Annotated in this window: 39 protein-coding genes; 14 read left to right on the top strand and 25 right to left on the bottom strand. The window is 67.6% G+C overall.

Features of this window, described 5'->3' with window-relative positions:
• Window positions 1-65: 65 nt before the first annotated feature.
• Entirely contained in the window at window positions 66-416 is a 351-nt protein-coding gene (locus O0J15_RS11745; protein WP_111102078.1) for a DUF1304 domain-containing protein, read from the bottom strand.
• A gap of 30 nt (window positions 417-446) precedes the next feature.
• Window positions 447-1775 carry an MFS transporter gene (locus O0J15_RS11740; RefSeq protein ID WP_308305694.1) on the bottom strand — a complete coding sequence of 443 codons (1329 nt, stop codon included), beginning with the start codon at window positions 1773-1775 and terminating at the stop codon, window positions 447-449.
• Window positions 1776-2059: 284 nt separating this feature from the next.
• Between O0J15_RS11740 and O0J15_RS11735 the strand changes: the two genes are divergently transcribed.
• Entirely contained in the window at window positions 2060-3463 is a 1404-nt protein-coding gene (locus O0J15_RS11735) for a serine hydrolase (protein WP_019660081.1), read from the top strand.
• Window positions 3464-3702: 239 nt separating this feature from the next.
• On the opposite strand, the gene O0J15_RS11730 is transcribed toward O0J15_RS11735, so the two are convergent.
• From O0J15_RS11730 to nudE, 10 genes are all read right to left on the bottom strand, one after another.
• Complete coding sequence (locus tag O0J15_RS11730) at window positions 3703-4197, bottom strand: hypothetical protein (protein ID WP_308305693.1); 495 nt, start codon at window positions 4195-4197, stop codon at window positions 3703-3705.
• 773 nt (window positions 4198-4970) lie between these two features.
• Window positions 4971-5366, bottom strand: a complete 396-nt coding sequence (gcvH, locus tag O0J15_RS11725) for a glycine cleavage system protein GcvH (protein ID WP_019660083.1) — start codon at window positions 5364-5366, stop codon at window positions 4971-4973.
• 94 nt (window positions 5367-5460) lie between these two features.
• Window positions 5461-6573 carry a glycine cleavage system aminomethyltransferase GcvT gene (gene gcvT / locus O0J15_RS11720; protein WP_164145266.1) on the bottom strand — a complete coding sequence of 371 codons (1113 nt, stop codon included), beginning with the start codon at window positions 6571-6573 and terminating at the stop codon, window positions 5461-5463.
• Between the two features lie 122 nt (window positions 6574-6695).
• Window positions 6696-7139 carry an NfeD family protein gene (locus O0J15_RS11715; RefSeq protein ID WP_019660085.1) on the bottom strand — a complete coding sequence of 148 codons (444 nt, stop codon included), beginning with the start codon at window positions 7137-7139 and terminating at the stop codon, window positions 6696-6698.
• Window position 7140: 1 nt separating this feature from the next.
• A complete protein-coding gene (locus O0J15_RS11710; RefSeq protein ID WP_019660086.1) occupies window positions 7141-8100 on the bottom strand; it encodes an SPFH domain-containing protein in 960 nt (319 codons plus the stop codon).
• 66 nt (window positions 8101-8166) lie between these two features.
• The gene (locus O0J15_RS11705; protein ID WP_019660087.1) at window positions 8167-8469 is read right to left on the bottom strand and encodes a DUF962 domain-containing protein; all 303 of its coding nucleotides are present in this window, start codon (window positions 8467-8469) and stop codon (window positions 8167-8169) included.
• A 125-nt stretch (window positions 8470-8594) separates the two neighbouring features.
• Window positions 8595-8924 (bottom strand): YnfA family protein, encoded by a 330-nt coding sequence (locus O0J15_RS11700; protein ID WP_010482716.1) that lies wholly within the window; start codon window positions 8922-8924, stop codon window positions 8595-8597.
• Window positions 8921-9760, bottom strand: coding sequence for a nucleoside triphosphate pyrophosphohydrolase (mazG, locus tag O0J15_RS11695; RefSeq protein WP_308305692.1), 840 nt, complete (start codon window positions 9758-9760; stop codon window positions 8921-8923). Before mazG ends, O0J15_RS11700 begins: the two co-directional genes overlap by 4 nt.
• A gap of 13 nt (window positions 9761-9773) precedes the next feature.
• Complete coding sequence (cysQ, locus tag O0J15_RS11690; RefSeq protein WP_019660089.1) at window positions 9774-10577, bottom strand: 3'(2'),5'-bisphosphate nucleotidase CysQ; 804 nt, start codon at window positions 10575-10577, stop codon at window positions 9774-9776.
• A complete protein-coding gene (gene nudE / locus O0J15_RS11685; protein ID WP_019660090.1) occupies window positions 10574-11137 on the bottom strand; it encodes an ADP compounds hydrolase NudE in 564 nt (187 codons plus the stop codon). Before nudE ends, cysQ begins: the two co-directional genes overlap by 4 nt.
• 77 nt (window positions 11138-11214) lie before the next feature.
• Here nudE and bioA point away from each other — a divergent pair, with 77 nt between their 5' ends.
• Window positions 11215-12606, top strand: coding sequence for an adenosylmethionine--8-amino-7-oxononanoate transaminase (bioA, locus tag O0J15_RS11680; protein ID WP_308305691.1), 1392 nt, complete (start codon window positions 11215-11217; stop codon window positions 12604-12606).
• Entirely contained in the window at window positions 12597-13334 is a 738-nt protein-coding gene (locus tag O0J15_RS11675) for a 16S rRNA (uracil(1498)-N(3))-methyltransferase (protein ID WP_308305690.1), read from the top strand. Before bioA ends, O0J15_RS11675 begins: the two co-directional genes overlap by 10 nt.
• A 154-nt stretch (window positions 13335-13488) precedes the next feature.
• On the opposite strand, the gene O0J15_RS11670 is transcribed toward O0J15_RS11675, so the two are convergent.
• The 7 genes from O0J15_RS11670 to pilG all read right to left on the bottom strand — a co-directional run bounded on the left by O0J15_RS11670 (window position 13489) and on the right by pilG (window position 25472).
• The gene (locus tag O0J15_RS11670; RefSeq protein WP_005410712.1) at window positions 13489-13953 is read right to left on the bottom strand and encodes a chemotaxis protein CheW; all 465 of its coding nucleotides are present in this window, start codon (window positions 13951-13953) and stop codon (window positions 13489-13491) included.
• Window positions 13950-15290 carry a chemotaxis protein CheB gene (locus tag O0J15_RS11665; protein WP_164145263.1) on the bottom strand — a complete coding sequence of 447 codons (1341 nt, stop codon included), beginning with the start codon at window positions 15288-15290 and terminating at the stop codon, window positions 13950-13952. Before O0J15_RS11665 ends, O0J15_RS11670 begins: the two co-directional genes overlap by 4 nt.
• Complete coding sequence (locus O0J15_RS11660) at window positions 15277-21981, bottom strand: Hpt domain-containing protein (protein ID WP_308305689.1); 6705 nt, start codon at window positions 21979-21981, stop codon at window positions 15277-15279. Before O0J15_RS11660 ends, O0J15_RS11665 begins: the two co-directional genes overlap by 14 nt.
• Before the next feature lie 100 nt (window positions 21982-22081).
• Complete coding sequence (locus O0J15_RS11655) at window positions 22082-24118, bottom strand: methyl-accepting chemotaxis protein (RefSeq protein WP_019660096.1); 2037 nt, start codon at window positions 24116-24118, stop codon at window positions 22082-22084.
• A 41-nt stretch (window positions 24119-24159) separates the two neighbouring features.
• Complete coding sequence (locus tag O0J15_RS11650) at window positions 24160-24690, bottom strand: chemotaxis protein CheW (RefSeq protein WP_019660097.1); 531 nt, start codon at window positions 24688-24690, stop codon at window positions 24160-24162.
• A complete protein-coding gene (locus O0J15_RS11645; protein WP_005410717.1) occupies window positions 24690-25052 on the bottom strand; it encodes a PleD family two-component system response regulator in 363 nt (120 codons plus the stop codon). Before O0J15_RS11645 ends, O0J15_RS11650 begins: the two co-directional genes overlap by 1 nt.
• A gap of 18 nt (window positions 25053-25070) precedes the next feature.
• Complete coding sequence (gene pilG, locus O0J15_RS11640) at window positions 25071-25472, bottom strand: twitching motility response regulator PilG (RefSeq protein ID WP_005418455.1); 402 nt, start codon at window positions 25470-25472, stop codon at window positions 25071-25073.
• Window positions 25473-25712: 240 nt separating this feature from the next.
• Between pilG and gshB the strand changes: the two genes are divergently transcribed.
• Together gshB and O0J15_RS11630 are read left to right on the top strand one after the other, a co-directional pair.
• On the top strand, window positions 25713-26660 hold the full coding sequence (gene gshB, locus O0J15_RS11635; protein ID WP_308305688.1) for a glutathione synthase: 948 nt from the start codon (window positions 25713-25715) through the stop codon (window positions 26658-26660).
• Complete coding sequence (locus tag O0J15_RS11630) at window positions 26660-27544, top strand: energy transducer TonB (RefSeq protein WP_021203311.1); 885 nt, start codon at window positions 26660-26662, stop codon at window positions 27542-27544. Before gshB ends, O0J15_RS11630 begins: the two co-directional genes overlap by 1 nt.
• Before the next feature lie 376 nt (window positions 27545-27920).
• Here the strand turns inward: O0J15_RS11630 and O0J15_RS11625 are convergent, their stop codons facing one another.
• Together O0J15_RS11625 and rsgA are read right to left on the bottom strand one after the other, a co-directional pair.
• Window positions 27921-29174, bottom strand: coding sequence for a flavohemoglobin expression-modulating QEGLA motif protein (locus tag O0J15_RS11625; RefSeq protein ID WP_134731690.1), 1254 nt, complete (start codon window positions 29172-29174; stop codon window positions 27921-27923).
• Between the two features lie 126 nt (window positions 29175-29300).
• Entirely contained in the window at window positions 29301-30410 is a 1110-nt protein-coding gene (gene rsgA, locus O0J15_RS11620; RefSeq protein ID WP_134731694.1) for a ribosome small subunit-dependent GTPase A, read from the bottom strand.
• Window positions 30411-30524: 114 nt separating this feature from the next.
• Here rsgA and O0J15_RS11615 point away from each other — a divergent pair, with 114 nt between their 5' ends.
• The 3 genes from O0J15_RS11615 to O0J15_RS11605 are packed head-to-tail and all read left to right on the top strand — an operon-like array spanning window position 30525 to window position 33141.
• On the top strand, window positions 30525-31799 hold the full coding sequence (locus tag O0J15_RS11615) for a pyridoxal phosphate-dependent aminotransferase (RefSeq protein WP_058983579.1): 1275 nt from the start codon (window positions 30525-30527) through the stop codon (window positions 31797-31799).
• Between the two features lie 3 nt (window positions 31800-31802).
• On the top strand, window positions 31803-32420 hold the full coding sequence (locus tag O0J15_RS11610) for an SGNH/GDSL hydrolase family protein (RefSeq protein WP_019662073.1): 618 nt from the start codon (window positions 31803-31805) through the stop codon (window positions 32418-32420).
• A gap of 4 nt (window positions 32421-32424) precedes the next feature.
• A complete protein-coding gene (locus tag O0J15_RS11605) occupies window positions 32425-33141 on the top strand; it encodes a class I SAM-dependent methyltransferase (RefSeq protein WP_111098055.1) in 717 nt (238 codons plus the stop codon).
• A gap of 75 nt (window positions 33142-33216) precedes the next feature.
• On the opposite strand, the gene O0J15_RS11600 is transcribed toward O0J15_RS11605, so the two are convergent.
• The gene (locus O0J15_RS11600) at window positions 33217-33996 is read right to left on the bottom strand and encodes a polysaccharide deacetylase family protein (protein ID WP_111098054.1); all 780 of its coding nucleotides are present in this window, start codon (window positions 33994-33996) and stop codon (window positions 33217-33219) included.
• A 59-nt stretch (window positions 33997-34055) separates the two neighbouring features.
• On the opposite strand from O0J15_RS11600, the gene grxD reads away from it, so the two are divergent.
• Window positions 34056-34982, top strand: a complete 927-nt coding sequence (grxD, locus tag O0J15_RS11595; protein ID WP_026347276.1) for a Grx4 family monothiol glutaredoxin — start codon at window positions 34056-34058, stop codon at window positions 34980-34982.
• A gap of 108 nt (window positions 34983-35090) precedes the next feature.
• On the opposite strand, the gene O0J15_RS11590 is transcribed toward grxD, so the two are convergent.
• A complete protein-coding gene (locus O0J15_RS11590) occupies window positions 35091-35630 on the bottom strand; it encodes a DUF924 family protein (protein ID WP_006384394.1) in 540 nt (179 codons plus the stop codon).
• Window positions 35631-35673: 43 nt separating this feature from the next.
• Entirely contained in the window at window positions 35674-36450 is a 777-nt protein-coding gene (locus O0J15_RS11585) for an AMP nucleosidase (protein ID WP_058983588.1), read from the bottom strand.
• A gap of 158 nt (window positions 36451-36608) precedes the next feature.
• On the opposite strand from O0J15_RS11585, the gene O0J15_RS11580 reads away from it, so the two are divergent.
• The 5 genes from O0J15_RS11580 (at window position 36609) to O0J15_RS11560 (ending at window position 41391) form a co-directional block, all read left to right on the top strand.
• A complete protein-coding gene (locus O0J15_RS11580) occupies window positions 36609-38018 on the top strand; it encodes an amidohydrolase (RefSeq protein WP_308305687.1) in 1410 nt (469 codons plus the stop codon).
• On the top strand, window positions 38018-39280 hold the full coding sequence (locus O0J15_RS11575) for an amidohydrolase family protein (protein WP_308305686.1): 1263 nt from the start codon (window positions 38018-38020) through the stop codon (window positions 39278-39280). The genes O0J15_RS11580 and O0J15_RS11575 overlap by 1 nt, the downstream gene beginning before the upstream one ends.
• Before the next feature lie 25 nt (window positions 39281-39305).
• Window positions 39306-39938: a 2-hydroxychromene-2-carboxylate isomerase gene (locus O0J15_RS11570; RefSeq protein WP_019662080.1), complete on the top strand. Its 633-nt coding sequence runs from the start codon at window positions 39306-39308 to the stop codon at window positions 39936-39938.
• A 95-nt stretch (window positions 39939-40033) separates the two neighbouring features.
• Window positions 40034-40975, top strand: coding sequence for a DegV family protein (locus O0J15_RS11565; protein WP_019662081.1), 942 nt, complete (start codon window positions 40034-40036; stop codon window positions 40973-40975).
• Between the two features lie 77 nt (window positions 40976-41052).
• On the top strand, window positions 41053-41391 hold the full coding sequence (locus O0J15_RS11560) for a hypothetical protein (RefSeq protein WP_308305685.1): 339 nt from the start codon (window positions 41053-41055) through the stop codon (window positions 41389-41391).
• A 114-nt stretch (window positions 41392-41505) separates the two neighbouring features.
• Here the strand turns inward: O0J15_RS11560 and O0J15_RS11555 are convergent, their stop codons facing one another.
• On the bottom strand, window positions 41506-42951 hold the full coding sequence (locus O0J15_RS11555; RefSeq protein WP_308305684.1) for a GGDEF domain-containing protein: 1446 nt from the start codon (window positions 42949-42951) through the stop codon (window positions 41506-41508).
• Window positions 42952-43136: the final 185 nt, after the last annotated feature.

Below are 43136 nucleotides of genomic sequence, written 5' to 3'. Positions count from 1 at the left end.
CTCCGGCCCAACCGATAAACCGCATCCCGCGTCCCCCCACGAGGGGCTGCGCCGTTGGCTGGAAACTACGCCACCGCGCGAAGAACCAACGCCAGGATCGCAGGCACCGCCTGGATCATGAAAATGCGGCGGCTCACGCTGTAGGCGCCATAGCACCCGGCCACCACCACGCAGGCCAGCGAGAACGTCACCAGCACTGGCTGATCGATCACCAGCCCCACTACGATGCCCGCCGCCAGGAAGCCGTTGTACAGGCCCTGGTTGGCCGCCAGCACGCGCGTGATCTCTGCCTTCTCCGGCGTGTTGCGGAAGGTCTTCAGGCCCAGCGGGCGGGTCCACAGGAACATCTCCAGCACCAGGAAGTACAGGTGCAGCACCGCGACCAGCACGGTCAGCAGCAGCGCGATCAGCGACATCGTTTCTCTCCTCGGGAAGACTGGGCCGCGTCAGCGGTCGCGCGGCAGTTTCTTTTCTTCGCGCAGCACGCCGAACGCGGCCAGGGTCATGAAGCCGGCCACCACCACGCCACCCATGAACACCACGTGCGAGCCGAACAGGGACAGCCCCTTGTGCAGCCACGCAAAGCTCAGGTCCGCGCCCCGGTAGACCACCGTGTCGATCGCTGCGCCGGCCTTATAGCGCCACTGGCGGTCCACGCGGGTGTAGATGGTTTCGCGCGCCGGCTTGGCCAGCGCGAATTCACTGGCGCGGGTCATCACCTGCACCACCGCGACCATCAGCGGCATCGGCGAGGCCGCCAGCACCGAGAAGCCGATCAGGATCGCGAAACCAGGAATCAGCAGCGCCGGCGCAATGCCATGCCGGGACAGCAGCCAGCGGGTCAGGGCGAGCTGCATCAGCAGCGCCAGTGCGTTCACCGCCAGGTCGATACGCGAGAAGAAGGCCGTAGCAGCGCCTGCATCGTTGAATGCCTCACGCACGATGCTGGCCTGCTGGTTGTACAGCAGGGTGCCCACGCCCACACCGAACACCACCATGATCGCCAGCCAGCGCAGCAGAGGTTCACGCACAATCAGTTTCAAGCCATCCAGCACGCTGCCGCCCATTGGCTTCTCGCCGGACACCAGTTGCTGCTCGCGTTCGCGCAGCACCGCCCAGTGCCGCAGCCGCCAGATGCACAACAGGCAGACGGCCAGGAATCCCGCAGAGACCAGCATCAGGTTGGCGATACCCACGCGCTGCACCAGCGCACTGGTGATGATCGGACCGAGGAAGGCACCGACGGTGCCAGCCGCGCCGATGTAACCGTAGAAAGCACGTGCCTGCGCGTTGGAAAACACATCGGCCATGAAGCTCCAGAACACCGCCACCGCGAACAGGTTGAAGACAGTGATCCAGAAAAAGAACGCCATGCCGCGGCCCGGCACACCGCTATCGAACAGTACGTAGAAGCCCAGCAGGGTGACGATGAAGAACCCATACACCGCCGGCAGGAACACCCGCCGCGGGAACCGGCTGACCAGCCAGCCGTACACCGGCTGCAGCACCAGCATGATCACGAACACGCAGGAAAACAGGAACTGCAGGACAAAGCCCTTCAACGCGATGCCATGGCTGGCGAACCAGGCGATCAGCACTGGCGGGAACACCGTTTCCAGGTCCGCCGAGGCAGCCATCGCCTCACGCACCGGGCGCAGCACGTAGTAGCCGCTGAGCAGGCAGAAGAAGTACAGGAACGACCACCACAGCGCCGGCGACTCACGTAGTGCCGCCGTCAGCCCACGCAGCGGCCCCTTGCCCTTCACCGCGCTCACGCGGCGTCCCTCGCCAGAAGACGGCGGTTGGACAGCGGCATGGCAGGCTCCGGGGCGGTGAAGCGCGTACGTTAGCCAATGCACTGCAACATCGCCAGCGTGACGCGCGCACCGATGGCCGCAACGTAGTGGCATGAGAGGCAGGAACGACACGTTCGGACACACTTCCAGAGCGTCAAAATGCCAACTTTTTCAACGAGATGCGCATTCATCTTCGCTTTGTTTGTGCACAGGGGAAAAGCGGCGCTAGAATCGCCATCAGCAGTCGCGCACGGGTCCAACCGATGAAAAAGAACAGCCTGCGTCGTCCGATCCGATCGGCGGCCACCGGTTTGCTGGGCATGTTGATGCCCGTTGCCTTGTCCACCACCGCGCAGACCCCGCCGGCGTTGCCGCCGATGCCGACCAACATCGAAACTGCTGCGGGTCCCACCGTCGCCCACACCCAGCCGGCGGCCTACCGCACCGGCCTGGTGCCCCGCGTGCAGGCCCCGGCGCCCGGCTTCAACGTCGCCAACATCGAATCGATGGCGCAGCAGCTCACCTATGGCGAACGCGTGCCGGGCATGGCGGTGGCGATCGTGCAGGGCGGCCGTATCCTCAGCGCGCGCGGCTATGGCGTCACCGACGTCAACAATCCGCTGCCAGTTGATGCGCACACCGTGTTCCGCCTGGCCTCGCTGTCCAAGGCCTTCGCCGGCACCATGGCCGGCCTGCTGGTCAACGACGGCACGCTGCGCTGGGACAGCAAGGTCACCGACTACGTGCCGGGTTTCCGCCTGAACTCGCCGGAAGCCACTGATCGCCTGACCGTGGCCGACGTGCTCAGCCATCGCGTCGGCCTGCCGTACAACGCCTACGACCGCGACATCGAAGGCAACGCCGAGTACTACGCGTTGACCCAGAAACTGGCCAACACCAGCCTGAAGTGCCTGCCGGGCGAGTGCTATGCCTACCAGAACGTGGCCTTCAGCCTGATCGGCGATGTCGTCTACGCGGCCTCCGGCAGCTTCTACGAGCAGTCGGTCGAGCGCCGTATCTTCAAGCCGCTGGGCATGAACGATGCCAGCCTCGGCCTGGCCGGCATCCAGGCCAGCTCGCGCTGGGCGCGTCCGCACGTGCGCAGCCGCAACGGCTGGGTCTCGCTGACGCCGAAGCCGACCTACTACCGGGTCGCCCCGGCGGCCGGCGTCAATGCCAGTGCCAGCGACATGGCGCAGTGGCTGCTCGCCCACACCGGCCACCGCCCCGACGTGCTGCCGGCACCGCTGCTGGCCACGCTGCATTCGAGCCTGATCAGCACCCCCGGCGAGATGCGTTCAGGCTGGCGCCGTGAGCGCCTGCATTCGGCGGGCTATGCCCTGGGCTGGCGCACCTTCGACTACGCCGGCCACGACGTGGTGTTCCATGCCGGTGCCGTACAGGGTTACCGCGGCCTGGTCGCGCTGGTGCCGGAACGCGATCTGGGCATCGCCATCATGTGGAACGGCGAAAGCAGCCTGCCCAGCGGCCTGCTGCCGACCGTGCTCGACTCCGCGCTCGGCCTGCCGGCGCAGCGCTGGCTGGACGTGGACACCGACTTCGGCAGCGACAACCTGATGGCCGAGGGCAGCAGCCCTGCGCAGCAGCAGGACAAGCGCAAGGGCAAGGGCGCCTCGAGCAACCGCGCGGTGGCTTCCCCGCGCTGATCCGGCGGGCTCGACCGTGAGCATCAAGGGCGGCCTGGGGGCCGCCCTTTTTGTTGTTTTGTGGGACCTGGCCATGCCCGGCCAGCTCGGAAGACAGGCCCCTGCTCCACAGATGCGGCGCGTCAAACGTCAGAAAGGCAGTCGGCCATGGCTCGGTGCTGGCAATGGCCCCATAAAAAAACCCCCTCCCCGCTGGGCAGCCAGGGAAGGGGTTTCAGGATGCGGCTATCGGGAAGTACTTAGATCAGCGGTGCCGGGGTTGCCGGCAGAGCGACCGGAGCGGCCTTCTTCTTGCGGGCGGCCGGCTTGCGCTTGGCAACCTTCTTCGCTGCCTTCTTCGGGGCAGCCTTCTTGGTGGCCTTCTTCGCGGTCTTCTTCACTGCCTTCTTGGCGGCCTTCTTGACGGCCTTCTTGGCAGTTGCCTTCTTCGCGACCTTCTTGGCCGGCTTGCGGGCCGTTGCCTTCTTGGCAGTCTTCTTGGTGGCCTTCTTGGCTACCTTCTTGGTGGCCTTCTTGGCAGTGGACTTCTTGGCGACCTTCTTCGCCGCCTTCTTCACTGCCTTCTTCGCAGTGGCCTTCTTGGCGACCTTCTTCGCAGCCTTCTTCACCGCCTTCTTGGCAGTCGCCTTCTTCGCGACCTTCTTCACTGCCTTCTTGGCAGCGGCCTTCTTCGCGACCTTCTTCACCGCTTTCTTGGCGGCGGGCTTTTTCTTCGCAGCTTTCTTGGTTGCCATGGGATGGCTCCTCGTCAGTGATAGGGAGTTGAAACGCCCAGGTGGATCAAACCCGCGGATGCTGCGTGCGGGGACCGCCGGCGCGTCAGGCGCGCCGTTACGGATGCGGCAATGCCAGCCTCGATCGGCGGAGCGGGCATCGGAACGGGAGTTGCCTTGCATTTCTCCGGGGGAAGCGGGGCCATGTCCACCGTCATCAGGGTCGCGGTGGTCTTGAAGGGGCTGCTTCGCATCGGACGATTGATTCTGCGCACTCGGTTGGGCAGGCAAGGTCTGCTGAGGCGAAACCTAATCACGGTTTTTTTTACTGTCAACAACCCCCGCGAAAAATTTTCACATCCGCGCCATCCATGGTGGTGCCTGCACGGTCGCCACGCTCCGCGCTCGACGACCGCCGAAGCGCCACGCACGCATGCTGCCTGCAGCAACAACCATGCAAGCGTTGAACAAAAAGTACTTGAAATAAGCACTCTGCGCAGATGCATGCACGTCGGTGGCCACTGCGTGCACACATCGCCAGCACCGGCTGCCGCTGGCACCAACGCCAGCACAACGGCGCCGCAACGGGGGCAAAAAGTTTTCACATCCGAGTACGTCGGCGCGGGGCGGAAACGCGGATTTGCGCAAAACTGCGCACGCCGATCGGCACCGATTGTCAGTCCGCTGATGCCACGCCGAGGGTGCCAAGCGAACCGGCCGTCATGAGTCCGACGCACTCGCCAAAACGAAAACGGCCACCCGAAGGTGGCCGTTTCAGAATCCGCAAGCGCGACTCAGTGGTCGTCGCTCTCCAGGACTTCGGCGTACGCGTCCGGATCCAGCAGATCGTTGACCTCTTCGGCGTTGGCCAGTTCGACCACGAACATCCAGCCTTCGCCGTAGGCATCTTCGTTGATGGTTTCCGGCTTGTCGGACAGGGCCGAGTTGACCTCGACGACCTTGCCGCTGATCGGGCTGTAGACGTCCGAGGCGGCCTTCACCGACTCGACAACGGCGATCTGTTCGCCGGCCTTGGCCTCGGCGCCGACTTCGGGCAGTTCGACGTAGACCAGGTCACCCAGCAGGCCCTGGGCGTGGTCGGAAATACCGACGGTGACGCGGCCATTGCCTTCGACACGGGCCCACTCATGGGACTTGAGGAACTTGAGGTCGCCGGGGATCTCGCTCATGGGACTGCTCCAGAGATATGCAGGGGGTGGAAAAAACGGGGCTAGTGTAACCAACCGGCCGCCACTGCTGTCAGTGACGACCGGCACGTTCGGATCAGGCGTCGGCGAGCACGCCGGGCTGGGCCTGGCCTTCGCGCACGAACGGGAACTTGACCACGCGTACCGGCACCTGCCGGCCGCGGATGTCGACGGTGACCTGGCCGAGTTCACCGGCCGGCACGCGGGCGAAGGCGATGCCCTTGGCCAGCGTCGGCGAGAAGGTGCCGGACAGGATCTCGCCCTCGCCGCTGGCCGTCGTCACTGCCTGGCCGTGGCGCAGCACGCCCTTTTCGTCCATCACCAGGCCGATCATCTGGCGCGCGGTGCCGGCAGCCTTCTGCGCTTCCAGCGCGCCGCGGCCGATGAAGTCGCGGCCTTCGTCCAGCGACACGGTCCAGGCCAATGCTGCCTCATATGGGCTGATCTCTTCGTCCATGTCCTGGCCGTACAGGTTCATGCCGGCTTCCAGGCGCAGCGTGTCGCGCGCGCCGAGGCCTGCCGGCTTCACGCCTGCCGCCAGCAGGCGGTTCCAGAACGCGACCACGGCATCCTGCGGCAGCAGGATTTCGAAGCCGTCTTCGCCGGTGTAGCCGGTGCGGGCGACAAACAGCTCGACGCCATCGTCGGACTGCACCTGCAGGGCGGCGAAGCGGCCCAGCTTGGTCAGCGCGGCGCGGTCGGCTTCGCGGGCCAGGCTGATGACGATGTCGCGCGCCTGCGGCCCCTGCACGGCCAGGATGGCCAGGTCCGGACGCTGCTCGACGGACACGCCGAACGGTGCGGCCTGCTCACGCAGCCAGGCCAGATCCTTTTCGCGGGTCGAGGCATTGACCACCATGCGGAAGAAGTCGTCGCCCAGGTAGTAGACGATCAGGTCGTCGATGACGCCGCCACGGGGATTGAGCATGCACGAGTACAGTGCCTTGCCGGTGACCTTCAGCTTGTCGATCGAGTTGGCCAGCAGGCGGCGCAGGAACGGCTTGACCTGCTCACCACGCAGATCGACCACGGTCATGTGGCTGACGTCGAACACACCGGACTCACGGCGCACCAGGTGGTGCTCGTCCAGCTGCGAGCCGTAGTGGATGGGCATGTCCCAACCCCCGAAATCGACCATCTTGGCGCCAAGGGCGCGGTGGGTATCGTTGAGCAGCGTCTTCTGGGTCATGACCGGGTCCGGCAGCAGAGGAAACAAGAACCCCCATTATCCCAGATCGGTCACCCACAGGTCGCGCCGCAGCGCAGCGCCGGAGCCGAGCCCACGCGACGCCCGCACGAAGAGGCCCGGCTCTACAAGGAGCGGCCCGCAGCCTCAACCTGCAGCGTGCTGCCCTGTACCGCCAGCACCCGTACCCACGTACCCGCCGGCAGCTCCGGGCCGCTCACCGGCCAGGACGCGTCATCGATGCTGACCCGGCCCTGCCCGCTGACGATGCCCTGCTGCAAGGGCACCACCCGACCGACCAGCTGCTCGGCACGGCGGTTGAGCAACGGCGCATCGCTGGGCCGCGCCCTTTTCCTGCCCCAGCGCCGGTAGCACTGGATCGAGACCACGCTCAGCACGACGAAGGCAACGACCTGCCACAGCAACGGAATGCCGCTGAACACCGCAACCAGGACGAACACGGCCGCTGCGCCAATGCCGATCCACAGCATGAACGCCCCGGGTGCCAACGCCTCTGCCGCGAACAGCAGCAGCGCCAACGCGCCCCAACCGACGACTTCCCAGCGCATGTCAGCCTCCGATCGGCGGTGGCCGCTTGCCTGCGGCCTTGGTGGTCTGGTCGCCCAGTGCCTGCTTGGCCAGTTCGGCCACGCCAGCGATCGAACCGATCACGCCGCTGGCCTCCATCGGCATCAGCACCAGCTTCTGGTTCGGCGAGCTGGCCAGTTCCTTGAACGCCTCGACGTACTTCTGGGCGACGAAGTAGTTGATCGCCTGCACGTCACCTTCGGCAATCGCCGCCGACACCATCTGGGTCGCCTTGGCTTCGGCCTCGGCCAGGCGCTCGCGGGCCTCCGCATCGCGGAACGCGGCTTCGCGACGGCCCTCAGCCTCCAGCACGGTAGCCTGCTTTTCGCCATCGGCGCGCAGGATCTCCGACTGGCGCGAACCCTCTGCCTCGAGGATCTGCGCGCGCTTCTCGCGCTCGGCCTTCATCTGCCGCGCCATCGCATCCAGCAGGTCGCGCGGCGGCTGGATGTCGCGGATCTCGATGCGGTTGACCTTCACGCCCCAGGGATTGGTGGCATGGTCGACCACGCTCAGCAGCTGGGCATTGATCACCTCGCGCTGGCTGAGCGATTCATCCAGGTCCATCGAGCCGATCACGGTACGGATGTTGGTCTGCACCAGGGCGATCATTGCCACTTCCAGATTCGCGACCTCATAAGCGGCCTTGGCAGCGTCCAGGACCTGGAAGAACACCACGCCGTCCACGCGCACGGCGGCGTTGTCCTTGGTGATCACTTCCTGGCTGGGCACATCCAGCACCTGCTCCATCATGTTCACCTTGCGCCCCACCCCGTACACGATCGGGATCAGGAAATGCAGGCCCGGCGTCATGGTGTGCGTGTAGCGCCCGAAGCGCTCGACGGTCCATTCGAAGCCCTGGGGCACCATCCGTACCGCCTTGAACAGGATGACCACGGCCACGAAGGCCAGTACCACGGTAAAGAACATGGTCGGGAACATCTCGCTTTCCTTATCTGTGACGTCCAGGCCCCAGCATAGCGCGTGAAGGCCACATTCACAGCGGAACTACCAGGGCACGCGCCCGCGCAGGATGTCGGCGAACATCACCCAGTCGCCCATGAACGAGTACAGCGGATGCTGGAAGGTGGCCGGACGGTTCTTCTCGAAGAAGAAATGGCCGACCCAGGCGAATCCATAGCCGCAGGCCAGCGCAGCGAGCAACAGCATCGGCTGCCCGCGCAGGCCCGCTGCCATGACCAGCACCAGCACGCCGCAGCTGCCGATGAAGTGCAGCCGCCGCGAAACCGGGTGGCGGTGCTCGCTGAGATAGAACGGATAGAACTCGCGGAAGCTGGCGAAGCGGGACATGCGCGTGCTCCGGGGACCAGGGCCGCCACCATCATGCACCATCGCTGCCCTTGCAGCATCGAGCCATGCTCGGCTTGCGCGCGCCGGCGCAGTGGGAAGGAAGAGCGGCCGAGCATGGCTCGGCTCTACACCGATGAGGTGCGCGGACCGAACATGATCACTGCCATGCCGGCCAGGCACAGGGCGGCACCGAACAGGTCCCACCGGCTGGGACGGATGCCGTCGACCAGCCACAACCAGAACAGCGCCGTGCCGATGTAGACCCCACCGTAGGCGGCATAGACCCGCCCACTGGCGGTCGGGTGCAGGGTCAGCAGCCAGGCGAACAGCGCCAGGCTGGCGGCCGCCGGCAGCAGCAGCCAGATGCTGCCGCCCTTGCGCAGCCACAGCCACGGCAGATAGCAGCCGACGATCTCGGCCAGCGCGGTCAGCAGGAACAGGCCGAGTGTCTTCACGCTTTCTCCGCTGCCTTGGCTTGCTGCCACAGCGCTTCCTGCGCCTCCAGGTCCATCGCGGCCAGCGCTTCCCCCTGCGCGTCGGCCTGCGCTTCCATCGCACGGAAGCGACGTTCGAACTTGTGGTTGGCCCCGCGCAGCGCCGCGCCCAGGTCGATGTCGGCATGGCGGGCCAGGTTGGCGCAGACGAACAGCAGGTCACCCAGCTCTTCCTGCAGGCGCGCCTTGTTGCCGGCGATATCCCCGCGCTCGAACTCCTCGCGCAACTCCTGCAGTTCCTCGGCCGCCTTGTCCAGCACCGGCAGCGGACCTGGCCAGTCGAAACCGACCTTGGCCGCGCGCGACTGCAGCTTCACCGCACGTTGCCACTCCGGCAAGCCGCGCGAGATGCCGGCCAGTGCGGAGGTGTCCTGCTCGCCCTTGGCCGCACGCTCGGCACGCTTGATCGCCTCCCAGTTGCGCGTCACGCCGTGGGCATCGTCGACGCTCACCTCGGCGAACACGTGCGGGTGGCGGCGCTGCATCTTGTCGCTGATCGCACGGGCGACCTCGGCGAAGGCAAACGCGCCCTGCTCCTCGGCCATGCGCGCATGGAACACCACCTGCAGCAGCAGATCGCCCAGTTCATCGCAAAGATCATCGAGATCGCCGCGATCGATCGCATCGGCCACTTCGTAGGCTTCCTCGATGGTATATGGCGCGATGGTTGCGAAGTTCTGCTCCAGGTCCCAAGGGCAGCCGCCCTGCGGGTCGCGCAGGCGCGCCATGATCGCCAGCAGGCGCTCCAGCTCATGGGTGGCGGCGCTGCCGGTGGCGGGAGTGTCGTGCGCGCTCATGCGGCCTCCAGGGTCAATCGGACAACCAGTCGCGCCATGGCAGGCTGGTGTCACCAAGGGCAATGAAATCGCCGTTCAACAGGGTTTCGCGGCGGTTGTAACGGAACGGCTTGCCGGTCGCGGCCGACAGCACCGCGCCGCCGGCGGCGTGCAGCACGCACTGGCCGGCGGCGGTATCCCATTCGGAGGTCGGGCCCAGCCGCGGATAGACATCCAGGCCACCTTCGGCGATCCGGCAGAACTTCAGCGACGAGCCCTGCGCGATGGTCTCGATGCGGCCCATCCTTGCCAGCAGGGCCTCGGTTTCCGGTGAGCGGTGCGAGCGGCTGGCAGCAACCCGCAGCGGTACGGTGGCCGGCGTGCGGGTGCGCAGCACGGTGTCGTGCAGGCCCTGCCGGCGATAGGCCAGCTCGCCGCGCATGGCATGCCAGACGATGCCGGTCACCGGGGCCAGCACCACGCCGAAGGCCGGTGCGCCCTGGTAGATCAGCGCGATGTTGACACTGAACTCGCCGTTGCGCTTGACGAATTCACGGGTGCCGTCGAGCGGATCGACCAGCCAGTACGCGCCCCAGTGGCGGCGCTGCTCCCAGGCCACCTGTGCCGATTCTTCGGACAGGATTGGCAGGTCCGGGGTCAGCTGCTGCAGGCCCTGTTCAATGACCTGGTTGGCCGCCAGGTCGGCACTGGTGACAGGGCTGCTGTCGTCCTTGATCTGTACATCGAAGCCATCGGCATAGACCTGCATGATGGCCCGTCCGGCGTCCTGGGCGATGGCGATGGCGGTCTCGCGCAGGTCCGTGGTCAGCTTGATCATCGCAGTCCCTGCAGCCACTGGCGGGCGATGAACAGTGCCGCCAGCGAGCGCCCCTCGGAAAAGTCCTCGCGCAGCATCAGCTGGTCCAGCTCGGCCAGCTTCCACGGGATGACTTCCAGTTCTTCCGGCTCGTCGCCGGCCAGCTTTTCCGGGTACAGGTCGCGTGCCACCACCAGCCACGACTGGTGGCTCATGTAGGTCGGGGCCAGGGTCATCGCGCGCAGCACATCGACCCGGCGCGCGCCGAAACCGGCCTCTTCCTTCAGCTCGCGGTCGGCGGCCTGCTCGGGGGTCTCGCCGGCATCGATCCGCCCCTTGACCAACCCCAGTTCATAGCGGTGCATGCCGGCAGCGTATTCACGTACCAGCAGTACGGTCTCGTCGTCGAGCATCGGCACCACCACCACTGCGCCATGACCTCGGCTGACCAGACGTTCGAACCGGCGGCGTTCGCCGTTGGAGAACTCCAGGTCCAGATGCTGCCGCTGGAAGGGGCCGTTCTCCTCATCGGTGATCCGATGGATGATCGGCAAGCGACGCCCGGCACGGTCATCGTTCATGTGGGATCTCCGCGGCGGCCGGCGCCTGCGCCGGTGCCGATAGAATGTGCAGGCAGCAACATGTTCATGAGCCCGAAATGCTAGCAGACCCAACCCCCTCCCCGCTGGCCCAGCACTGGCGGCAACGCGATCTGCAGGTGCTCTGGCACCCGTGCACGCAGATGCGCGAGCACCCGCATACCCTGCCGCTGGTGCCGATCGCCCGTGGTGAAGGCGCATGGTTGATCGACCACGACGGCAATCGCTACCTGGACGCCGTCAGCAGTTGGTGGACCAACCTGTTCGGCCATGCCGAACCGCGCATCGGTGGTGCCATTGCCGCCCAGGCCAGGCAACTGGAACAGGTGATGCTTGCCGGCTTCGGCCATGAGCCAGCCATCAGCCTGGCCGAACGCCTGCTCGCACTGGCCCCACGCCAGCCTGGCCGCGAACCACTGGCCAAGGTGTTCTACGCCGACAACGGGTCCGCCGGCGTGGAAGTGGCGCTGAAGATGGCCTTCCAGTATTTCCACAACCGAGGGGAACCGCAGCGCACGCGTTTCATCGCATTGGAGAACGGCTACCACGGCGAGACCCTCGGCGCGCTGGCGCTGGGAGACATTCCGCTGTATCGCCGCGTCTATGCGCCGCTGCTGGCCGAAGCGCTGTTCGCGCCCTCGCCGGATGCTTTCCTGGCTGAGCCCGGTCAGAGCCCGGCTGAGCGTGCACGGCAGGCCGCCGATGGCCTTGCCACGCTGTTCGACCAGCACCCGGGCGAGATCTGTGCGGTGATCCTGGAACCGCGCCTGCAGTGCGCCGGCGGCATGCGCATGCATGACCCGGTCTACCTGCAGCGCGTGCGCGAACTATGCGACGCCCATGGCGCGTTCATGATCGCCGACGAGATCGCCACCGGTTTCGGCCGCACCGGCACCCTGTTCGCCTGCGAGCAGGCCGGGGTGATGCCGGACCTGATGTGCCTGTCCAAGGGCCTGACCGGCGGCTTCCTGCCGCTGGCCACCGTGCTGGCCACGCAGGCGCTGTACGACGCGTTCCTCGACGACTCACGCGAGCGCGCCTTCCTGCATTCGCACAGCTATACCGGCAACCCGCTGGCCTGCGCGGCGGCATTGGCCACGCTGGACATCTTCCGCGAAGACGATGTGATCGCCCGCAACCGTGGCATCGCCTCGGTGATGGGCACGCTGGCCGCACCGTTCAGCGACCATCCGCACGTGGCCGACGTGCGCCAGGCCGGCATGGTAGTTGCCTTCGAGCTGTCGCGCGACGGCAACAAGCGCACGCCCTTCGACCCGGCCATGCGGCTGGGCCTGCATGCCTACAAGGCCGCGCTGAAACGTGGCGTGGTACTGCGTCCGCTGGGCGACGTGCTGTACTGGATGCCGCCCTACTGCGTGGACGACGAACAACTGGAGCTGCTGGCACATACCACGCTGGCGGCGATTGACGAGGCGATTGCATGCGCGTGACCCGCTGCCCCATCGACCTGGCGCTGCACAGCGGCCAGACCGTGACCCTGCCGGAAGAGACGGCCAACCATCTGGTGCGGGTGATGCGCCTGCGCGAGGGTGATACCTGCGTGCTGTTCAACGGCGATGGCCACGACTACAGCGCCACGCTGACTGCCGCCGGCAAGCGTGAGGTGCAGGTGCGCATCGATGCGGTGCAGGCGGTGGACAACGAATCGCCGCTGGCGATCATCCTGCTGCAGGGCATTGCCCGAGGCGAAAAGATGGACCTGATCCTGCAGAAGGCCACCGAGCTGGGCGTGGCGGCGATCATTCCGGTGAATGCCGAGCGTACCGAGGTGAAGCTGGATGCGGCTCGGGCGGAGAAGCGCGTGTCGCACTGGAACAATGTGGTGACCTCGGCCTGCGGCCAGTCCGGGCGCGCGAGCATTCCGCAGGTGGGCCCGCCGCTGTCGCTGGCACAGGCCGCGGCGGCACTGCCGGCCGATACGCTGCGGCTGACCCTGGACCCGCTGGGTGCCCATCGCCTGTCGACGCTGGACGCGGCGCCGGCGGGCGGCATCGTGATCGCGATCGGTCCGGAAGGCGGCTGGTCGCCGCGCGACCGTGATCAGTTGGCAGCTGCAGGATTCCAGGGCCTGCAGCTGGGGCCACGCATCCTGCGTACCGAGACCGCCGGGCTGGCCGCGATTGCCGCATTGCAGGCGCGGCTGGGCGATCTGGGGTGAGGCTGATTCGTTGTAGTGCCGGCCAGCGCGTCCAGGGCGGCAGCCGAGCGTAGGCTCGGCTCTACAGGGCCCGCGCCAGATTGCAGTTTCCTTGTAGAGCCGAGCCATGCTCGGCTCGGTGCCGGTCGGCAGCCGGCACTACCAGCCTGGTGGATCAAGCCGCCAGCGAATCCAGGGCGGCTTCCAGTGCGTCCAGGTTCGGCAGCAGCGCGCTCTGCTCACCCAGCAGCACGCGCATGTGCACGATCTGCGGCAGGGTTTCCTCGGAAGCATCGGCCAGCAGGCCATCGCGCGGCACCGAGATCAGCTGCGGGAAATTCTGCGTCAGCAGCGCGTAGTACGGGCGCTGCGCGTTGCCGCTGAGGGCCTTCAGCACCACCACCTTGTTGTGGCCGCCCACGGCCTCCTCGCCCAGGCCGGAAAGGCGCGCGAACGACACCAGCGGCACCTGCCAGCCGTGCCAGCCGATTTCGCCGACCAGCCAGCGCGGGGCATCGGAAACCGGCTGCACCGGCACCCGCGACATCATTTCGGCCACGGTGGCATTGGGCAGCAGCACGCGTTCGTTGCCGGCCTGGATCAGGACGCCTCGGATTTCGTCATTGCTGGCATAGCTCATGGTGCGTCTCCGTTATCGTCTTCCACGCCCCAGCGCGAGGCGATGGCCTGCGCCAGTTCCTGTGGTTCACCGGCCACCATGCCAGCGGCGACCACCGCCGTGGCCGCGGCAGGGTCATAGCAGCCCTCGCCGACCTGCCCGGCCACCCACGCACCGGCGGCGGCCAGATCCAGTGCCGGCCCCACAAGCGCAAGGTCGGCGCCGCTGAGCAGGACCAGCGCGGTGTGCTCAGCCGGCAGCGCGGCAATCGAGATCCCTTGCGCGTCGCTGACGAAATGCAGGCCGTCGCTGGCTGCCTGCACGCCGATGTCATCGGCCAGCACGTGCACTTCACCGGGTGTTGCACGCTGGCCGACTTCGGCCAGCTGCACCGGCAGCGGCGACACGCGCGCCATCTGCTTGACCAGGTTTCCGTAGCGGCCACCGTCCAAGCGCATATGCACCAGCACCGGGACGCTCAGCGATGCAGGCAGCGCGCCCAGCAGGCGACGCAGTGCATCCGGGCCGCCGATGCCGGCCAGCACCAGCAACGATCCGGCGCGTGCGCCCACGGGCGCACCAGCATCCAGATCGACCAGGCTCAGATGGCCGGTATCGAAGGAAGGCAGCGGTGCCTCCGGCGCGGCGTGTTGCGAAGCGGCTGCCGGAACGTCGGCCACGTCATCGACCAGCGACCATGCGGTGTGGTCGAAGGAGGTCGGCGGAATGGGCGGTGCTGCGGGCGCGATCTCCGCCAGCGATGGCGGTTCGGGGGCCTCCAGCGGCTCAGGCACGACCGGCTGCAGCGCCGCCAGCGCCTGTTCCAGCGCAATCGGTTCGTGCAGCTGCGCAGGCGGCGAGTACAGGCTGTCCGCGGGGACCTCGTCGGCCCAGCTCGATGCCTGGTCCAGGTGCGCCTGCAGCGCTTCTTCCTGCGGTGCCGGTGGCGGTGCCGGATGGCCCGGCGCCAGTTGCAGGCTGGGTTCTTCTTCGGCCCCCGGCGGCAACACCTGCTGATGGCCATGCAGCTTCGCGGCCAGATGACGGCCCCAGCGCTGGGCCTCCCAGCCATCACGACGTGCGGCCAGTTCGGCCTCGTCGAAGACCAGGGTCAGGCCCGGTGCGGACAACACCGATTCCAGGCGCTCCAATGCGTCCTCAATGGCGGTCTCCAGCGCAATCACCACGACCTGAGGTCGGGCGTCGTGCAGCAGCTGCGGCTCAAGGCTGTTCGGGTCGTCTTCCAGCACCAGCTGCACATCCGCATGCGACAGTGCCTCGCGCAGGCGCTCGCGCGCCGCGCCGGGACGGGCCAGCAGGGCAACGGCCGGAGCCGCCTGGGTTTCACTCACGGACACGGGCGATCCCCAACAGGTCGTACACGTTACGCATCAGGTCCAGTTCCTGGTACGGCTTGCCCAGATAACGCTGGACACCGATCTCGAAGGCGCGCTGGCGGTGCTTGTCACCGCTGCGCGAAGTGATCATCACGATCGGCACGTCCCTGTAGCGCGGGTCGGCACGCATCGCGGTAGCCAGCTCGTAGCCATCCATGCGCGGCATCTCGATGTCCAGCAGCATCAGGTCCGGTACCCGCTCTTCCAGTCGCTCCAGTGCTTCCACGCCGTCGCGCGCAACGCTGACCTCGAAGTTGTGGCGTTCGAGGATGCGGCCGGTGACCTTGCGCATGGTCAGCGAGTCGTCGACCACCATCACCAGCGGCACCTGGCGCTCCTGGCGCGGCGCATTGGCCAGTACCGGCAGCGTCGGGTTGGCCAGGAAACGGCGCACCAGCGGCGCCACGTCCAGGATCACCACCACGCGGCCGTCGCCGGTGATGGTGGCGCCGTAGATCCCCGGCACCGACGCGATCTGCAGGCCGACCGGCTTGACCACGATTTCGCGGTTGCCCAGCACCTGGTCGATCGCGACGGCGGCGCGCAGATCACCGGCACGGACCAGCAGCAGTGGCACCTGCTCCTGGCCGTCGGCACGCGCCGGGGCCTGGCCGACCAAGCTGCCAAGGTCGTACAGCGGATAGTCTTCGCCGCTGTAGCGGTAGCTGCTGTCGGCAGCCTCGAAGCGCTCGCGCGACAGGCGGCCGATACCACTGACCGAGGCCACCGGCACTGCGAAGGTGGTTTCGCCGATCTGCACGAACACCGCCTGGGTGACCGCCAGCGTCTGCGGCAGGCGCAGGGTGAAGCGCACGCCCTGCCCACGCACTGACTGGATATCGACCGAGCCACCCAGCTGGCGCACTTCGTTGCGCACCACGTCCATGCCCACGCCACGGCCGGCCAGCTGGCTGACCTGGTCGGCGGTGGTGAAGCCTGACGCGAAGATGAGGTTGTCCAGTTCCTGCTCGTTCGGCTGCGCATCGGCGGCCAGCAGGCCGCGGTCGATGGCGCGGCGGCGGATCGCTTCGCGGTCCAGGCCAGCGCCGTCATCGGCCACTTCCAGGACGATTTCCGAGCCTTCGCGGTGCAGGCGGATGGCGATCTCGCCCTCCTCCGGCTTGCCGGCGGCGCGGCGCTGTTCCGGCGCTTCCAGGCCATGGGCCACCGAGTTGCGCAGCATGTGTTCCAGCGGCGCGACCATGCGATCGAGGACGTTGCGGTCCAGTTCGCCGTGGGTGCCTTCCAGAGTCAGGTGGACCTGCTTGCCGGTATCCATGCCGGCCTGGCGGACCACGCGGCGCAGGCGCGGCACCAGGCCATCGAACGGCACCATGCGCGCGCGCATCAGGCCATCCTGCAGCTCGGAGCTGACGCGCGACTGCTGCTGCAGCAGCGAATCGTACTGGCGCGACAGATCGTCCAGCACGCCCTGCAGGCCGCCAAGGTCGGCGGCGGACTCGTTCAGCGCACGGCTGAGCTGCTGCAGGGTGGAGAAGCGATCCAGTTCCAGCGGATCGAACTTCTGGTCGGCCTGGTCCTGCTCGCGCTGGTAGCGGGCGACGATCTGCGCCTCGGTTTCCAGGTCGAGGCGGCGCAGCTGGTCGCGCAGTCGCGCATTGGTGCGCTCCAGTTCGCCCATCGCGCCGCGGAAGGCGCCGAGCTGCTGTTCCAGCCGCGAGCGGTAGATCGCCACTTCACCGGCATGATTGACCAGGCGGTCGAGCAGGTCGGCGCGCACGCGCACCTGTTCCTGCTGCGGACGTGCCAGGGGGTCTTCATCGACCGTACCCTCGGCCGGCAGCGGTGCCGACAGCGGCGCGTCGACAATCGGCGTCAGCGTGGCCGCAGCCTGCGCCGCCACGGTCTCGGCCTCGCTGGCTGCACGCGCGGCCGTGGCGGCTGCAGCAATATCGGTGGTGGTGCGAACCTCGAAGGCCTCCACCAGATCCAGCGCCGGCTCCACCACGCGGTGGGTGCCGGTACGGGTGAGCAGCTGGTGCAGGCGGTCAAAGCCGCGTTCCAGCAGCTGCACGTCGCGGCGCTCGATTTCGGTACGGCCAGCGGCCACCGCTTCCAGCAGCGATTCGATGCTGTGGCCGAGGTCGCCGATGGCATTGATACCGGCCATGCGAGCGCCCCCTTTGAGGGTGTGCAGGTCACGCTGCAGGCCGGCCAGCACCTCGCGATCCTGCGGTGCATCACGCAGCTCGCTGATCAGGCCATCACAGTGGTCGAGCAGGTCCCTGCCTTCCTCGACAAAGATGTCGACCAGCTCGCGGTCGTACACGCTGAAGTCAAGCGCATCGGCATCGGCACCGTCTTCGGCATCCGCCGCAACAGGCGCCTGCTCAACATCCGGCGCAGGGGGCTCGATGTCGGCCGCTGCGATCTCCGTGCCGTCACCGGTGTTGATCGTGCCCTGGCCCGGCGCCTCTTCCATTTCGAAGAACCGCACCGGAGCACCACTGCCAACGCGTGCCTCTGCGCTGAACGCCTCAATCACCGTCGCCGGGGACGGCTGATCGGCGCTCTCTCCTTCACCGACCGCCGCCTCCCCGCCGACGTCCGCATCCTCGGCAAAGGCATCTGCCTCGCCCGGCGCGAGTTCGCTGGCCTGGAGGCCGATCACGGGCCATTGCCCGTCGTCGTCCAGGGTCCGCTCTTGCTCGATCACGTGCAGGCCGGCCTCGAGCGCGGCTGCCAGCGTGACCGGCTCTGCGAAACCCGGCACAGCCATTTCATCCTGCAGGCTCGACAGCTCGCTGTCGAGTGGCAATGCAGCAGCGTCGTCAATGACGCTGTCATCGCCGCTGCCCGAATCAAAGGACAAGGACGTATTCAGGTCGATCGCGTCAACTTCCGCAGACACCGGCAGCTCTTCCGCGTCGCGGTCGTCGACCGGCAGCGCACTGGCGTCGAGGTACGGCGACAGATCGTCGGCCATGGTCAGATCAGCGTCGTCGACGGTCTCGATCGTGGGCGCGGCAGCTGCGTCGGCCCCTTCGACAACAGGCGCACTCTCCACCGGCTGGATCGATTCAATCGCGCCGGTGTACGCCACTGCGGGTTCATCTTCTCCCTGCACCGACGGCCAGCCGGCATCGAAGTAACGCGAAAGATCGTCGCTGGCGGTCAACTCGCCGACTTCCAGGCCACTGTCGGCGGCGACGTCCGGCGTCCTGAGGTCGGGCGCAGATGGAACCGGTTCCAGCGCATCTTCGGCAAGCGGCTGCGGTTCGGCAATGAGATCGGGAGCCGCATCGGAAGCAACGCGCATGCTGGTTTCGCCCAGCGCGTCCAGGCCGGCCAGCGGCGCTTCGGCTTCGGATGCCTGCTCGACATCTGGCGCCGGTTCGGTGCCCTCTTCATCCTCGTCTTCCGACGCGAACAGCGGCCAGCGCGCTTCCGGCAGCTTGCCAGCCAATGCCTGCAGCCGCTGCACCAGCGCATCCTGCGGCGCAATGCGCGGGTGTTCGGCCTGCAGCGCCTCCATGGTCGCGGTGATCGCCTGCGCAGCTGCGTCCAGCGCGGCGACACCCTCGTCGCCAGGTACCACATCGGCGGCCAGAGCCCGCTTGATGTAGGACTCGGCGCCGCCGGTAACGGCGGTGATTTCCGGCACTTCGGTCATCGCGAAGGCGCCGTTCATGGTGTGAACCGCACGCAGCAGTGCGTCGCTGACCGGCTGCGGTGCCTGCTGTGCCGAGCGCAGCCACTCCTGCAGGGTCGCCTGGTGGACTTCGACCTCGGCCTCGAGGATCTCGCGCAGCACGCTGTCGATGTTGGCCGGGGTCCCGGCGTCTTCGGCCACCGCCGAGGCATCGGCCTGCGCCGACGCAGCGGCCTCGGCGTCCAGCAGGCGGCTGATTTCGTCTTCGCCTTCGGACTCGGCCAGTGTCGCTGCCGGTGCGGCCGCAGCCGGCAACGGCACGTAGAAGGTCTCCTCGCCGGCGCCGACCCGATCGGCGATGGCCTGCATTGCCTGCAGGTCCACGCTGATGCGCTGGCCATGGCGCAGCGCGGCATTCAACTGCGGCAGTGCGGCGTGCGCATTGTCGACCATTGCCAGCACGGCCGGCGTGGCCGGCCGGCTGCCATCGAGCACGCGGTTGAGCATGCCCTCGATCTTCCAGGCGAACTCCCCCAGGGTGCGCGCGCCGACCAGTCGGCCACTGCCCTTGAGGGTGTGGAAGATGCGGCGGATCGGCCGCAGCCGGTCCATGTTGTCCAGCTGCGTGCGCCATGCCGGCAGCAGCGTGCCAAGGTTGGCCAGTTCGTCGTCGAACTCTTCCAGGAACACCTCGCGGATGTCCTCGTCGATGTTCTCGGCATCGTCGTCGAAGCCGGCCTCGAAGCCGGCCTCGGTCCCAGCCACGACCGGGATGTCCGCAGCGGGCGGAGCCGCCATGGCCTGCGGATTGAAGTCGGCCGCCGCGGCGCTCAGCTCGGCAAAGAACTGTGCGTCGGCTTCGCTGAAATCGATCGGTGCGATGGTGTCGATATCAATCACCGACACCGCCGGTGCCGGTGCATCGGAGGCCGGCGTCAGCACCTCGGCCATCGGCGCGGCCGCGTGCTCCGGCACATCCGCCGCAACGGCGTCGACTTCGGCAACCACGGGGCTTTCGTCCAACGGCTGGGGCGTGGCGTCATCGACGGTCTCCAGCGACGGATGCAGTCCGGCGTCGTCGTCCAGCGAAAGCGTCTCCATGGCGTGCAGCGACAGCACGTCGTCGGCGTTATCCAGCGCATCGGCGTCGAAACGGAACACCACGTCGTCACGGGCAGCAACCACATCGTGCTCGGCAGCCACCGGGTCGAACACCGGCGCTGCAAAGCCAGTGGTGTCAAAGGGTACCGACGCGTCGACGTCGTGCTCGACATCCGCCACTGCCACATCAGCCGATACCGGTGGTGTCGCCTCCGACAGCGTCCATTGCGGCACCGATTCCATTCCGGTTTCGGCGCGTTCGAAGCTGACCGGATCGAAACTGGCGAAGGTCGGGCTGCGTTCGTCTTCGGCACTCGCGGCCGGATCGGCGTCCGGATGGAACGGCGCGAGATCCCACTGCGGCACCTCGGGCGCAGGCGCGCTGGAGGCGGCGAAGACCAGCGCCGCCTCGCGGTCGTCATGCAGCGACAGCGGTGTGGATGCAAGGTTCCCCAGCGCACCGAACATCAGGCGGTTGTCCAGCACCTCCGGTGCAGGCGTGGCCGGTGGTGGATCAAAGGTGAAGTCCGGCAAGGGCACCGGCACAGTGCCGGCGGCGGGCGCGGCTGGCTGAACCGGAATCTCGATGCGCTCCGGCTGCAAAGGCTCGGCCTGCAGCGCGACCGGCTCCCGGTCCACCAGCAGCGATGCGAACGGAACCGGCGCGGCGGCAACCGGTTCCACCGCGTTGCGGTCCGGCAACGGCCAATAGCGCAGCGCTTCAAGGCTGCTGCGGGTGATGTCGAGGATGTCCTCGCGGCCCGGACGGCGGTCGCGCAGGGCTTCCAGGTAGTACTCCAGGCTGGCCATGGCATCGGCCAGGGTGTCCAGCTGGCGGCCACTGGGCACGCGCTGGCGACCGATCAGCTCGGCCTCGATGTACTGCTGTACGCCACGCAGGTAGTCTGCGGCGGTGCCCAGATCGAGCATGCGCAGCGCACCGGATACATCACCCAGCAGGCGCGGCACATCCTGCAGCTCGGCATGGTTCCAGCTGGTTTCGATGAACGCGACGAAATGCTCGCGGGCGGCGGCGAAGTTGGCGATGGCTTCATGCGCCAGCACCTCCACCGTGCGGCGGTTCTCAACCGCGCTCGGATCGTCCTCGCCACTGCCGCCAGCGCCCAGATGGGCGACCTGGTCGTCCAGCGAGGCGTCCACGTAGAGCAGTGCCCCGGCGATATCCAGCAGCAGGTTCTCATTGATCTGCTGGCGCCCTTCCACCACCCCACGCAGTGCGTCACGCTGCTGCACGACCACGCTGCGGGCCACGCCCAGGCCCATCATGCCCAGCGTATCGGCCACCGCCCCGAGCTCGTTGGCCTGGGTCTGCAGCTGTTCCGGAGCACCGCCGGTGCGCAGGTGCAGGTCCAGCGCATCCTTGATGCGCAGCAGTTCTTCCTTCACCGCACTGCCGACCGTGTCCAGCAACTCGCGGTTGCGCCCGCTCAGGCTGCCGCGGGCATGGTCCAGCTCGGCCTCGGTGGCGGTGACGCTGTCCGGTGCGAATGCCAGCAGCACGCTGTCATGCACGCCTTCTTCGCCACGCGCGGCACGGATCTCGTTGAGCAGCGGCATCAGCACGATCGGGATGTCGCGGTGGCCGTTCTGCAGGCGCTCCAGGTAGTCGGGCAGCAGCACGCTGCCACGCATCAGGGTCGCGCAGGCTTCATCACGGTCGGCCACGCCGTCGGCCCCGATGGCATTGGCCAGTTGTTCCAGTTCCTCGGCCACCATCGCCGGTGCATACAGCTCGACCATGCGCAGGGTGCCCTGCACCTGGTGCAGGTAGCCGGCGCAGATGCGCATGCGGCTGGCATCGCTCGGGTCTTCGGCGTAGTACTCGACCTCGTTGCGCACCTGGCGCAGGGTCTCGTCCAGCTCGGGCTTGACCCAGCCCAGCGCTGCGTGGCTCATCGCATCGCGCAGACTGCTCATGGACGCGCTCCGTTCGCCGCCGCGCGGTGGCCGCGCGAGTTCTGGCGTGGGAAATGGAAATGCTTCATCGACTGGTTCCTTGCTCGCCGCCCTGCCCGCGTCACGCCGGCAGCTTGAAGTCGGCGACCGAACGGCGCAGGTCCGCCGCCAGCTGCGCGAGATGGCCGATCGATTCGGCGGTCTGCCCCGCACCCTGCGAGGTCTGGCCGGTGATCTGCCGGATCACGCCCATGGTGCGGGTGATGTCCGAGGCCGCAGCCGACTGCTGCTGGGCGGCGATGGAGATGTTCTTGATGAGGGTGTTCAGTGCATTGGACACGCGCTCGATCTCGGTCAGCGCGGTGCCGGCATCCTCGGCCAGGCGTGCACCGGACACCACTTCGGCGGTGGTCTGTTCCATCGAGGTGACCGCTTCGTTGGTGTCGGCCTGAATCGCCTGCACCAGGTTCTCGATGCGTCGGGTCGCACCCGAGGTGCGTTCTGCCAGGCGCTGCACTTCGTCGGCCACGACCGCGAAACCGCGGCCCGCTTCACCGGCCGACGCCGCCTGCACCGCTGCATTCAACGCCAGGATGTTGGTCTGCTCGGAAATGTCATTGATCAGTTCCACGATCGAGCCGATTTCCTGCGACGACTCACCCAGGCGCTTGATGCGCTTGGAGGTTTCCTGGATCTGGTCACGGATCTGGTCCATGCCCTGGATGGTCTCGCGCACCACGCCGGCACCTTCGGCGGCAATCACCACCGAGCGCTGTGCCACGTCGGCCGACTCGGCCGAGTTGCGCGACACCTGTTCGATGCTTGCCGCGATTTCGCCGATGCGGTCCGACGCCGAGGTGATCTGGTTGGCCTGGTGGCCGGCCGCCTCTGCCAGCTGCATGGCGGTGGCCTGGGTCTCCTGGGTGGACAGCGCGACCTTGGCCGAGGTGTCATTGATGGTGGTCACCAGGTGGCGCAGCTCGTCGACGGCGTAGTTGATCGCGTCGGCGATGGCACCGGTCATGTCCTCGGTCACCGAGGCCTTCACCGTCAGGTCGCCCTCACCCAGCGATGAGATTTCGTCCAGCAGCCGCATGATCGCCTGCTGGTTGCGGCTGTTGAATTCCACCTGGGTCTGGTAGCGCAGTTCCTGCTCGCGCGAGCGGCTGCGCACGTTGGTGGAAACGAAGCCGATGATCGCGATCAGCGACAGCGCACCGGAGACCACACCGATCCAGAAGTTCGGGAACAGGCGCGTGTCAGACACCGAGCCGAACGAGGAGAACGCGTCGAACAGCTTGCGGCTGTCATCCAGCATGTGGGCCGAACCCTGGCCCAGCGCGGTGGCGGCGGACTGCGCCGCGAACAGCTGGCGCGAGCTGGCCAGGATCGCGTCAGCGTCCTGCTTCATCGCTTCCCACTTCTGCTGCGACTGTTCCAGCGCGGCCACGGCAGCGGCACCGCGCACGGCGGTGATGCCCAGTTCCTCGTTGCCATTGCGCAGGCCGTCGAGCACCTGCGAGAACACGGTGATGTCACGCGCCAGCGCATCGCCGGCCGTAGCAGCGCCGCTGCCACCGGCGCGCATTTCGGTTACGCGGCGGGCCATGGAGCCGGCCACCACGACCTGCTGCAGTGCGCTGTACACCTGCGACGAGGGCGCGCCGGCAGCGGACATCGCACGCACCAGCTCGTTCAGCTGGGCCTGCAGCCCCGGCACGGCGCCGGTGAAGTTGTTGGCGTTGCCGGCCAGGGCCAGCACCGCCGGTTCACTGGCCACCAGCTGCCCGGCCTGCTTGCCCAGCGGCGCCCAGGTCTCGCCCAGCGTGGCGATCGCACCGGACACGCCCGGCTCCTTGCCATAGCGGCCCTGCAGGGTCGACACATTCTGTTCGATCGCGTTGCGGGTGGCCTTGAAGGCAGTGAACGCCTGCGCGTTGCCGCCCACCGCGTCACGGCCCTGGTTGGCCAACTGCTGCGACAGCACCTGCAGGTCGGCCGCCTTGGAACCGGCATCGGCCAGGCGACTGCCCTGCCAGGTAGCGACGCCGGTGTTGACGCCGAACAGGATCATCGATGCCAGCAGCAGGAACAGCCAGAGGTTGCTGCCGCCCAGCCGCAGCTTGCCGGTCTTGGTGGCGTCCGAAGCAGTACTCATCGTTCAACCTCGATCTTCAATGCAGGGGGCGATGCCCGGCCTCAGGCCGCGGCTTGCCGGAATTCAGGGGTGCGCGACAGCAGCGAAAGCGAGAATACGCCCCAGTCGTGGCCGTCGGCATGGAAGGCGCGATCGACGAAATGGCCGTAGCGCCCTTCGGCCAGCATGCCGGCCTCGATCTGCTGGTCCAGTTCGAAGCTGCGCTGGCCGAACAGTTCATCGATGGTCAGTGCGACGTCGCCACCGGCCTGGCGCATGATCAGCACGCGCTGGCCTTCCTGCTGCACGGTACGCACGCCTTCCAGGAAGTACTTCAGGTCGACCACCGGGAACAGGTTGCCGCGCAGATTGCCCACGCCGAGCAGCCAGGGCTGCGCGCATGGCACCGGGGTCACCGGCGGCATCGGCACGATCTCCACCACTTCGCGGAAATCGGACACCAGCCGGCGCTGGCCGACGCGGTAGCCCACGCCACGCCAGAGGTCCTGGGCGAACTGCCGTTCGGGCAGCTGCACCGCGTGGGCCAGGCTGCGGCGTTCATAGGCTTCGAGGATGTCGAAAGGCGAGCGCATCAGGCCACCAGTTCGTTGATCCGCGCGATCAGTTCATCCTCGCGCGGCGGCTTGACGATGTAATCGGCCGCGCCCTGGCGCAGGCCCCAGGCCTTGTCGGTTTCCATCGCCTTGGTGCTGACGATGATCACCGGGATGTGCTTGATCGCTGCGTCACGGGCCATCGCGCGGGTGGCCTGGAAGCCGCTCATGCCGGGCAAGACCACGTCCATCAGCACCAGTTGCGGCACCTGGTCGCGGACCAGCTGCAGTCCATCCTCGGCGTTGTCCGCTTCCAGCACCTCGTGGCCGGCACGGCGCAGCCACTGGGTGAACACCGCGCGGTCGGTCGGTGAATCCTCGATCAGAACGATACGAGCCATTGTGCCTTTCCCCCCTGGTCAGGCGTTGACGTATGTGCGGATGGCACCCAGCAGTTCTTCACGCGTGAATGGCTTGGTCAGGTATTGCTCCGAGCCGACGATGCGTCCCCGCGCCTTGTCGAACAGGCCATCCTTGGACGAGAGCATGATGACCGGGGTCGCCTTGAACAGCTGGTTGCCCTTGATCAGCGCACAGGTCTGGTACCCGTCCAGGCGCGGCATCATGATGTCGACGAAGATGATCTGCGGTTGCTGGTCTGCGATCTTCGCAAGCGCTTCAAAGCCGTCGGTGGCGGTGACCACCTCGCAGCCTTCCCGCTTGAGCAGTGTTTCCGCAGTCCTGCGGATGGTCTTCGAATCATCGATGACCATCACCCGGAGTCCTGCGAGTTCCCCGCCCGCAGTCGTGTTTTCAGTCATTGCCTATCCCCAAGCGCACGGCCCGATCTCTGGCGGGGGCCGCTACGAAAGCGTATCTATATCGCACTTTCCGCGCCCGCTTCAAGGCCGCCCCATGGCGCGGGGCATGGCAGCCTCCTGAACGTGACGGGTTTCGCAATGAGTGCGCGAGCGCCGGGCGGACGCTGCGTTGCAGTATGGCAGGGAGGCGCGCGACCGGCGTTGCCGCTACCATCAACGCCTTGCCTGACAGGTGCGCCCATGCCGTTGAACGTCATCGTGGTGATGGACCCCATCGCCCACATCAAGATCGCCAAGGACACCACCTTCGCCATGCTGCTGGAAGCCCAGCGCCGCGGCCATGCCCTGCACTATGTGCGCCCGGGCGGCCTGGCCCTGGAGGGTGGCGTGGCAGTGGCCCAGACCGCGCCGCTGCAGGTGCGCGACGACCCGGCTGGCTGGTATGAGCTGGGCGCATTCAGCCGTAACGAATTCGGCCCCGGCCAGATCGTGCTGATGCGCAAGGATCCGCCGGTCGACGCCGAGTACATCTACGACACCCAGGTGCTGGACGTGGCTGCGGCCGCCGGTGCCTGCGTGGTCAACAATCCGCAGGGGCTGCGCGACTACAACGAGAAGCTGGCCGCGCTGCTGTTCCCGCAGTGCTGCCCGCCGACCCTGGTCAGCCGCGACGCCAAGGCCTTGAAGGCCTTCGCGCTGGAGCATGGCCAGGCCGTGCTGAAGCCGCTGGACGGCATGGGCGGCCGCTCGATCTTCCGCAGCGGCCAGGGCGATCCGAACCTGAACGTGATCCTGGAAACCCTGACCGACGGCGGCCGCAAACTGGCACTGGCCCAGAAGTTCATTCCCGACATCACGGCCGGCGACAAGCGCATCCTGCTGGTCGATGGCGAACCGGTCGACTACTGCCTGGCGCGCATCCCGCAGGGCGACGAGTTCCGGGGCAACCTGGCTGCCGGTGGCCGCGGCGAAGGCCGTCCGCTGAGCGAGCGCGACCGCTGGATCGCGGCCCAGGTCGGCCCGGAGATGAAGCGTCGCGGCATGCGCTTCGTCGGCCTGGACGTGATCGGCGATTACCTGACCGAGGTCAACGTGACCAGCCCGACCTGTGTACGCGAACTGGACGCACAGTTCGGCCTGAACATCGCCGGCACCCTGTTCGACGCGCTTGAGGCCGGCCTGCGCTGATGGCAACCGCACCTGCCGTCCTGCCCCCGCCACCACGCGAAGCGCAACGGCTGGGGGCGACCATCGCGCTGTCGGTGCTGGTTCACGCGCTGCTGATCCTGGGCGTGGGCTTCGCCGTGAAAGGCGATGCACCGCTGGTGCCCACGCTGGAAGTGATCTTCAGCCAGACCCGCACCGCGCTGACGCCGAAGCAGGCCGATTTTCTTGCCGCAGCCAACCAGGATGGCGGTGGCGAACACGACCGCGCACAGCGTCCGCGCGACAACCAGGCCGGCATCGTGCCGCAGGCGCAGCCCGGTTTGAGCCCGGTCCCACAGCAGCAGCAATCGGCCGCGCCGGTCCCGCCGCCACAGGCACGGGTGGTCAGCAGCCGCAATGGCGAAGAGGCGGTCGCGCAGGCCCAGTCCCGCCCCACGCCGGATCAGCCCGAACCGGACGCCCCGCTGAGTGCGCGCGAACAGCGCGATGTGGAAATGGCCCGACTGGCCGCAGAAGTGCATCTGCGCTCGGCGCAGTACGCCAAGCGCCCGAACCGCAAGTTCGTGTCGGCCAGCACGCGCGAGTATGCCTATGCCAATTACCTGCGGGCCTGGGTTGACCGCGCCGAGCGCGTGGGCAACCTGAATTACCCGGACGAGGCCCGGCAGCGCCGGCTGGGCGGCCAGGTGGTGATCAGCGTGGGCGTGCGCCGCGATGGCAGCGTGGAGAGCAGCCGGATCCTGCGGTCGAGCGGAACGCCACTGCTGGATGAGGCGGCACTGCGGGTGGTGAAGCTGGCGCAGCCGTTCCCGCCGTTGCCGAAGACCGAGGATGAGATCGACATCCTGCAGGTCACCCGCACGTGGGTGTTCCTGCCCGGCGGCGAACTGCGCGACGACCGGTAGGGTTTTGTTGCCCGGGCCTGCGGCCCGGGACCCGCTGAAAGGCTAGAGCAACGGCAACAGCAACAGCGGCGGTTGGTGTACTGAAGCGTGGCGAGGCGGTGTCGGGCGGCGGGGACGCCGCAAGTACGTCCGTGTAGGCTTGGCCGCGGCATCCATGCCGCAGACACCCCCGCAACCGGACCCACCCCGCCTTCGACAGTTGGCCGCGAGCTGTTGGAATGGCATGGGGTCGATCTCGTTGCGTAGCAACGGGCTCTGACCCCATGTTGTTTATCGATATCTGACAGATTTCATCCACGCATGGCGTGGATCTACTGTAGATCCACGCCATGCGTGGATACATTTCGCGGGGATCCGACCCCGGCTCTGAACGCTATTACTCCGGCGCCAGCTGGTCCATCCGTATCCGGTTGGCGAACAGCGAGAACGCCAGCATCCCGGCCAGCCCGTTCGCCCGGCTCACCCAATGCGGCAGCCAGCGCGGTGGCTTCAGCACCCCAGCCTCGAACAACGGCGCGAACGCGATCGCATCGGCCAGGCTCATCTTGCCGGCGAACAACCAGCGGCAGACCTGCAGGCGGTCCTCGGCCAGCATGTGCCGGAAGAAGGTATGCACCGACACCAGCCCGCGCAGATACACCGTGTCCTTGGTGAACGCCAGGCCACCATTGGGCGGCACGCCACGGAACACGCGCTGTGCCGAGGCGAAACTCTCCTCCGGGTTCTGCCCGGCATCGCAGAAATAGCGGAACACTTCGATGAAGTCGGCGCCTTCGCGTGCCATCGCGATCGCTTCGGTGCGCAGGCTGATCCGCTTCAGGCGCTCGATGTCGATGCTGCCGGTGATCTGCTCGGCGAACGTGGCCAACCCTTCCTGGGTCGCCGTCACCCGTGGCGAGGACAGTGCCAGGCTGGGCAATACCGACTGGCCGCGACCGTTCAATGCGGTGAGCGAATGCACCAGCGCTTCATGGTGGAACAGCTGCGCGCGGTCGTAAGCGCTGAAACGCGCGCTGGTACGCAGGCGGATGCGGGTCGGACCGGCAGCGGCCTTGGACACCAGCTCCGGATCCAGCTGAACCTGGATGATGCGCGATTCGAAGAACGCATCCAGATCGTTCTGCAGCTGCAGCTGCAGGGCAATGGCCGAGACCGGTACCTGCTCTTCCGGCGCCAGCAGTTCGTGATCGAGTTCGGTAGCGATCTGGATGAAGTGGCGCGCTGCGTCGCGCGTGCTCGGACCATTGCCCGGCAGCGGCTGCTCGGGTGCGCCGAACAGCTGCACCGAACAGGTATCGACTGCCGCAGTGCCCAGCCCCTCCAACAGCTGCGCGGCCAGATCCCAGCTCTGCGCCGACTGCTGCACATAGTGGCCCAGCGGGTGGCTGTCATCGCAGTCGCCGGCGATCGCGGCCAGCGCGCGGCGCTCCTCGCTGAAATCCAGCCTCGGGTAGTCCACCTTCGGCAGCACCGGCTGGCCGCGCGCCACGCTTTCCAGGAACGGTGCCTGCAGCGTGGCCGGCCAGCTGGTCAGGCCCAGCAGGCGGATGCCCCCCACGGCCTCGACCAGGCGCGCATCGAGCGCTGCATGGTGGGCCACGTCACGGTCCAGCGTCGCAGTCGGTTCCATGCGCGGACTATAACGCCCTGCCGTGCCCGGCGCGGTGCGCCGCCGCCCGTGCATCGGCTCGGGCGCTACATGAAATGACTCCACCGCGGACCAACTGTAGAGCCGAGCCCATGCTCGGCTGCCTTGTTACCGCCTACGCAGCTTCCCCGCCGGCCGGAACTGCTGGCCCTTGCCCTTCCTGCCGCCGCGTTCCTGCGCGGTCTCGGCCTGGCGTACGGCCAGCTTCGCTGCGGCCACGGCCACTTCTTCCTTCAGCTTGAAGTAGTTCAGCAGCCGGCTCTCTTCAATCTCGCCCGCGTCGATCGCTGCGCGAACAGCACAGCCCGGTTCCTGCTGGTGCTTGCAGTCGTTGAAGCGGCACTGTGCGGCCAGCGCTTCGATATCGGCGAAGCCGCCTTCGGACAGCGTCTCTTCACCGGTCGGCTTCAGCTCGCGCATGCCGGGGGTGTCGATCAGGCAGGCACCGGTCGGTAGCGGCATCAGCGCGCGGTGCGTGGTGGTGTGGCGCCCGCGCGAATCGTTGGCACGCACCGCGTTGGTCCTCATCCGCTGCTCGCCGAGCAACGTGTTGGTCAACGTGGACTTGCCGGCACCGGAGGAGCCGACCAGCACCACCGTGCGGCCGGGGCCCAGCCACGGTTGCAGCACCGCCACGCTGTCGGCGTCCAGGCCGTTGATCGCATGCAAGGCGATGCCCTGCATCTCCAGTTCTTCCAGCACTGCCAGCGCGTCCTCGCTGTATTCGGTCTGGTCGGCCTTGGTCAGCACCACCACCGGTTCGGCACCGCCACCGCCGACCAGCAGCAGGTAGCGCTCGATGCGGCGCGGATTGAAGTCAGCGTCCAGGCCACAGACGATGAACACCGTATCGATGTTGGCCGCGATCACCTGCTGGTGGTAGTGCTCACCCGCGGCACCACGCTTGATCGCGGTGCGCCGTGGCAGCAGGGCGACGATGCGGATGCCATCGAGCAGCACCCAGTCGCCCACCGCCGGCCGTTCATGGCTGGGGAAGCGCGGGCGCTGCCATTCCGGCAGCGACTCGGCCTTGATCGACGCATCCGGGCCATCGGCCACCACGTAGTGCGTGCGGTGCTGCTCGATCACCCGCGCCGGGCGGGCCTGCGGATGCGTGGCCATCGCGGCCTGCCAGTCGGCCTGCTGCGCCGGGCCCGGCCAGGGCCAGCCAATGGTCTGCAGGGCGATGAAATCGGGGGTCTGGGTCATCGCGGCCATTCTACCTGTGCCGACGCCCTGCCAGCCCAGCAATGGCGGGCCCGGAGCCCTTGCCATGCAGTGCAGCAATTCCGGTAGGATGGAAGCCCCAAGCCTTTTGACGGCCCAGCTCCCATGTCCACCACCTCGCCCAAGCCCCTGGCCATCCGCGAGCGCCTTTCCGAAGTGCGCTACGAAATCCGCGGAGAACTGGCGCGGCGAGCCCGGGAACTGGAGGCGCAGGGCCGCAAGCTGATCAAGCTCAACATCGGCAACCCGGGCAACTTCGGTTTCCGTGCGCCCGAGCACCTGCAGCGCGCGATTGCCGATGACATGGGCCGTACCGACCCTTACACCCACCAGCAGGGCCTGCCGGTCGCACGCGAAGCCATTGCCGCCGCCTATGCGCGCCGCGGTGCGCCCGATGCGCATCCGGACCGGGTGTTCGTCGGCAACGGCGTGAGCGAACTGATCGATCTGTCGCTGCGGGCGCTGTTGAACCCGGGCGATGAAGTGCTGGTGCCCTCGCCGGACTACCCGCTGTGGTCGGCCGCGGCCATCCTCAACGACGGCCGCCCGGTGTACTACCGCTGCGCGCCGGAAAACGGCTTCCAGCCCGACCCGACCGAGATCGAGACGCTGGTGTCCTCGCGCACCCGCGCCATCGTGCTGATCAACCCGAACAACCCCAGCGGCGCCAGCTACCCGCGCGAACTGCTGGAGCGCGTGGTCGAGATCGCGCGCCGCCACAACCTGTTGCTGCTGGTCGACGAGATCTACGACCAGATCCTGTACGACGACGCGGTGTTCCAGCCGGTCGCGCCGCTGGCCGGCGACCATCCGTGCCTGACCTTCAGCGGCCTGAGCAAGGTGCACCGCGCCTGCGGCTGGCGCGTGGGCTGGGCGCACCTCAGTGGCGATGACGCACGCCTGGGCGATTTCCGCGCCGCGCTGGACCTGCTGAGCGCGCTGCGCCTGTGTGCCAACGTGCCGGGCCAGTACGCCATCGACGCGGCAGTGAACGGCCCGGACACCATTTCCGAGCTGTGCGCCCCCGGCGGCCGTCTGTATGAAACCCGGCGCGCGGTGATCGAGGCCTGCGAGGCCAGCGAACACCTGTCGCTGGTTGCCCCGGCCGGCGCGCTGTACGCGTTCCCGGCCGTGGTCGGTGCCGCCGCCAAGGGCTTCGACGACCACACCTTCGCCCTGGACCTGATGAACAACGAAGGCGTGCTGGTCGTACCGGGCTCCAGCTTCAACGTGCCTTACCGCCATCACTTCCGCGTGACCCTGCTGCCGGAAGCCTCGGTCATGCGCGATGTGTTCGCACGCATCGACCGCGTGCTGGCCCGCCGTGCCGAGGACGCCACCAAGGTCGTGCCGCTGAAGCCGCGCCGTTCGGTGGCCTGAGCCGTGGCGTTGTCCTACCTGGCGCTGGGCGACTCGTACACCATCGGAGAAGCGGTTGCCGTCGAAGGCCGCTGGCCGCACCAGCTTGCCGCCGCCCTGCGTGCGCAGGGCATTGAGCTGTCCGATCCGCAGACCATTGCAACCACCGGCTGGACCACCGACGAACTCGATGCCGGCATCGATGCGGCCGCGCCGCAGGGGCCGTTCGATTTCGTCAGCCTGCTGATCGGCGTCAACAACCAGTACCGCGGGCGTCCGCTGGACGAGTACCGCAGCCAGTTCCGGGCCCTGTTGGAGCGGGCGATCGGCTTCGCCGGCGGTGATGCCGGGCGCGTGCTGGTGCTGTCCTTCCCCGACTGGGGTGCAACCCCGTTTGGTATCGGCAGCGGCCGTGACCTGGCCGCGATCGAGATCGAGACCGACGAGTTCAATGCCGCTGCCGAAGTGATCAGCACCCAGCAGGGCGTGGCCTTCGTCGACATCACCGATATCAGCCGTGACCAGGGCGACAACCCGGCGATGATCGCCGACGACGGCCTGCACCCTTCAGCACGGATGTACGCGCTGTGGAGCGCGCGCGCGCTGCCGGTCGCCGCCCACCTGCTCGGCGGAACGGACTGAGGCGATGGACGGCACGCCACGGAACGGCCCGCCCCTGCCCTGCACTCCCCTGGCCGCACCGCAGGCCCGTGCGATCGCCGAGGCATTCCGCCCCGCGCACGCCTGGGCCAGCCGCCGCGACTACTACTACACCCGCAGCAAGCTGGGCAGCGACCCGCTGTATGACGGCGTGCTGCAGCACCTGCCTGGCGACGGGCAACCGGTGCTGGACCTGGGCTGCGGGCTGGGCCTGTTCGCCCACGTGCTGCGCCAGCGCGGTGGCTCCCAGCCCTACCTGGGCGTGGACGTGGATGCCGGCAAGATCGCCCGCGCCCAGCGTGCCGCCACCGGCCTGCCCGCTGTGCGCTTCGACTGCCTGGACGTGCAGGCGCCGCTGCCGGCGCAGGCCGGGCATGTGCTGCTGCTGGATGTGCTGCAGTACCTGGACGCGGGCCCACAGCAGGCACTGCTGCGTGAGGCCAGTGCACGGGTAGCCCGCGGTGGCCGCCTGCTGCTGCGCACGCCGCTCGCTACCGGCGATGGCCGCGACCGCACTACCCGGGTGGCGGACCGGCTGGCCTGGCTGATCGGTTGGATGGGCACCCGCCCCCGTCATTACCCGGATCCGCAGGCGCTGCAGGCAACGCTGGTCGAAGCCGGATTACAGGTGACCCCCCCGCGTCCCCTGCATGGGCGCACGCCGTTCAACAGCTGGTTGCTGGTGGCACGCCGGAACCTGTAGCGCCGGGCCATGCCCGGCGAGCGCAGCGGCACCTGTGGCATCCGCCGGGCATGGCCCGGCGCTACCGCATACGTATCAGCCGGTAGGCAGCCGCGCCTTCAGCCCCCGCTCGTCCAGCGCCTGCAGCACGCGTTCGATGATCGCCAGGTTGTGGCCGTGGGCGGCCCCCTCATGCAGCAGCACGATGGCGCCCGGGCGCAGGTCCGGCAGCAGCCGCGACAGCACGCCCTCCGGCGTGCAGCCGACACCGTCGTAGCCACGGGCGCTCCAGCCCACGCGCACCAGTCCCAGCGCCTTCAACACCGGCGCCACGAACGGATTGGTCATGCCCACCACCGAGCGGTACCAGCGCACCGGGCGACCGCCCACCGCCTGCAGCGCATGCTGGCAGCCCTCGATCTCGGCACGCATCGCTGCCGGGCCCAGCCGCCAGAAGCGCGCCTGTGGATGACTGTGGCTGTGGTTGCCCAGGTCGTGGCCCCGGCGCAGGATCTCCTGCACCAGCTCCGGCTGCGCCAGCGCCCGCTCGCCGACCAGGAAGAACGTGGCACGTGCCTGGTGGCGATCCAGCAGATCGAGCACGGCCCGGGTCTCCGGGCCGGGACCGTCATCGATGGTCAACCAGACGCTGTTGCCGGCCTCCGGTACCCGGCTCAGCACCGGTGCGTAGAAGTGGCAGTTGGGCAGGAACACCGGCACCAGAAAGAGCGCGTGGCTGGTCACCATCAGCGGCAGGCCCCACCGCCAGCCCGCCAGCGACCAGACCAGGATCACGGCCAGCTGCGACGCCACCAGCCAGGGCAGCCAGCGCCAGGGCCGGGTCGGGATGCGATGCAATGTTCCTGCGTTGCTCATCCCCCATGATGCCATGAGGGGTAGAATTGATGATTCGAATTCCCGGAACCCCGACGTCCATGTCCCTCGATCCCGCCCTGCGTTCGCGCATCGAATCCATCCTCAACGCCAACCGCGTCGTGCTGTTCATGAAGGGCCAGCCGTCGATGCCGCAGTGTGGTTTCTCGGCCAAGGCCGTCGGCGCCCTGCAGGACCTGGGCGTCGAGTTCGCCCACGTCAACGTGCTGGCCGACCAGGAAATCCGTGAAGGCATCAAGGCCTATGGCGACTGGCCGACCATTCCGCAGCTGTACATCGACGGCGAACTGGTCGGCGGCAGCGACATCGTGCTGCAGATGGCCGCCAGCGGCGAGCTGAGCAGCGTGCTGGGGCTGCCGGCACCGGACCGTACCCCGCCGAGCATCACCGTCACGCCGGCGGCCGTGGAAATGCTCAAGGGCGCGCTGGCCGATGCCCCGGGCGCGGCCCTGCAGCTGACCATCGACGCCCGCTTCCAGCCCAACTTCCAGCTGGCCCCCCACGACGAAAGCGCCATCGCCGCCGAGTCCAACGGCCTGCGCGTGCAGTTCGACCTGGCCAGCGCGCGTCGCGCCAACGGCATCACCATCGACTGGGTGGACGACATCCGCGGCAAGGGCCTGGCCATCGACAACCCGAATGCGCCCAAGCCGGTGCAGGAAATCAGCGTGCGCGATGCCGACGACCTGGTGCGTGCCGGCAACATCACCCTGGTGGACGTGCGCCCGGCCGACGAGCGCGAGATCGCTGCGGTGGGCGTGCCGTTCAAGACCTTCGACGGCAACGGCCGTGCCGAGCTGGAAGCCCTGCCCAAGGACACCGCACTGGCCTTCATGTGCCACCACGGTGGCCGCAGCGCGCAGGCCGCCGAACAGTTCCGTGCGCTGGGCTTCACCAAGGTGTTCAACGTCACCGGCGGCATCAATGCATGGTCGGAAGACGTCGACAACGGCGTGCCGAAGTACTGATCGGCCGCAGCATGGGGTCAGAGCCCTTGCCGCAGGAAGCGGCTCTGACTCCAGTACAGAAAACGCCGGCATTCGCCGGCGTTTTCTGCATTCACGCCTGGCGTGGATCTACCCGGCGAAACCGCCTTCGGCCAGGTAATCCAGTTCTTCCGGGGTGGGGATGCGGCCCAGCACGGCATTGCGGTGCGGAAAGCGCCCGAAGCGACGGATGATGTCGCGGTGCAGCTCGGCGTACTGCAGGTATTCCTTGTCGCCCAGCACATCGAACATCGCCACCGAACGGTCCTGGTCCAACGGGTCCTCGGAGTGCTCGAACGGCAGGTAGATGAAGGCGCGCAGCTTCGGCACCAGCTGCAGGTCCAGGCCTTCCTCGATGGCGCGCATGGCGTAGTGCCGGGCCAGGCCATCGGTGGCATAGGAATGGGCAGTACCGCGGAAGCAGTTGCGCGGGAACTGGTCCAGCAGCAGCATCAGCGCCAGTGCGCCCTCGGCACTGCCCAGCCAGTGTTCACGCCCACGCGAAGCGGCGGCGAAATGCTCATCCAGAAACAACTGGCGGAACTGCGCGTCGAACGCGTCGTCGCGGGCGAACCACTTCGCAGGGCCCGCCTCCTTCCAGAATTCCACCACTTGCGCGGCAACGTCCATTACCTACTCCCAGGCCCGGACGCCCCGCGTCCGGCCTTCATCATCATTCGTCGAAGCGCAGGTGGCGGACCGACTTGCCGTTGCGCCGGATAAGCTTAAGCGCCTCGATACCGATCTGGATATGGTTTTCCACGAACTGGGAGCTGACCTTGGCATCGGAGGCCTCGGTCTTGACCCCGTCCGGGATCATCGGCTGGTCCGACACCAGCAGCAGCGCGCCACTGGGGATGTGGTTGGCAAAGCCGGCGGCGAATACCGTGGCCGTTTCCATGTCGATGGCCATGCAGCGCATCGCCCGCAGCCGCTCCTTGAAGCCCTCGTCGTGTTCCCACACCCGGCGGTTGGTGGTGTAGACAGTGCCCGTCCAGTAGTCGTGGCCGCGGTCGCGGATCATGGTGGACACCGCACGCTGCAGCGCGAACGCCGGCAACGCCGGGACTTCCGGCGGCAGGTAATCGCCCGAGGTACCCTCGCCACGGATCGCTGCGATCGGCAGCACCAGGTCACCCAGCTGGTTCTTGCGCTTGAGGCCACCGCACTTGCCCAGGAACAGTACCGCCTTGGGCATCACTGCCGACAGCAGGTCCATGATGATCGCGGCATTGGGGCTGCCCATGCCGAAGTTGATCATGGTGATGCCATCGATGGTGGCACTGGCCATCGGCCGGTCCAGGCCGATGACGGGCGCACCGGTCAGCTCGGAAAAGGTGTGCAGGTAGCCGCCGAAGTTGGTCAGCAGGATGTGCTGGCCGAACTGGTCCAGCGGCACGCCGGTGTAGCGCGGCAGCCAGTTGTCGACGATTTCCTGCTTGCTCTTCATGGGCGGTGGTCCGGTGCACGACGTGGGAACCGGCTATTTTCAGCCAGCCGGGCGGCCCCGTCGAGGCACTGCCGATGCACCTGTGAAGAAGGTCACTTGGCAAGCCCACCACCGCCCGGCTAGCGTCGGCGACTGGATCACGTTGCGAGGGGAACTGCATGGCATCGTCGTTGTTGCGCGCCGGAGTGGCACTGGCACTGCTTTCATTGAGCACCGCGCCTGCGGTGGGGGCGTCGCGCTTTGTCACCGATCCCTACCCCAGCACCTACCAGGCCCATCCCGATGCGCCGGTACTGATCCAGAACGCCACCGTGCTGACCGGCACCGGCCAGCGCCTGGACAACGCCGACGTGCTGCTGCGCGACGGCCGCATCGTTGCCGTCGGCCGCCAGCTGCAGGCCGATGCCGCTGTCACCCGCATTGATGCACAGGGCAAGTGGGTCACTCCGGGCCTGATCGACGTGCATTCGCACCTGGGCGTGTATCCCAGCCCGGGTGTCGGTGCGCACAGCGACGGCAACGAGATGACCGCACCGGTCACCGCCAACGTCTGGGCCGAGCACTCGGTGTGGCCGCAGGACCCGGGTTTCGCCACCGCACTGGCCGGCGGCGTGACCAGCATGCAGGTGCTGCCGGGCTCGGCCAACCTGGTCGGTGGTCGTGGTGTGACCCTGAAGAACGTCCCCGCCATCACCTACCAGGCGATGAAGTTTCCCGGCGCACCGTGGGGACTGAAGATGGCCTGCGGCGAGAACCCGAAGCGGGTGTACGGCGGAGGCAAGGGCGTCGCTCCGGCCACGCGGATGGGCAACGTTGCCGGTTACCGCGCCGCCTTCATCGATGCCGCCGACTACATCGCCAAGAACAAACCGAAGCCGGCCAAGCGCAGGAGCTGGTTCGGCAGCGACAAGGGCGACAGCGCCGGTGATGCTGGCGGCAAGCGCGATCTCAAGCTGGACACGCTGGCCGGTGCGATCGAGGGCGACATCCGCGTGCATATCCATTGCTACCGCGCCGACGAGATGGCCACCATGCTCGACCTGGCCAAGGAATTCGGCTTCAAGGTGGCCGCCTTCCACCACGGCGTGGAGGCCTACAAGCTGGCCGACCGGCTGGCCGCCGACGGCGTCTGCGGCGCGCTGTGGGCCGACTGGTGGGGCTTCAAGATGGAAGCCTTCGACGGCATTCCGGAGAACATCGCACTGGTCGATCGGCCGAAGAACAGCTGCGCCATCGTCCATTCCGATTCACCCGAAGGCATCCAGCGCCTGAACCAGGAAGCGGCCAAGGTGATCGCCGCCGCGCGCCGCGCCCACATGCCGGAGATCACCCCCGAGCACGCCATCACCTGGATGACTGCCAACGCCGCCAGGGCGCTGGGGATTGAAGGCCAGACCGGCACTCTGGAGGCGGGCAAGATGGCCGATGTGGTGGTCTGGAACGGCAACCCCTTCAGTTCCTACGCGCTGGCCGAGCAGGTCTTCATCGACGGCCGCCGCCTGTACGACCGCAGCGCACCTGCGGCCACGCCACGTTCCGACTTCCAGCTTGGCCAGGAGGTGCACTGATGGGCGCGTTGAACAAGCGTCGCCGGGCATGGCTCGGCGCTACGGTCATGGTGCTGGCCTGCCTCTCCGCATCCGCGCAGGCGCAGGACCTGCTGGTGCGCAACGCGACCGTGCATACGGCCAGCACGCGCGGCAGCCTGCAGCACGCCGATGTGCTGGTGCAGGGCGGGATCATCCGCGCAGTCGGCAGCGGGCTGTCCGCCCCGGCCGGGGCCAGCGTGGTCGAGGCCGATGGCCGCCCGCTGACACCGGCGCTGTTCGGGGGCATCACCGAGATCGGCATCGAAGAGGTCTCCGGTGAAGCGAGCACGGTCGACAGCACGTTGAAGATCGGCGAACAACCGTTGCGCCCCGAGTTCGATGTCACCCTGGCGTACAACCCGGCCTCGGTGCTGATCCCGGTGGCACGCCTGGACGGCATCGGCTTCACCGCCCTGGGGGCGGCCACCGGCGGCGGCTTCGTTGCAGGCCAGGGTGGCGTGATGCGGCTGGACGGCAGCGCCGATCCCCTCGGGCCGCGCGCGCTGTTCCTGCGCCTGGGGTCGGCCGCAGTGGAGCTGACCGGGCAGTCGCGTGCAGCGCAATGGATGCTGCTGCAGCAGATGGTGGACGAGGCGCGTGGCCAGGTTGCCGCGGACTCACCGCACGCGCTGCTGACGCCGGTCGGGCGCCGCACGCTGGGCCGCTATCTGGCCGGGCACGGCCGCATCGTGGTGGAGGTGGACCGCGCGGCGGACATTCGCCAGCTGCTGCGCTGGGCCGCCCGCGAAAAGGTGAAGATCGCCATCGCCGGTGGCAGCGAAGCCTGGCAGCTGGCGCCGGAGCTGGCCGCCGCACAGGTACCGGTGTTCGTCGATGTGTTGTCCAACCTGCCGGCCAGCTTCGACCAGATCGGTGCCACGCTGGAAAATGCGGCACGCCTGCAGCGTTCCGGCGTGGCGGTCTCGTTCGTGCAGCGAGGCGACGCCTCGCACAACGCCCGCAAGATGCGCCAGCTGGCCGGCAATGCCGTGGCCAACGGTTTGCCCTGGGCCGACGGCCTGGCCGGCCTGACCCGGGTGCCGGCGCAGGCGTTCGGCGTGGCCGACCAAATCGGCAGCATCGAGCCCGGCAAGCGCGCCGACCTGGTGCTGTGGGAAGGCGACCCGCTGGACGTGGCGCACTATGCCGAACAGGTCTGGCTGGGCGGCCGTGCGATGCCGATGCGCTCGCGCCAGACCGACCTGCGTGATCGCTACCTGCAGCGCAATGCGCAGCCCTGACCTCCAGTTATTCAAGGAAACCTGCATGGCCACCCTGCGCTGGTACTTCGACTTCGTCTCGCCCTATTCCTACCTGCATTGGCAGAAGCTGAAGCAGCTACCCCAGTTCGCACAGATCCAGACCGTGCCGATCGCCTTCGGTGCCGTGCTGCATCACCTGGGCAACCTCGGGCCGGCCGAGATTCCGGCCAAGCGCCGCTTCATGTACCGCCAGCTGCTGTGGACTGCGCAGGCCGAAGGAACACCGCTGCGGTTCCCGCCGGGCCACCCGTTCAACCCGTTGTCTGCCCTGCGGCTGTGCCTGGCCGCGGGTGGCAGCGTGCAGGCGGTGGACGTGCTGTTCGACTGGATCTGGCGCGACGGCAATGCCGCCGATAGCGCCGAGGCCCTGCGCGAGCCGGCTGCGCGGCTGGGGATCGAGGATGTCGCCAGCGCCATCGCGGCCCCCGCGGCCAAGGAGCAGCTGCGGAGGAACACCGAGGCCGCCATTGCTGCCGGCGTGTTCGGCGTACCAACCCTGGCCATCGATGACGAACTGTTCTGGGGCAACGACGCCCATCCGTTGATGGCCGCCGTGCTGGCCGATCCCGCCCTGCTGCAGCAGCCCGAGTGGCAGCGCCTGGCCGAACTTCCGGTGGCCGTGCAGCGCAGTCGCTGAACAGGGCCTGGCGCATTTCCCTCGCGCGCCACGCCAGAATTTGAGATAGATTTCACGTTTCCGAACCTACAACCGCCCTGGAGGGGGAGCCGCGGATGCGCATCGGAATCGTCGTCGACTCGGCCTGCGACCTGCCGCAGGACTTCATTGCCGAGCACAACATCGTGCTGCTGCCGATCACCGTCCGCATCGGCGAAGCCGTGCTGGCCGATCACCGCGATGAGCAGGCCACGCTGAGCTTCCTGCACGCGCACGTGGCCGAACACGGCGCCGAGGCGGAAACCATTCCCTTCAGCGTCAACCAGATCCGCGACCTGTTCCTGCAGCAGCTGGTCATCGATTACGACCACGTGTTCTGCATGACCATCACCAAGACCCGCAGCCCAATCCACGACAATGCGCTGCAGGCCAGCTTCGCCATCCTCAACGATTACAAGCCGGTTCGGCAGGCAGCGGGCTACAACTCGCCGTTCGCGCTGCGCGTGCTCGATACCCAGAACCTGTTCGCTGCGCAGGCGGTGACTGCGGTGGAGGCGGTTCGCCTGCGTGACAGTGGCGCCAGCGTGCAGCAGATCCGCGAGCGGCTGGAAGAACTGGCCGGCAACGTGCACGGCTACATGGTCACCCGTGATCTGTACTACATGCGTGCGCGCGCCCGGCACAAGGGCGACCGCAGCGTCGGCCTGCTCAGTGCGGCGCTGGGCAGCGCACTGGACATCAAGCCGGTGCTGCACGGCTACCGCGGCGAAACCGGGCCGGTCGCCAAGATCAAGGGCTTCGACAGCGCCGTGCAGAAGCTGTTCGCGGTGGTCGGCCAGCGCGTGCGTGCCGGGCTGATGACGCCGACGGTGTGCGTCAGCTACGGCGGAGAACTGGACGAGCTGCGTGCCCTGCCCGGCTACGCACAGCTGAAAGAGGTCTGCGCCGGCCATGGCGTGACCGTGTACGAATCGGTGATGAGCCTGACCGGCATGGTCAACGTCGGCAAGGGCGCGGTCACCGTAGGCTTCGCCGATGGGCCGCATCGGTTCGAATGAGCGCTGGCCACGGCCGGAATCTGCACATCGATTCCACTGCGGTTGTGCCAGTCTTGCCGCACTTCAAGGAGAACGCCATGCCTGCGCAGTACCACATCAGCCTACCCGACCCGTCCAAGGCCCGTGGCAATGACCCTGACCTGTCCTTCCACTCGCAGGGCGCCGCAGGTTTCGCCGAAGAGCTGCAGGATGCCCTGCGCAGCGGCACGCTGTTCGAGCGCTGGAAGGCCAAGCAGCCCGACCCGGACGCGGTGGAACCGCAGTGGGGCGTGACCGATCCGGACGCCACCGTGACCGGCGAGCAGAAGGACCTGCGCATCAACCTGGTCGCCACCACCCGTATCGACAGTGACGTGTTCAAGCAGCGCCTGCGCCTGCTGGCCGGCCACCGCTGGGAACTGCGCGACGTGCGTTGAGGCCACGCCGTGGTAGTGCCGGCCGCTGGCCGGCAACCGAGGAGATGCCGGCCACCGGCCGGCACTACCCAGTGCGATGTCCCTGGACGGGCGGCACGCCATGGGCTGGTCCGCTCAGCAGTCCATCGTTCCGTGCGCGTTGCCCTCGTCATCCAGCACGTGTGCGTGCAGGACCACCTGGTTGCGGCCAGCCCGCTTGGCGGCATACAGGCCGGCATCGGCGTCTGCCAGCAACTGATCGGCACTGGCCAGCGCCGGCGGATGCAGGTAACCCACGCCGACGCTGATGCTGACCGGGCCTTCCGGCAATGGCAGCGCTTCGACCGCTTCGCGCAGCCGTTCGGCCAGCGCCAGCACCCCCGACAACGGGCTTCCAGGCACGATGACGGCGAATTCTTCACCGCCATAACGCGCAACGCTGTCACCACCGCGACCGGCTATGGCCTTCAGCACCCCGGCCACCGCCTGCAGGCAACGATCACCGGCCGGATGGCCGTGCTGGTCGTTGAAGGCCTTGAAGTGGTCGATATCCACCAGCAGCAGGCCCAGCTCGGTGCCGCTGCGCCGCGCGCGATTCCATTCGGAGGTCAGCCGCGCGTCGAACTCGCGGCGATTGGCCACGCCGGTGAGGCCATCCTGCCGCGCCAGTTGATCCAGTGCTGCCTGGCGTTCCAGAAGATCGGTCTGCAGCAGGACGCTGCGCAGGCCGAAGCCGAGCGTGGCCACCACGAAACCCGCCACTGCCAGCGGTCGGGCATGGTCGACCACCAGAGTACCCACCACCAGCAGCAGCAAGGGCAGGATCATCGGCCCGGCAGACTGCACCGTGCGCGACAGCCGCGGATGCGGCACTGCGCCCGTGACGGGCGCCCGGTCCAACGCCAGCACCGCCGCCAGCAGGAACGGCAGGTCGATCAACAGATCATTGAAGGCTCCGAATGCGTCTTCCGAGGTGTAATGGTTGATGTAGTAAGCCACCAGCAGATAAGCCAGTGCGTACAGCGCCAGCACCCGGAAGAAACCGCGCCGCTCGGGGACGTCACCGGCCAGCCAGCGCACCACCGCAAAGCCAGCGATGCACAGGTTCTGGATGTCGAACATACGCTGCATGTTCGACATCGCATGGGCATCGACATCGATGCGGGCGGCAAACGATTCGGTATGCACGAAGAACAGCACGCCCAGCAGCGCGGCCATTGCCGCATCGATCAGGCTGATGCCCGACCGCTCGCGGCGTGCGCGCGCCAGGATGAACACCAGTGGCACGCCGTACAGTACGTACAACAGCAGGCTGGCGTGGGGAGTGAAATCGGCCCGCCCGGCGCCCAGCGCGTCGATCATGTTGAACGCCATGCCGCCGGCCCACAGCAGCAGCGCCAATGCCATGGCCCGCCACCCCAGTGCAGCGCGGTCGCGGCGGGCCCGCCACAGGCAGGCCACCGCAGCCAGCAACGGGGCGCCGGTCAGAAAGACGAAGGAGCCCGCCCCGGCGGGACCGGGCCACAGGGCCAGCACCAGCCCATGGCACAGCTCATACAGCAGCGCCAGCACTACCGGCATGCATCCCCCCGATCCGCAAGGCCGTCTGAGCGCACGATAGCGCGCCGGCACGCCACAGCGGCGTGATCCACTGCGGCAAAACGACACTCCGCGTGCATCAACATGGTAGTGGCGGGCCCGGGGCGGGCCACCCGGGGGGTGCCGGGGGGGGGGGGGGGGGGGGGGGGGGGGGGGGGGGGGGGGGG

Origin of the sequence: Stenotrophomonas sp. Sm10, assembly GCF_030985515.1 — a bacterium.
GTDB classification, from domain to species: domain Bacteria; phylum Pseudomonadota; class Gammaproteobacteria; order Xanthomonadales; family Xanthomonadaceae; genus Stenotrophomonas; species Stenotrophomonas hibiscicola.
The sequence above is the reverse complement of the archived record's forward strand: the minus strand, read 5'-3'. Positions and strand labels throughout refer to the sequence as shown.

Excerpts from the sequence above, each read along its gene's own strand:
- O0J15_RS11555 (WP_308305684.1), bottom strand. The coding sequence starts at position 42,951 with ATGCCGGTAGTGCTGGCGCTGCTGTATGAGCTGTGCCATGGGCTGGTG.
- O0J15_RS11660 (WP_308305689.1), bottom strand. The coding sequence starts at position 21,981 with ATGAGCAGTCTGCGCGATGCGATGAGCCACGCAGCGCTGGGCTGGGTC.
- O0J15_RS11655 (WP_019660096.1), bottom strand. The coding sequence starts at position 24,118 with ATGAGTACTGCTTCGGACGCCACCAAGACCGGCAAGCTGCGGCTGGGC.
- O0J15_RS11710 (WP_019660086.1), bottom strand. The coding sequence starts at position 8,100 with ATGTTCCCGACCATGTTCTTTACCGTGGTACTGGCCTTCGTGGCCGTG.
- O0J15_RS11570 (WP_019662080.1), top strand. The coding sequence starts at position 39,306 with ATGGCCACCCTGCGCTGGTACTTCGACTTCGTCTCGCCCTATTCCTAC.
- bioA (WP_308305691.1), top strand. The coding sequence starts at position 11,215 with ATGCTAGCAGACCCAACCCCCTCCCCGCTGGCCCAGCACTGGCGGCAA.
- O0J15_RS11730 (WP_308305693.1), bottom strand. The coding sequence starts at position 4,197 with ATGGCAACCAAGAAAGCTGCGAAGAAAAAGCCCGCCGCCAAGAAAGCG.
- gcvT (WP_164145266.1), bottom strand. The coding sequence starts at position 6,573 with ATGACCCAGAAGACGCTGCTCAACGATACCCACCGCGCCCTTGGCGCC.
- O0J15_RS11630 (WP_021203311.1), top strand. The coding sequence starts at position 26,660 with ATGGCAACCGCACCTGCCGTCCTGCCCCCGCCACCACGCGAAGCGCAA.
- O0J15_RS11575 (WP_308305686.1), top strand. The coding sequence starts at position 38,018 with ATGGGCGCGTTGAACAAGCGTCGCCGGGCATGGCTCGGCGCTACGGTC.
- O0J15_RS11580 (WP_308305687.1), top strand. The coding sequence starts at position 36,609 with ATGGCATCGTCGTTGTTGCGCGCCGGAGTGGCACTGGCACTGCTTTCA.
- pilG (WP_005418455.1), bottom strand. The coding sequence starts at position 25,472 with ATGACTGAAAACACGACTGCGGGCGGGGAACTCGCAGGACTCCGGGTG.
- O0J15_RS11565 (WP_019662081.1), top strand. The coding sequence starts at position 40,034 with ATGCGCATCGGAATCGTCGTCGACTCGGCCTGCGACCTGCCGCAGGAC.
- O0J15_RS11615 (WP_058983579.1), top strand. The coding sequence starts at position 30,525 with ATGTCCACCACCTCGCCCAAGCCCCTGGCCATCCGCGAGCGCCTTTCC.
- O0J15_RS11560 (WP_308305685.1), top strand. The coding sequence starts at position 41,053 with ATGCCTGCGCAGTACCACATCAGCCTACCCGACCCGTCCAAGGCCCGT.
- O0J15_RS11645 (WP_005410717.1), bottom strand. The coding sequence starts at position 25,052 with ATGGCTCGTATCGTTCTGATCGAGGATTCACCGACCGACCGCGCGGTG.
- mazG (WP_308305692.1), bottom strand. The coding sequence starts at position 9,760 with ATGAGCGCGCACGACACTCCCGCCACCGGCAGCGCCGCCACCCATGAG.
- O0J15_RS11625 (WP_134731690.1), bottom strand. The coding sequence starts at position 29,174 with ATGGAACCGACTGCGACGCTGGACCGTGACGTGGCCCACCATGCAGCG.
- O0J15_RS11735 (WP_019660081.1), top strand. The coding sequence starts at position 2,060 with ATGAAAAAGAACAGCCTGCGTCGTCCGATCCGATCGGCGGCCACCGGT.
- rsgA (WP_134731694.1), bottom strand. The coding sequence starts at position 30,410 with ATGGCCGCGATGACCCAGACCCCCGATTTCATCGCCCTGCAGACCATT.
- O0J15_RS11605 (WP_111098055.1), top strand. The coding sequence starts at position 32,425 with ATGGACGGCACGCCACGGAACGGCCCGCCCCTGCCCTGCACTCCCCTG.
- O0J15_RS11650 (WP_019660097.1), bottom strand. The coding sequence starts at position 24,690 with ATGCGCTCGCCTTTCGACATCCTCGAAGCCTATGAACGCCGCAGCCTG.
- gshB (WP_308305688.1), top strand. The coding sequence starts at position 25,713 with ATGCCGTTGAACGTCATCGTGGTGATGGACCCCATCGCCCACATCAAG.
- cysQ (WP_019660089.1), bottom strand. The coding sequence starts at position 10,577 with ATGATCAAGCTGACCACGGACCTGCGCGAGACCGCCATCGCCATCGCC.
- O0J15_RS11745 (WP_111102078.1), bottom strand. The coding sequence starts at position 416 with ATGTCGCTGATCGCGCTGCTGCTGACCGTGCTGGTCGCGGTGCTGCAC.
- O0J15_RS11600 (WP_111098054.1), bottom strand. The coding sequence starts at position 33,996 with ATGAGCAACGCAGGAACATTGCATCGCATCCCGACCCGGCCCTGGCGC.
- grxD (WP_026347276.1), top strand. The coding sequence starts at position 34,056 with ATGTCCCTCGATCCCGCCCTGCGTTCGCGCATCGAATCCATCCTCAAC.
- O0J15_RS11715 (WP_019660085.1), bottom strand. The coding sequence starts at position 7,139 with ATGCGCTGGGAAGTCGTCGGTTGGGGCGCGTTGGCGCTGCTGCTGTTC.
- O0J15_RS11585 (WP_058983588.1), bottom strand. The coding sequence starts at position 36,450 with ATGAAGAGCAAGCAGGAAATCGTCGACAACTGGCTGCCGCGCTACACC.
- O0J15_RS11675 (WP_308305690.1), top strand. The coding sequence starts at position 12,597 with ATGCGCGTGACCCGCTGCCCCATCGACCTGGCGCTGCACAGCGGCCAG.
- O0J15_RS11670 (WP_005410712.1), bottom strand. The coding sequence starts at position 13,953 with ATGAGCTATGCCAGCAATGACGAAATCCGAGGCGTCCTGATCCAGGCC.
- O0J15_RS11705 (WP_019660087.1), bottom strand. The coding sequence starts at position 8,469 with ATGTCCCGCTTCGCCAGCTTCCGCGAGTTCTATCCGTTCTATCTCAGC.
- O0J15_RS11590 (WP_006384394.1), bottom strand. The coding sequence starts at position 35,630 with ATGGACGTTGCCGCGCAAGTGGTGGAATTCTGGAAGGAGGCGGGCCCT.
- nudE (WP_019660090.1), bottom strand. The coding sequence starts at position 11,137 with ATGAACGATGACCGTGCCGGGCGTCGCTTGCCGATCATCCATCGGATC.
- gcvH (WP_019660083.1), bottom strand. The coding sequence starts at position 5,366 with ATGAGCGAGATCCCCGGCGACCTCAAGTTCCTCAAGTCCCATGAGTGG.